Origin of the sequence: Pontibacter rufus, from assembly GCF_015694705.1 — a bacterium.
Classification (GTDB): domain Bacteria; phylum Bacteroidota; class Bacteroidia; order Cytophagales; family Hymenobacteraceae; genus Pontibacter; species Pontibacter rufus.
Map to the genome: position 1 here is coordinate 172,676 of NZ_JADQDR010000002.1, position 57,671 is coordinate 230,346.

30 protein-coding genes (2 of these 30 running past the window's edge) are annotated in these 57,671 nt (G+C 51.3%); 7 read left to right on the forward strand and 23 right to left on the reverse strand.

Features of this window, described 5'->3' with window-relative positions:
- From I2I11_RS05245 to I2I11_RS05330, 18 genes are all read right to left on the reverse strand, one after another.
- Nucleotides 1-1,222, reverse strand: partial view of a RagB/SusD family nutrient uptake outer membrane protein gene (locus I2I11_RS05245; RefSeq protein ID WP_196266622.1) — the 5' portion only. Its footprint begins 770 nt before the window's first position; only the first 1,222 of its 1,992 coding nucleotides appear in the window; the start codon lies at nt 1,220-1,222; the stop codon falls past the left edge of the window.
- A gap of 11 nt (nt 1,223-1,233) precedes the next feature.
- Nucleotides 1,234-4,659 carry a TonB-dependent receptor gene (locus tag I2I11_RS05250; RefSeq protein ID WP_230679906.1) on the reverse strand — a complete coding sequence of 1,142 codons (3,426 nt, stop codon included), beginning with the start codon at nt 4,657-4,659 and terminating at the stop codon, nt 1,234-1,236.
- A gap of 204 nt (nt 4,660-4,863) precedes the next feature.
- Nucleotides 4,864-6,039 carry a FecR family protein gene (locus I2I11_RS05255; protein WP_196266623.1) on the reverse strand — a complete coding sequence of 392 codons (1,176 nt, stop codon included), beginning with the start codon at nt 6,037-6,039 and terminating at the stop codon, nt 4,864-4,866.
- A 408-nt stretch (nt 6,040-6,447) separates the two neighbouring features.
- Nucleotides 6,448-7,029, reverse strand: a complete 582-nt coding sequence (locus I2I11_RS05260; RefSeq protein ID WP_196266624.1) for an RNA polymerase sigma-70 factor — start codon at nt 7,027-7,029, stop codon at nt 6,448-6,450.
- Nucleotides 7,030-7,373: 344 nt separating this feature from the next.
- Nucleotides 7,374-9,281: a SusD/RagB family nutrient-binding outer membrane lipoprotein gene (locus I2I11_RS05265; protein ID WP_196266625.1), complete on the reverse strand. Its 1,908-nt coding sequence runs from the start codon at nt 9,279-9,281 to the stop codon at nt 7,374-7,376.
- Nucleotides 9,282-9,302: 21 nt separating this feature from the next.
- Nucleotides 9,303-12,431 (reverse strand): SusC/RagA family TonB-linked outer membrane protein, encoded by a 3,129-nt coding sequence (locus I2I11_RS05270; RefSeq protein WP_196266626.1) that lies wholly within the window; start codon nt 12,429-12,431, stop codon nt 9,303-9,305.
- 215 nt (nt 12,432-12,646) lie between these two features.
- A complete protein-coding gene (locus tag I2I11_RS05275) occupies nt 12,647-13,864 on the reverse strand; it encodes an ROK family protein (protein ID WP_196266627.1) in 1,218 nt (405 codons plus the stop codon).
- A gap of 498 nt (nt 13,865-14,362) precedes the next feature.
- Nucleotides 14,363-16,303 carry a peptide-N-glycosidase F-related protein gene (locus I2I11_RS05280; protein ID WP_230679907.1) on the reverse strand — a complete coding sequence of 647 codons (1,941 nt, stop codon included), beginning with the start codon at nt 16,301-16,303 and terminating at the stop codon, nt 14,363-14,365.
- 72 nt (nt 16,304-16,375) lie between these two features.
- Nucleotides 16,376-17,569, reverse strand: coding sequence for a glycoside hydrolase family 27 protein (locus I2I11_RS05285; RefSeq protein WP_230679908.1), 1,194 nt, complete (start codon nt 17,567-17,569; stop codon nt 16,376-16,378).
- A gap of 188 nt (nt 17,570-17,757) precedes the next feature.
- On the reverse strand, nt 17,758-19,470 hold the full coding sequence (locus tag I2I11_RS05290; protein WP_230679909.1) for a DUF4091 domain-containing protein: 1,713 nt from the start codon (nt 19,468-19,470) through the stop codon (nt 17,758-17,760).
- A 219-nt stretch (nt 19,471-19,689) separates the two neighbouring features.
- Nucleotides 19,690-20,799, reverse strand: a complete 1,110-nt coding sequence (locus I2I11_RS05295) for a sialidase family protein (protein WP_230679910.1) — start codon at nt 20,797-20,799, stop codon at nt 19,690-19,692.
- Between the two features lie 65 nt (nt 20,800-20,864).
- Complete coding sequence (locus I2I11_RS05300; protein ID WP_196266628.1) at nt 20,865-22,049, reverse strand: AGE family epimerase/isomerase; 1,185 nt, start codon at nt 22,047-22,049, stop codon at nt 20,865-20,867.
- Nucleotides 22,050-22,215: 166 nt separating this feature from the next.
- Nucleotides 22,216-24,291 carry a GDSL-type esterase/lipase family protein gene (locus tag I2I11_RS05305; protein WP_196266629.1) on the reverse strand — a complete coding sequence of 692 codons (2,076 nt, stop codon included), beginning with the start codon at nt 24,289-24,291 and terminating at the stop codon, nt 22,216-22,218.
- A gap of 160 nt (nt 24,292-24,451) precedes the next feature.
- The gene (locus I2I11_RS05310) at nt 24,452-25,999 is read right to left on the reverse strand and encodes a sialidase family protein (RefSeq protein WP_196266630.1); all 1,548 of its coding nucleotides are present in this window, start codon (nt 25,997-25,999) and stop codon (nt 24,452-24,454) included.
- Nucleotides 25,977-28,676, reverse strand: a complete 2,700-nt coding sequence (locus tag I2I11_RS05315) for a sodium:solute symporter family protein (protein WP_196266631.1) — start codon at nt 28,674-28,676, stop codon at nt 25,977-25,979. Before I2I11_RS05315 ends, I2I11_RS05310 begins: the two co-directional genes overlap by 23 nt.
- Nucleotides 28,677-28,686: 10 nt before the next feature.
- Nucleotides 28,687-29,628 carry a dihydrodipicolinate synthase family protein gene (locus I2I11_RS05320; protein WP_196266632.1) on the reverse strand — a complete coding sequence of 314 codons (942 nt, stop codon included), beginning with the start codon at nt 29,626-29,628 and terminating at the stop codon, nt 28,687-28,689.
- Nucleotides 29,629-29,715: 87 nt separating this feature from the next.
- Nucleotides 29,716-31,248: a SusD family outer membrane lipoprotein NanU gene (gene nanU, locus I2I11_RS05325; RefSeq protein ID WP_196266633.1), complete on the reverse strand. Its 1,533-nt coding sequence runs from the start codon at nt 31,246-31,248 to the stop codon at nt 29,716-29,718.
- Between the two features lie 20 nt (nt 31,249-31,268).
- Entirely contained in the window at nt 31,269-34,574 is a 3,306-nt protein-coding gene (locus I2I11_RS05330) for a SusC/RagA family TonB-linked outer membrane protein (protein ID WP_196266634.1), read from the reverse strand.
- Nucleotides 34,575-34,702: 128 nt separating this feature from the next.
- Between I2I11_RS05330 and I2I11_RS05335 the strand changes: the two genes are divergently transcribed.
- Together I2I11_RS05335 and lacZ are read left to right on the forward strand one after the other, a co-directional pair.
- Nucleotides 34,703-35,434 carry a FadR/GntR family transcriptional regulator gene (locus I2I11_RS05335; RefSeq protein ID WP_230679911.1) on the forward strand — a complete coding sequence of 244 codons (732 nt, stop codon included), beginning with the start codon at nt 34,703-34,705 and terminating at the stop codon, nt 35,432-35,434.
- Nucleotides 35,435-35,823: 389 nt separating this feature from the next.
- On the forward strand, nt 35,824-38,985 hold the full coding sequence (gene lacZ / locus I2I11_RS05340; protein WP_196266635.1) for a beta-galactosidase, LacZ type: 3,162 nt from the start codon (nt 35,824-35,826) through the stop codon (nt 38,983-38,985).
- Nucleotides 38,986-39,157: 172 nt separating this feature from the next.
- Here lacZ and rnk read toward each other — a convergent pair whose 3' ends face one another.
- The 4 genes from rnk to I2I11_RS05360 all read right to left on the reverse strand — a co-directional run bounded on the left by rnk (nt 39,158) and on the right by I2I11_RS05360 (nt 48,174).
- Nucleotides 39,158-39,565, reverse strand: coding sequence for a nucleoside diphosphate kinase regulator (gene rnk / locus I2I11_RS05345; RefSeq protein WP_196266636.1), 408 nt, complete (start codon nt 39,563-39,565; stop codon nt 39,158-39,160).
- An 872-nt stretch (nt 39,566-40,437) separates the two neighbouring features.
- Complete coding sequence (locus I2I11_RS05350; protein WP_196266637.1) at nt 40,438-42,543, reverse strand: sulfatase-like hydrolase/transferase; 2,106 nt, start codon at nt 42,541-42,543, stop codon at nt 40,438-40,440.
- 181 nt (nt 42,544-42,724) lie between these two features.
- Nucleotides 42,725-44,083 (reverse strand): DUF3472 domain-containing protein, encoded by a 1,359-nt coding sequence (locus tag I2I11_RS05355; protein ID WP_196266638.1) that lies wholly within the window; start codon nt 44,081-44,083, stop codon nt 42,725-42,727.
- A gap of 359 nt (nt 44,084-44,442) precedes the next feature.
- Nucleotides 44,443-48,174: a ThuA domain-containing protein gene (locus I2I11_RS05360; protein WP_196266798.1), complete on the reverse strand. Its 3,732-nt coding sequence runs from the start codon at nt 48,172-48,174 to the stop codon at nt 44,443-44,445.
- 191 nt (nt 48,175-48,365) lie between these two features.
- On the opposite strand from I2I11_RS05360, the gene I2I11_RS05365 reads away from it, so the two are divergent.
- Nucleotides 48,366-49,142 carry an NUDIX hydrolase gene (locus tag I2I11_RS05365; RefSeq protein ID WP_196266639.1) on the forward strand — a complete coding sequence of 259 codons (777 nt, stop codon included), beginning with the start codon at nt 48,366-48,368 and terminating at the stop codon, nt 49,140-49,142.
- A 192-nt stretch (nt 49,143-49,334) separates the two neighbouring features.
- On the opposite strand, the gene I2I11_RS05370 is transcribed toward I2I11_RS05365, so the two are convergent.
- Nucleotides 49,335-52,172 (reverse strand): glycoside hydrolase family 2 protein, encoded by a 2,838-nt coding sequence (locus I2I11_RS05370; protein WP_196266640.1) that lies wholly within the window; start codon nt 52,170-52,172, stop codon nt 49,335-49,337.
- A gap of 288 nt (nt 52,173-52,460) precedes the next feature.
- On the opposite strand from I2I11_RS05370, the gene I2I11_RS05375 reads away from it, so the two are divergent.
- The 4 genes from I2I11_RS05375 to I2I11_RS05385 all read left to right on the forward strand — a co-directional run.
- Nucleotides 52,461-53,000 (forward strand): hypothetical protein, encoded by a 540-nt coding sequence (locus I2I11_RS05375; RefSeq protein WP_196266641.1) that lies wholly within the window; start codon nt 52,461-52,463, stop codon nt 52,998-53,000.
- A 588-nt stretch (nt 53,001-53,588) separates the two neighbouring features.
- On the forward strand, nt 53,589-56,531 hold the full coding sequence (locus I2I11_RS05380; protein WP_196266642.1) for an FAD-binding and (Fe-S)-binding domain-containing protein: 2,943 nt from the start codon (nt 53,589-53,591) through the stop codon (nt 56,529-56,531).
- Nucleotides 56,532-56,823: 292 nt separating this feature from the next.
- Complete coding sequence (locus I2I11_RS21410) at nt 56,824-56,955, forward strand: hypothetical protein (RefSeq protein WP_255531350.1); 132 nt, start codon at nt 56,824-56,826, stop codon at nt 56,953-56,955.
- A 204-nt stretch (nt 56,956-57,159) separates the two neighbouring features.
- On the forward strand, nt 57,160-57,671 hold the start of the coding sequence (locus I2I11_RS05385) for a hypothetical protein (protein ID WP_196266643.1). It continues 1,966 nt past the right edge of the window; only the first 512 of its 2,478 coding nucleotides appear in the window; the start codon lies at nt 57,160-57,162; the stop codon falls past the right edge of the window.

Consider the following 57,671-nt stretch of genomic DNA (forward strand, 5'->3'; position numbering starts at 1 on the left):
GACCTATCAGGATCGGCGAGCCGTCCTTGTTTGTGAGGTCTGTGAGGCGCAGTTCGCCCGGGGCTTTCATGAACAGCTGCAGGCGGTTGTCGCGCGCCGCTTTCACGTCTTTGATATAGTCATCCCCCTGATAGCCGGAACCCGCCGCGTAGATCGGCAAGCCATTTGCCATCAAAAAATTATCTATCAGGCCACGGGTATAGCCAGTATTGCCCCCGTTCTGGTTAATGTAATGGTTCACGTTGTTGTTAATGCCGAGGCTGGGATCATACTGCCGCCATAACAGCACTTCGGAATACTTCTCCATATTCTGGTCTGAGAACATGGTAAAGTAAGGGTTGGTAGAGGAGTTGTAGCCATCATCCTTGATATTCGTAACCAGCGGTACTGCGTCGGCCACCTGCTCGGCGGCCTCCATGGCCTGCGTCAGGAAGAAGTTGATCTCTTCATCCAGGTTAATGCTGAAATTCTCCACCTTGCCGGTACCGGGCCAGCCCGGACCGCCCGGCACCTGCGGCGTACCGCGGTGATAAGTGAGCCAGGTAGCCTCATGCAGCGCCACACGGGATTTGAACAGCAGGGCTGCATTCTTTGAGATGCGGTTTTTGCCGCCGGGAGGTGCTGACTGCAGCAGCATAATGGCAGAGTCGAGATCGGAAAGTATAAACCGGGCCACTTCGTTGCGCGGCCGGCGCCTGGAAACCGCGATCAGCTCTTCCATCTGGTCGGGCAGCGTTTTCCTGATGATTGGGAAATCACCCAGCGCCTGCACTTTGCCGAAATACTCGTAGGCGCGCAAAAAATAGCCCTCGCCCACATAATGTGCAATATTGCCGGCACTGCCTGTTATTTTACCTTCTTTCCAGCGGGGTACTACGGTTTCGAGGTAATAGTTGGCCTGGCGAATGCCACCGAAACCCCAACTGCCTCCTGACTGCGGCACACGCCACTCGCCCGGTACCCAGCGCACCGCATAACCGCTGGTTGCCTGGTTATCGGTGTGGTTGTCGTACCCGAAAGTTCCGACGTTAAAACCGCTGTGTGTCGGAAAGCTGTACGCGGCTATCGTGTAAGCCGCCAGGTCGGCTTCGCTGGAGAAGTAATTGGAGGGCGTGATGTCCGACAAAGGTTCCCGGTCCAGGAAATCATTGCAGCCGGTTACGCCCCAAAGTCCTACGAGCGCTGCAATAACGTAAAGTTTATATCTGAATGATTTTTTCATTTTCTCGTGAATTAAAAAGTTACACTAAGGCCGCCGGAGTATACTTGCGCAAACGGATAGGTTTTGCCTTCATTCCATCCGCCCAGGCCTACAGTTTCGGGGTCGAAGATGTCGATCATGTCGGAAAACGTGAGCAGGTTCTCACCGGAGATGTAGAACCGAAGGCGCGAAATACCCACTCTGGACGTAAGGTGATCCGGCAAGGTATAACCTACCTGCAGGTTTTTCAGCCGCAGGTAAGCAGCGCTTTGCAGATAGCGCGTCTGGGTTTGCTGGTTTTTGCCGGTGTTAAAGTATGGCTTCGGGAAATAAGCGTCCAGGTTCACGCCGGCTATACCGGCCTGCACCATCGGGGAGTTCTCGTCGCGGAAAAAGTCCATGTGTTCCTCAAAGCCTGCCGACTGCCACATACCACCATTGGCGCCCCAGAAGTAAGGGCCGCTTGGCATGTAGTCGCGCTTGCCAACGCCCTGCAGAAATACCCGCAGATCAAAGCCTTTCCAGTCGCCGGTCAGATCCAGGCTATAGCGGAAACGTGGGGAGCTGTTACCTATAATGCTTCGGTCTCCGGTATTACCCAGTATGCCTGTTCCGCCATCTATCTTACCGTCCCCGTTCAGGTCGGCATACATGATATCGCCTGCACCCCAGTTGCTCCCTAAAGTAGTCTGGTCTACTTCTGCGAGGTGAGCATCCATTTCCTCCTGCGTTTTGGCGATCCCGAGGGTAGTATAGCCCCAAATCTCCCCCATTTTTCTGCCCTCGTACCAGGTACCGATACTTCCGGTAGGGTTCGGGTATTTGGTTATGCGCTGCTGATCATCTGCCAGCACAGCCCGTACGCCATAGCCGAATTCACCCACCTGATCCTGCCAGGCGGCTTCCAGTTCAAAACCATAGGACTCCATGTCAGCATTATTGATCTGCGGAACACTGGTGCCCAGCGTTACTGGCAGTTCCGGCGCAGGCCCTATCATGTTGAAGGTTTTGCGCTTGAAATAGTCAAAGTTGAGGTTTAGTCGGTTTTGCAGCAGGGCCAGGTCAAACCCGGCGTCCCAGCTGGTTACGCGCTCCCAGGTGAGCAACGTGCTCACCAAACCCGGCGCATAGGCTGTATTGGGCTGCTGCCCGTTTACTAACCAGCTGCCATTATTTACACCGATAGGCATTTTAGAATAAAAAGGATACCAGTTGCTTGTTTGCTGATTTCCGAGCTCGCCATAAGACCCTCTTAACTTTAGTGTTTGTACCACTTCGTCAAATGTCCAGAAATCCTCCTGGGCCACATTCCAACCAGCCGACACCGACGGGAATAGATTCCAGCGCTTGTCTCGCACAAAACGGGAGCTGCCATCGTAACGGGCGTTTACTTCAAGCAGATAACGCTCTTTATAGTTATAGTTCAGGCGCCCGAAAAAGCCAGCAATAGCCCAGTGCTGGTACTGCCCTTCCTCCGCTTTGCTGTCTTCTGTGCCAGTGTTGATGGTGGGCAGCGACGGATTGATAAGCCCGCTGCGAGAGGCCGCCACAGTGCGATATTTTGTCAGCTCTGAGTTAAAGCCGCCCATCACTTTAAAATTGTGGGCATTATTCAGGCTGAATGTATAATCGGAATAGATATTAGAAGAGAAGTAGTTCTCTTTCAGGGCATACTCGTACACCGAACTGTAGCCGGCCGAGTTCCAGCCCACTGCCAGTGCGTATGGGTTTTGATTTACGTCGTAACTATAAGCCGGCCGCACATCGCTGTGGTTGTTGGTATTCTTGATCCGGAAGTTAGCGTTGGCGATGATGTTCCAGCTTTTAAGCGGCGTCAGAGTCAGCTGGCCCTGCTGGTACAGCCAGTCTGTCTGATTCACTCTCCGGCCGCCTTCTTCCAGCTGCGCAATCTCGCTGGGATCTGTCCAGTACCCGTTCGGGTCTCTCACGGGCACAGTAGGCCAGCGCCGGGCAATGTTGTGGTAGAACAAATCAGACTGATGGGTGGCCTGGGTATAATCTTCGCGCACGTAGCGGGTACTGTAGTTAAAGCGCGCAAACTTGCTGATGTTCGTGTTTATCTTGCCGCTGAGGGTATAGCGTTTAAAAGCATCATGCGAATGGCGGAGCAGGCCTCCCTGATCCAGGTAACCCCCTGAAGCGTAAAATTGCGTATTTTCACTGCCGCCGTTCACGCTGATGTTGTGCTCCTGCGAGAAAGCCGAGCTTTTATACTGCTCCTTAAACCAGTCGGTGTTGCCGTTGGAACCGGTATAGTACTGGTATCTGTCCCCGTTCGGGTTCGGCACTGTGGAATAGTCAATCTCACCGCGCTGGTACTGCAGAATACGCTCCAGCACCTCATCCGAGAATTTAGCCGCTTCGCCATCGTTGGCGGCTGCTTCGTTCCAGTAGAGGGCAAAGGTATAGGAATCCATCATAGAGGGCAGCCCCATTGGCTTGCTGATGCGGAAATTATTGTTATAGTTAACCGAGGTTTTCCCGGCTTTGCCGCTCTTGGTCGTGATCAGGATAACGCCGAAGGGCGCGCGGGAGCCATAGATGGCAGAAGCGGCGGCATCTTTCAGTACCGTAATGGTCTCGATGTCCTGTGGATTAATGGCATTCATGTTGCCTTCCATCCCATCAATAAGCACCAGCGGGGAAGAATTAGAGCCCGCGCCAATAGTACCGGCCCCGCGGATGTTAAAGCTGAGTGGCTGGTTCAGCTCGCCTCCCAGTCCGGTGGTTTGCAGGTTCAGGCCCGGGATAAGGCCCTGCAGCGCCTGCCCCACATTCTGTACCGGCCGCGACTCCAGCATCTCAGCATTTACCGTAGAGACGGCGCCTGTCAGGTTGGCTCTTTTCTGCGTGCCATACCCTACCACCACCACTTCCTCCAGCTTTGCCTCGTTTACCTCCAGCTGGATTGTACCTAAATCAGCAGCGACCTGCACCTCTTTTTTCAGGTAGCCCAAAAACGATATCTCCAGCACAGCCTCTTCCGCTACATTCTGCAGGACAAATACGCCCTGTGTATTGGTAACAGTACCTTTATCGGTTCCTTTAATCAGTACGGTGGCGCCAGGCAACGGACCACCGTTCTCGTCCACTACTTTGCCTGTAACATTGATGGGCGGAGTTACCCTGGCAGGCTGGGGTTTTTCCGCCGCTTTTATTACCACCGTATTTGCCTCAATAGTATAAGCTAAGGGCTGCCCGGTAAGAGATTTGTTCAGTGCCTCCTCCAAGCTTACGCCCTGCACATGAACGCTGACCGGTTTGGCCTGCCTGAGTAAGGCAGCGTTGTAAAAGAAATCAAAACCGCTTTGCCTTCTGATCTCCTTCAGCACTTTTTCCAGCGGAGCTTGATTCTCTGATAGGGTAATCTTTTGTGCATAACCGGCAGCACTTACCTGGAGCAGGACAGAAAACATGATGAGGCATGTCAGTTTCATGATCCGCAAAACTTTGTTTTTTGCGCAGGGAAATCTCCCTGAACTAAGAGGATAAAATTTCATACATTTGAAATGGTTTCGGTTTTCATTGTGATAATAGTATAAGGCAAACTATTCCGGTGAGCAAACCCAGACATGAGCCGGAGGTGTTGCAAGCGCTTCCGGCTTCTTTTAATGGGCTGCTCATTGGCATGGATCAGTGGTCTAAGGCATAACGGTCACCCTCCTTCCTGTTATCTTAAATTTGACATTGCCTGTCAGCTCTAATATTCGCAGCGTCTGTGCAATACTGTTTGAGCGGGAGATAATGCCTCCGAATTTCAAATGCTCTATGTCGCCCTGGTACACCACGTCTACATCATACCATCGGGCCAGCCGGCGCATGATGCTTTTTAAATCCTCGTCCACAAACATAAAATAGCCGTTCTTCCAGGCCACCGCTTCTTCAACATCTACCGGCTGCACCGCGATGGCATTGCCACCATACCTGATAACAGCCTGCTGACCAGGCTCCAGAAGTTCCGGCCGGCTGGTTCCCTGCAGCCAAACCTTCACGGAACCTTCCAGCAGGGTAGTTTTCATAAAAGCTTCATCTGCATAGGAATTGATATTAAAGTGCGTGCCCAGCACCTCCACCACCTGCTCCCTGCTCGTTACCAAAAAAGGCATATTTTTATTTTTAACGACTTCAAAATAGGCCTCACCGGTTAACGCCACTTTCCGTTCTTTACCGTTAAACCGTGTCGGATAACGAAGCGAGGAACCGGCATTTAGCCATACTTTAGACCCATCCGGTAAAATCACCTGGTACTGGCCACCATTGGGAGTCTGAATAGTATTATAATAGGTCCGTGATTCAGCCACTCCTTCGCTGGCAGATGGCTCCGCTTTGGTATAAGTCAGCTGCCCGCCGGCTTCTTTTGTGATGCAGGTCCCCCCTTGCTGCGCCAGTTCTCCATTTGCGGCATTATCCAAAGCGATTTTTGAGCCGTCACTTAAAATCAGGATGGCCTTGTTTCCTCCGGCCTGAATATCTGTTTCGGCTATCGGCCTGGCTATATTTATTGCTGTTGCCTGCTCCCGGTGAAGATGATAATAGAAGAACAGAACTGATGTCAGCATTGCTACAAGTATAGAGGCTGCTATCGCCCAGCGAATGGGGAACATCTCATTTTTACCTTCGCGCTGTTTTATATCTTTTAAAATCCGGTTGTAAAGCTTTTTTTTAACTTCTTCTTCCTCTCCCATCTGCGCCGCGTCCCATTCTGATTCCTGCTTTTGCAGGGCATCATAATAGCGGAACATAGCTTCTTCTTCCGCAGCGCTTGCCTCACCCGCCAGGTATTTATGCATTAAGGTTAAAAACTCTTCCTTGTTCATTTAAGCTATTTATATGTATGTACCGTGGGAGTGAATGTACCCCCAAAGAGATGCAGAAAAAAATTTACATTCATTTAGCTGAGGTTACGCAGAGGAATGGGTTTCCTCTTTAAAGCACAGTATTCAGGGAGTTTCCCTGGAAGCTACGATGCAGGCACAAGTATAAAATATACCTGCTTCAGGTAAAGTATACCTGCTCCAAGGTGAAAACCTGAAGCGGGTAGAAACTCATGTTTTGATTATAAGCCCCTCCAAGAAGAGAAATTCCTTTGCGGGAAGTGAGGCAAATAGAAATAGGCTAATGCTGTTCGTTTACTTAGCAGATAAGCATACACAAGGGTAATGCCATATGCTTCGGTATGAGGAAGGGTAGACAGTATAAAGGGAAGCCGGGAAAGCCTATCAGCATCACCAGCCGGATAAAAAGACAGCAGTCCACAGGAGGAAGTGGCCCAGGGTTACCCGCAGACGACGCAAGGCGATGGTCAGTTGATTTTCGACAGTTTTAGAAGCTATGCCTAATTGCATGGCAATTTCCCTGGTCGTCAGATGCTCTTTGCGGCTCAGGAGATAGATTTGCCGGCACTTTCCCGGGAGTTCGGCAATGCCCTGCTCCAGCAAGCAGTTGATGTCCTTTTCGCATAGCGCGCTTTCTCCTTCGTTTTCAACAGAAAGCTTTCCAGCTTCGCTGAGAACGTGTTGCCGTGCTTTGCCGGAGCGAATTGCGTTTAACACCTGGTATCGGACAGCGCAATATAGAAAGGCATTGAGGGATTTAATTGCCAGGCTGCTTCTTTTCATCCACAAGCTCACCAGCACCTCCTGCACGATGTCTTCCGAGGCCTGCCGATCGCGGAGAATATTATAAGCCGAAAGGTAGAGCTTAGACCAATATTTATTGTAGACCTGTTCGAACGCAGCGCGGTCATCCGCTTGAATCAACTCAAGAAGCTTCTCATCGGGCCATAACTCCACGTCATTGGTATACATGCTGCAAGTTTATACTTTAAATATAATGAGATTCCAGGAGATAATGTATTCCGGAGCAAAAAATATTATGTCATACTTATAAAAAATTTCCAATGTATGCAGGCGGCCTGATGATGCTGGCCTTTTTGTTTAAGTAATCTCATCAGCACCGCAGCTACTACCTAAGTATAAACCCTTCAATGATGTATGCCCCGGCCTATAGTTGAGTTAAAGCCTGCTATTGTTCAAAACCAGCTATGCCAGGAGGATGCCATAGCACCATGCAAAGCCAAACGCCCGGTTAAAATTTCAACCGGGCGTTTGGCTTTAAAAATCTGCAAGGTTAACTAAAAGCCTGCAAGCTATTATTCATGCTGCGCCCACCAGAGCGGCGTTAGCACATTGTCTTCGCCACCCAGGAAGCCTACAGCCTGTCTATAGCCATTTGCGTTGGTATTCTGCAAACTCGACGGGTATTTTAGCCGCTGCGGGAAGAACTCTATTTGGCTGGTCATGTAGTTAGATTGCGTTAAGGCAGGCAAATCAACTATCGGGTTTTCAACAGCCGGGTTCTCAAAGAATGGCAAGCCAAGTCTTCTTTGGTCGTTCCAGGCTTCCAAAGGCAGCCACGGGGTTTGCGCTATAAATTTCTGGGTGATGATCTTGGTCAGATGATCATTCTTAACCGAACCGTTTTTATACAAATCATTGTCCGGGTAAAGAACAGTAGCCACGCCGTTTTCGCCGGTGTAACCGTTTTTATATTCCATGCTATAAGAGGCGGACGGCTCTACAGTATGATCCCAGCTGACGGATGTTCCGACCCTGTTATAATCCTGGGAGCTTAAATAAGATCCCAGCGGTACACCCCAATATTCGAAGCTTTTGGCGATGCCTGTTTCATAAGCCTCTTTTGCTGATATGGGCGTGCTCCAGCCGCGTTCGGCGGCTTCCGCCAGCAGGAAATAAGTTTCCCAGGGGGCAAAAAAGATGCGCTGGTTCTGGCTATCCCTAAACTCCTGGGACAGGCGCGGCACGGTTCCCTCAAAATAATAAACAACCTTGTTTTTGGCTCCTTTCGCGCCCCAATCGCCATTTATGCTTGGGTTCCAAGTATAGGCCGCGTCTATTTCTTTTACCACATTACCATTGTCATCCACTAAATCCCTCTTGGTGGTTTTCGCGCTGTTAGTCCAGGATGGGTAACTGCTAAAATCAGGATTAGAAAAATATCCCGGAATGATAAAAGTCTCATAAGCCCTAGGATCGATGGTGTAAGGCAGGCCATCAAACCAGTAGCCGGCAGAAGGGTCGTTTGTTTTGGTGGCAAAGTGGTTTTCATACTTTACCCCCATCCAGTTGGCCGGTTTGATATACGTGTGAAGAGCGGCCGGTAATTGCTCCTCGGATTTAATACCTCCCAGGCCAAAGTATATGTTAAAGAGCGTGGCAGATAAAAACTGCGGGTTCCACTCGCGGCTCATTACGCCGGTAAGCGCATCCCAGCCCGGCCTTTCCTGCACTTTGAATGTTTCATCCGCTGTCGTAATAAAATCATTGCTGGCAGCCGCATCTTCAAATTCCGCCTGTGCTTTAGCCGGGTCCACTTCGGATAAGCGCATGGCCAGGCGCATGCGCATAGAGTTGGCATACTTCTTCCATTTTGCATAGTCGTAGCCATAAGCCGGGTCCTGCTTACTCAGTCCATCCGGGTTCACAACAGAAACATCCAGTTTCGAACTTGCATCTTTCAGCTCATCCAATATAAAATAGTAGACCGTCTTCGTATCTGAGAAATCCGGATTCACGCCCTGAAAGGCATTTATGGGAATCGGGCCAAAGTTGTCCGACATCTCGCTCATCAGGTAAGCCCGCCAGATACGTGCCACCTGCAACAGGTTTTGGGTATAAGCTTTCTCTGTTCCCGCTTCTATTTGCCCATTGGCTAACTGCACGGCAGTGTTAGCTGCATTCAGCCAGCCGGATACCTGGTTGTAGTAGGCGGTTGTCCAGCCGTCGTTATAGTAACCGGACGACAGGCCTTCGTCCTCCTGCTGGTGCGCCGCCGTTTTCCAGTACAGCACAAACGATCGCTCGGCCACATCCGGGTTCATCTGGGCGCTTATGATTGAAGTATTAATAAAGTATTCAATCTGCGCCTGGTCGGCATTGGCAGCCAGCGGGTCGACATTCAGCTCGTCAAACTTCTCGCACGATGCCAGCAGCATGCCTGTTGCCAGCAGCATACATGATTTTCTAAATATATTTTTCATGAATATAAGCAATTTATAAAATTAGAAGCCTAATACAAGGTTAAACAAAAAGGCGCGCGTGGTTGGCGGGCTCGCATTCTCAAAGCCGGTTGCGTTGGTGCCTGTAGCGTAAACAGACTCCGGATCCAGCCCATGCAAGTGGCTCTGAATGAGCCATACGTTGGTACAGGTTACTCCTACGCTTACTCTTTGCAAAGGCGTTTTGGCCAGCAGGCTGGTAGGCAAGCCGTAGCTTAGCTGCACGTTTCTTAAACGCACGTTCGAGGCGTCGTACAGGTTGGCCTCTGTGATACCCAGGTTGCCTACGCCTGCCACAGCGTTCCAGTACAATTGCGGTGTTACTGCTGTTGTGTTCTCCACATACCCTTCGCCATCAGGGTCCTGCACCACACCCTCCACCAGGATGTCCTCTCGCGCACCGTTCACCACGGTAACGGCAGCAGTGCCGTTCGCCTGCATGTCGGCCAGCGTGGCGGAGAAGATTTTGCCTCCGAAGCGGGCATCCACTAAAAAGGACAGGTTCAGCCCTTTGTAGGCGAAGGTGTTGGTTACGCCGAGCAGCGCATCAGCCTGCTGGTCGCCTAGTTTCACATTCTGCTCGCCCCGTTGTGGCAACCCGTTTTCGTCCAGCAGCAGCTGCCCGTTAAACGGACTATCAGCATCATCCACCCGCAAAAATTTGCTGCCGTAGATCTCGCCGTAATAGCCGCCTGCCTCTCCAAGAACTTGAACATCATCAAAGCCTCCCAGCGGATAGACATTTACCTCCGGCGTCAGGGATTCTATGGTATTGTTGTTTCTGGAGAAGTTGGCCATGATGTTCCAGCTAAGGCCCATAGGGTTTTCCAGAATGGCACCATCAACCCTTGCCTCAATACCTTTATTTTGGATGTTACCCGCGTTTATGATTCTGGTATTGTAGCCGCTCAACGGGTCCATTGGAAGAAATATCAGCTGATTGGTGGCATTTGACTTGTACACAGCCACATCAAAGCCGATACGGTTTTGAAGAAAGCGCATTTCAAGGCCCGCCTCATACGACTTAATCAACTCGCTTTGGATAGTCGGGTCAAACAAAGTGCCATTTCTGCTGGCTGTGGTGTTGCCGTTCGGGTCTTTGCCAATCGTATAGATATTATACAGCTTGTACGGAGCAAGGTCGTTGCCTACCACGGCATAGGAGGCCCTCAGTTTGCCGAAGCTGATCCAGGCAGGCAGCGGGTTGCCCATCGTTTCCAACATATCGGTGAAAACATAGGATGCACTAACTGAAGGATAGAAGAAAGAACGGTTCTCTTTGCTCAGCGCCGAGGACCAGTCATTCCGGCCTGTAACATCCAGGAACAGGTAGCCGTCCCAGTTAAGCTGCGCCGAGCCATAGATCGAGTTAATCTTTTTCTGCCAGAAACCCTGTCCGACTGTCGGGTTGGAAACGCCATTGTTCAAGGAGAATAGATCCGGGACCACCAAGCCGCCTGAGCTGCTGTAAATTTCGCTAAACTGCTGTGACATCAGGTTGCTGCCCAGGATAACCATGCCGCCCAGTTTGCCAAACACATTGTCCTGCTTGGCTGTAAGCAATGCACTGTAGTTAGTTTCGGTGAAGTTTTGCTTGCCCAGGCTATACCTGCCATTGGCTACAATCGGGCTGCCCGCGTATACTTTGGCTTCGGAGTTGGTGTAATACTTGTCTGCGCCAGCTTTGATCTCAGCAGTCAGCCAGTTGGTAAAGTCATACTTGAGCGAACCGTTCATGATATACCGGTCCCGGATGTCCTCATTAAGGTTATACTTGCTGTTCCAGTAGGGGTTTATCTGGTTGCCGCCGCCGTACCATATCATGTTTCCCTCCTCATTTACAGGTGGGTTAAATTGGCGGATATCCAGCGAGCGCGGCAGCATGTACAGAGTGCCATACGAGTTGCTGGTGTTAGAGCCGCCAATAGGCCGGTTCTCAGCATTTGACCTGCTGTACTGTATTTTGGTGTCGATGGTCCACCTGTCTTCTTTCCCGAAGTCGGTTATCGCCCGCGCCATCAGGTTTGTTCTGGTCAGTTTGGTACCCGGAATTATACTTTGATCATCCAGACGACTGTAAGAAGTATAAAGCGCGGTGGATTTGTACTGCTGCTGCAACGACACACTCTGGTTAGACCGGATGCCGCGCTGGAAATAGTTCTCTATGTTGTCATACGTCTGTAATGGCACGTTTTCGCCGTTCCAATTTTCCACTGCCTGGCCTTCCGCCTTGGGGCCCCAGCTCAGGTTAGAGCGGTTGTCATAAATGCCGTTGCTTCCCTGCCCGAATGAATCCTGTAGCTCGGGGTGTGTAAATATACTTTCGATGCCAACCGTAGAAGAAATGGTGATGCCCAGGCCCTTTTGGGGTATGCCTGATTTGGTAGTGATCAGGATTGCTCCGTTACCGGCCCTGGAGCCGTACAGTGCCGCCGCCGCCGGCCCCTTCAGCACCGATATGCTGGCAATGTCTTCTGCATTGATGTCTGAAAGGCCGTTGCCCATATCTAAGGACGGGTTCCAGTAGTCGTTGTTTATGGCCCCTGTAGCATTGCTGATTGGGATGCCGTCCACCACAATAAGCGGCTGATTGTCTCCGGTTAAAGAGTTATTGCCCCTTAAAATAATTTTAGAAGACCCTGCCGGGCCGTTACTGGAGCGAATTACCTGCAGGCCGGCTACTTTACCTGAGAGCGCGTTAACCACGTTAGGTTCCCTGGCTTCTACCAGCGTTTCGCCTTCTACTTCCTGCATGGCATAGCCCAGAGATTTCTTTTCCCGCTCAATACCCAACGCGGTTACAACCACCTCACCGAGTTCGCTGGAGTTGCTTTCCAGTACCACATTGATCGTGTTGCTTTCGCCAACAGGAATTTCTTTGGTTTTGTACCCAAGAGAACTGAAAACAAGCACCGCTCCTTCGCCGTTCACTGCTACGTTGAAGGTTCCATTATCATCTGTCGTGGCCCCGGTGGTGGTTCCTTTCACCTGCACAGCTGCAAAGGAGATAGGGGCGCCCTTTTCATCTTTTACAGTGCCAGAAATAGTTCGCGTTTGCTGTGCAAATGCCAGGCTCACGAAAAAGCTCAGCACCATACAAAGCAGGAACCGCTTGGTAATAAAGTTTCTCATATAAATTAAATTAAGGGTTTAAGATATCAAGTAAATGGACATAAGTATAAAGCGGAACGTGCCGAGCACCAGGGACATCAGACACGAAAAATTTTAAGGGGAGAATTATGATTCTCAATGCATTACATATTGAATTTGATAAGAATCAAGGTATAAAATTGATTTGAGGCTATACTTAGCTACAGTTGATTAACCCAAGTAGTAATTCTTTATAATTAAGCCGATATAAAATTGCCTGCCAGCTTACCTTGCACCAGGCCAATCGCGTCGTAATGCTCCATCACCAATGCAGCAGCGCCAATCAACTCAGCATCATAACCAAGCGACGAGATTTCTATCGTTGTATTTTCAGCAATTTTAGGAATGCAGTGCTCATTAATAGCCTGCTGTATAGGTGCCAGCCACAGCCTGCCTGCTGCCGATCCTCTGCCACTCAGTACAATCAGTTCGGGGTTGAGCAAATGAATCAGTATAGCCACTCCCCGCCCGACATTGTAGGCTGCCTCAGAAAGCAACTCTACCGCAAACTTGTCTCCTTTTAAGGCAGCGCCCATAATAGCGTTAGCGGTTTCTTCTATGTGGTCCAGCGTCAAATTTTCCAGTACAGACAGCTTTCCCTGCTTCAGGCCCTGGATGGCTTTTTCAGCTACTACCAGCAGCGACGTTTCTGTTTCGAGGCAACCGCTTTTGCCGCAACTGCACATTTTATTGTTCATGAATACGGGGATGTGGCTAAACTCTCCCGAAAAACCATTATGCCCCCTGAACAATGTGCCATTCAGAATCATGCCCAGGCCAATACCCCAGCCGATACTCAGCACCATTACATTTTGCCTGTTGCGGGCTGCTCCCAGCTTCAGTTCAGCCAGCGCGACCAAACTGGAATCATTGTCGATCAGAACAGGCAAATCAATAGCCGCTTCGATGTAGCTGACAATGCTGCCCTGATCTGTTCTCAGAAAAGAATGATTAATCCCTTTCATCACATCTACAAATCCGGGCATGCCAATGCCAACTCCTATAATCTTGTTTCTGGGAATACCGGATTTGTTAATGTAATCAGCAATGTGAGACGTTAATTGCTGAAGGGCATCAGGGTTATTGGGTAAAGCCAGTTCAATCTTTTCAACCTCGCCCACATAATTATGCTGCATGTCGAGGAGAGCGATGCGGGTAATTAGCTGGTCCATCGCTACCGATACCACATACATAAGGTCGGGCTTCAGGGAATACATCTGCGGCCGCCTGCCACCCGTCGACAGCGCATATCCTTTTTCAATTACAGCCCCTCCGCTGATTAGTTCATTTACCATGCGGGTAGTAAGCGGCAGGCTCTTTTGGGTGAGCGTGCTCAAGTCTGCGCAGGAAAGCTCGCCCGAAAAGTATAAGTGCTTTATGACGTTTCTTTTGTAAATGCCCTGTTTGTCAGCCATACCTCGCAGATATTAACTTTCTTATTTTAGTTTGTAAAAAGTTAAACAAGGTATACAGGCTTTTTAAATAAACAAAAAACTTTATGTATTTTTTTAAAATGTTATTTTGACATATATTTTCAGATGGGCAATATAAAAGGCTGTGTAAGACTTAGCGGGTTTAAGTTTGGCAGAGTTTAGCATTTCTCTGGCTACAAGCTTTTGTCTGAATCAGGATTTACAGGAAGTATCATTGGCAGGAAGTATAGGCAGCGACAGAACTTATCAGGTAGTACATTATAAAAAGCCCCCTAATCTCTCCTTGAAGAAAGGAGCAGAATTTAATCAGTTTTATCGGTATTTTTACTAAAGCTTTTCCGACAAATTGTCTTGCCAGCTATATAAATGAAGGCTTGTAGAATTTACAGTATGCCTTATTAATAGCTGCCGCACGAGATTGCTAATCCGGCTTATACTTCTAAAAAGCTCCTTCTATACTTGTATTTCATCTTTCGAATGCTACTCTTTCAGGCGGATGCGTTTTTTGAATTTCTCTTCCCCGTTCACGAGTACTTTCAGGTAAAAACGGCCTTTCGGAAAGCGGCTCAGGTCGTACGTAAACACGCCTTCTTTCAGCTGCGGATAATGATGTTCCTCCACGAGCGTGTCTCCCGGGTCGGTAATAATTTGCACAACTACATCTTCCGGAAAATTGGCGTAATAATCGAAAGTCGTTTTGTCGTTGGTGCGCGTGGGGTATAGGCCGAAGGAAGTTTGTGCTGTAACAGGCGCTACCGGCTGGCCTACTTCAAAATCATAGTATACCGAAGAACCGAAATCTGATTCAAAATCTTTCAGCATCGCGCCTTCGCTGTTCAGCAGGCGCGCCTTGCCACGCCCGCCTCTGGGGTTAGCCCAGAACTCCAGCCCATTGCCTGCCGAATCCAGCAGTATAAACTGGTAATTTCCGTCGGGCAGTTGCAGCGTATCGCGGTAAACAGTATTGGCTTTCAGGGAGCCAAGCGCTCTTTCCTGTAGCACCTTTCCGGCGCTGTTAACCACCGCATAACTGTTTTGCCCAGGCTGGTTGTTGGTCATCAGGTAAACGATAATGCCGCCTCCGTGCTTCGGAACTGCTTCAAACCGACTGCTCATCTTATTGTCTGCCGGGTACTGATCTCGCTTTCCGTTTGGCTGCAACAACTCTGCTTCAAACGTATTCATGCCAGCCTTTCCGTTGATAACGCCGGGCAATGAAATAACAGCAGAAGCGCCGGGCGCCAAAGTACCTTTCCAGTTATACTTGCTTTTGGCGGCTTTACTTACGCCGTAGCGGATATTTATACTTCTGACAGGCGCCGAGCCCATATTCTTTATCACAATTTCGGGCTGCATGGCCGCCGGATTCTGCCGCTGGTAAACATCTACTACAGAAGGCCGGATGACTGCTTCCAGCGCCACATCGTTTTTTGCCGCCGCTTTTTTATACTGAATCAGGTAAGCCGTTATCACCTCGTCGGCGCTGGGATTGGCAGACACATAAGGCTGCATATTCAGGTTGATGCTGTGCTGCCCGCCCGCCTGCACGGGCAGGTTATAAATATCGGGCTGCATCAGGTTGCCGGGGCACCAGTTGGCGCGGTCGTATATCCAGGTGCCTGCCTGCGGGTACAGCGGATTGTCGCCGCATTGTTTCCAGATGGCCCTGGTGTCTATCAATTTCCCGTCGTACCAAAGTTCCCGGTACTTGTTGCAGAACTCGCCGCAGCCATCCGGCTCATCCATGCCGTGGCCGGTTTGCACCACGCGCAGCCGCGCAAAATCCGCCTGTTTACTGGCTGTAAAAGCAACCGGCTTCAGAGCGTTTTCGATGCTGTTGGTGCTGTCGCCGTAGCGGAAAGAGCCGTCGTATATTTTCTGAATGCTAATTGGTTCCCAGGCCGGTTTTCCTTTCACGATCTCAAAATCCAGCGTTATGCTCCAGCCTCGATCTTTATTGGGTTCATAGCCTGTGTGGTTGTACTCAATCTCTACGCTGTCGCGCAGCAGCATACTAAAGTCCGTTACATCCACGGCCCAGTTAAACTGCCAGTCTTTGCCGAAAGCGCCGCCGTAGGGTGTCAGCATCCGGCCGATCTCGTAATCCTGCGAAGCGCCTTTCACGCCACCCGTACGCCGGATGGTGATGCGGTCTTTGTAATCCCAGTCGGCGCAGCGCATACTATCCGGGCAGGCAAAACGCACGTTCAGTTTTATACTCCGGATTTCTTCTTTGGCAGACGGAAATTTACCCCAGGCGGTATAGGTGTTGGTGCCTGTGGAAGGGTTGGTAACCACCGTTATGCGGTTATGGGTTACCACATGTAGGGTATCGGAAGCGTATGTGGTGATAGATAAAAGTGCAAGTATAGCCACCAGGCAGGCGGCCGGAATTTTTCTGTAACAAGTATTTTTCATCATGAGCAAACGTGAGTGGTACATGCTGCTTGCCGTGACAGTGCGCCCGGCAGTGCTATTGCTTAGCAGCTTTGCTTATTTATATTGAAAAACATTGAACGGCCTGGAGGTGCCTGATACCCTAAGCACAACAATTCCATGTGCCGGAACATCAAAGCTGACTTCTTTTTTTGTCGAAGCTGCATAATCTTTCTTCTCCCACAAGTTGCGCATGGTATAGCCTTTCGCAGCATCTAACCCCAGGGAGTCAGGGTGAAAGGTTATAGCGGCTTCTTTACCTGATCTGTTGAGCAGGGCAATGCCCACCTGCCCACTCATCGTAGACTGGAGCGGCTTTGCCCATACTTCCAGATCGCCGTTGTCCACTAGGCGACGTGCCTGATAAACGAGCTTATCCTGGTTCAGCGCAATCAGTTCTTTGTTCGTCAGAATACTGATTGTTTCATCCGACATTTTCCGCAGGTCGTTTCCGGCCAGGAGCGGGGAGTTCAGCATACACCACATCGAAAAGTGTGTTTTGTCCTCTTCGTAGCTCATACCGCGCCCTACCTGCAGCATGTCCATATCATTTACATGCCCAGGCGAGGCGTGCTTCCAGAGGTCGGCGTTCAGGTCCACAATATGCATCACGGAGGCAAAGGTATTATTTATATCGCCGGAGATGCGCCAGGAGTCTGCCAGCGGCACCACCCACTCGCCCGGAAATTTCCAGCGGCAAACGTTGTACACCACGTCCGGGCGAATTTGCCGTATCAGGTTGCCGATCTGGGTATAACGCGCCTGCTCGTCCAGCCCGAGCCACTCGCCGCCGCACCAGTCCACTTTAATAAAATCGTAGTTCCACTCTTTTAACATTCGTTGCAGGTCCTGCGCATCATGCCCGTGCAGGCCCATCCCCACACCCACTGTATCTTTATCCCAATAAGAGGCACAGGTATTGATGCCGGCATCAGAATAAATCCCAGCTTTCAGCCCTTTGGAATGAATGTAATCGCTCACGGCCCTCATGCCGTTCGGAAACCGTTCAGGGTGAGCCAGCAAGTTGCCTTCGGCATCGCGGCCGCCGAAAAAGCCATCGTCGATGTTGATGTACGTATAGCCGGCATCCTGCATACCCGACGAAACCATAAAATCAGCCTGCGCCCTGATGATTTCCTCGCTGATGTTGGCATGAAAGTTATTCCAGCTCGACCAGCCCATGATTGGTATCCTGGGGCGATCTGTTACCTCCTCCGGATAACTTTCTGGTTGAACTGCGCCGGTTGACAAGATATTTTTTTGACTTTGGCAAAAAGTTAATCCAATAGCCAATAAAAAAAGAGAGGTCCTATACATCATGATGCTTCATCTTCTCTGCTGATAAAATAAAATTCCGCTTTGCCAATACTCTAAGTATAAACAGGAATTTATAAGTTATAGATCAATTTGATTTCCGGCCACACTTACCGGATTTTCGCTTAAAGTTGGTTCAGGGCGATTTTTGCTTTCTGCACCATGTCTGCTGCCGGTGTTTTTTCCAGGGCAGGTATTTCAAAAACTGACAGTATTTTGTCTAATTCATCCAGTTTCGCCTGATTGCCTTTCTGCCGGTACTCCTCGCGGAGCAGGCGTATTTTTTCAAAGTCCCGGATGCCTTCTTTCAATTTTTCAAAACGGATGGACGTCATCGGCCCGGGGTATACCTGGTAGGTATCGCCTGCGGGCCAGGTGCGGAAGCGGCTGTCCTGCAAAGGATTTTGCACCCAACTGTTGTAGGCCCAGCGCAGGTAACCGGTAAAACCCTGGGCTGCGGCATACCAGCCAATCCAGGCCTGTTCGGCAGGCGGCGAAAACGTAAATGCATTCGGGAAAGGGCTGGAGCAGCTGTTGTAAAAAGTACTCGGCTTGCCCTGCGCCTTGCGCCGCTGCAATACGTCCTCACTAAACTTCGATGCCAGGGCCACGCTGTAATCGAATATTTCCGGTTCTATTTCAGGATGGTAGTCGCCGGCCAGGGCAATTCTCCAATCCGGGTCCACCGATTTAAGCAGTTTAATAACCGCCTGCATGGCGGGCATAGGCCGTTCGTCCATCGCAATACTGGTGATGCTGAACCAGCCTTTTTCTTTGAGATGGCGGGCAAAATCTTTTAGCATGGCTGACCAGAAGGCATTGTATTCGGCAGATCCGGGTTTGGCAACCAACGCCGTATCTCTGCCCAGCGCCTCATCATAATATTGAAAGGAAAGTTTCCAGGGCACCATCGTGTAGCAGTTGATGCGGTCTTTGATACCGCAGCGCATCACAAACGATACATACTCATCAAAGCGGCTGTAATCATACTTCCAGGAACCATCTTTTTGCTTTATCCATTTAATAAGGCTCGGAAAATCGTCGTAAGTCTGGTGGTTCCAGGGCTCGTCGATGATGCTGGTGGTGATATTTTTTTGCCCGGCAGCTGCCAGCATTTCATAGTATGGCTTCATATACCGGTAATGTTCCGGGCTCCACAGCGCCACATCATGCACCCTCGCGATGGCGGCCGGATGCTGCCACAGGTCCAAATCAAATTCCCATTGGCTGGCAGGCGGCAACACGTGGTCAAGCACTTTAACTGACAACTGCAGGGTATAAGGCTTGCCTGCATGAACGGTTAGGGTGCCGTTATACTTGCCCGCAGGCGTGCCGGCCGGCACCTTTATGGTTAGCCATACCGGCTGCACCGTGTTTTTCGCTACCGCAGTAGCTGCCGCCAGCTCAATGGGGTCGGCTACATAAGACGAATCGAAGTCAGCCGGTTTGCGCTGGCCGCATCCTTCCCCAAACTCATCCGTGAGGACATAACGCACAAAACCGGCGGTGATATTTTCAGCGCTAATGCGTGCGCCTGCGCCATTCGTCAGATCACCGGCTTGTATGCGGAGTTGCGGGATATTTTTATCTGTCCAGACGAGCAATTGGGTTTGTACTTCTTCGCCTTTCCAGGCCACAGCATTCCATTTATCTTGCTGCGGCCCTTGCGGCACTTGATCTTGCGCAAACCGGATATTACTGCTGGCAAAACTCACTTGCACCGGGTTTTGCCATACAGTCCGGGCAACTGCCTGCTTGTCCGGTATAGGCTGTGTGCCTGCCTGTATGGGTAAGTAATTATTGAAAAGGAAGAGCATCAAAATGAGAAAATGCATCATGGGCGTTGCGTTAAATTAAAGTTTGTACGGCCGCTTCAAAGTACAAAGCATGGGATTTGGCTGGTGTCGCACCGAATTAAGGCCTCTTCAAAGAAACAAAATATATAGCTATTTTCTGCCTTCTACATCCATATATAACTACCTATACTTTAAAATATCACTCCCTGCTCCTCGCCGGCCACAGGCGTATGGCAGCCGCTTGTTAAGATTACTCCCACTTCACCACTTCAAAAACAATTTGCCTGTACCCGTCTTTCTCGTATAAAACCCCAATCTCTTTTTTCCCAATTTTACTATATCAGAATAAGCGGCATAGCTGTTTCCTTCATAGCCTGGCTTGCTTTTGGCAATTACGAAGCCCTTGTTCCAGTTTTCGCCTCCATCCATACTAATACGTAAGGTTAAATTATCTCTGCGACTGGTATCGGCGGCATTGCTGAAGGCAAGTATGGCTTTGCCTTTCTTTTCGCCTATTTTAAGGAGGCTTCCCTCGTTTACCGGATCGGGGAGTTGCTTATCAAAATAGGTCGTGGCCCAGGTAGCGCCGCCGTCGCTGCTGATGGCCACAATGCGGGCGCGCACATCGCCCTGCTGGTTGCGGGCATTCAACATGAGCTTTCCGTCGGTTAGCGGGGCGGCTGTCGCTTCGTTGCTCCCCGATTCGGGCACGGTTTCGCTTAACTTAAAGGTTTTGCCGTGGTCGTCGGTATAATAGCCGTGGGCGGAATAGTCTTTAGATGCTTCCTGCGGATCTCCCTCGGAGTGATTGGCTGCTACGTAAATCCGCCCTTTATACTTCCCGTCGGCAAACTGCATGGCATGGCCGGGCGTGTTGGCATAAGAGCGCCAGTCTTCTGTAAAAGTATAAGCCGGGTTGGCCTCGGGCTGGTTCGGGCGATGCACCTGCGTGGTAATGTTTACCGGCTCCGACCAGGTAGCGCCATTGTCAGTGGAGGTTTTATACCATACTTCCCGAAGGCCGTTTCCTTTGCGCACTTCGCCTTCGTGGTTATTGCCGGTGTTATAGAACAGGAAAATCCTCCCTTTCGGATAGGCGGGGTCGGTCAGGTCCACTACCGGGGCAGCATTGCCGGCCTGTAGCTTGTCATAATCCACCACTACCTGCAGTGCCGACCAGGTTTTGCCTTTGTCGGTGCTGCGCCTCATCACCATGTCTATGTCGCCGAAATCACCGCTGCCATGCACCCTTCCCTCCGCAAAAGCCAGCAAATCGCCGTTAGCCAAGCCAACAATGGCCGGTATGCGGTAGGATTGGTAGCCATCCTGGCCGGAGATAAAGACCGGAACATCGGTGGGCTGAGCGTACATCAATATGTAGTTCAGCAATAAGCAGCAGACAAGTATGATTCGTTTTATGGTAGTAAGTTTAAAGTTTATTTCTGAAAAGCCTCCAGTACCTGCCAGCAGTACCACTCCTGCCGCGGCAAATGGAAAGGCCCCTTAAACAGGTTGCCTTTGATGGTGGACGACAACCGGCCGTCGCGGTGCAGGTAGCCGAACCATTCGCCATTTTCTTTATCATGGAAATGCTGATAAGCATAGTCGTGTATCTGCTGGTGCCATCCGGCATACTTCTGATTGCCCGTCATCAGGTAAGCCAGCAGCGTGGCGATGATGGTTTCGTTTTGCGGCCACCAGAACTTCATATCATGCCAGTATTCCTGCACGGGCTTGCCATACATATCCCGGAAGTATAAAATGCCACCGTGTTCCTTGTCCCAGCCGCGCTCCCACATATAATCGAGCATCCGGCAGCCGAGGTTAATCAGGTGCGGGTCGTTGTTGCGGTGTTTTGCTTCATGCAGTATAAACCAGGCGCCTTCTATAGCATGGCCGGGGTTCAGGGTTCTCCCGTCGAAATGGTCGATAAGGCTGCCGTCGGGCGCTACCTGCTCCATCACGCAACGGATGTCATCCTTCACAAAATCCTGTTCTATTTCTGCTATCCACTTTGGTATCCATTCATCACAGCGTTCGTCGCCGATGGTGTCGCGCAGCTGCTGGGCGGTGTTGAGCATAATCATCGGGATGCTGATGCCTTTGGCCGGGCGCGTGCCTGTAAATTTGGGTTCGAGCAGGCCCGGCGTGGTGGCGTATTCGAGGCACTTGCCAAACAGGCGGCGGGCTTCGTCGGCCACTTCTTTATCGCCGCTGGCTTTGGCGTAGGCGGCAAAAGCAATCACGGCAAAGGTCTCGGAGAAGAAATAGCGCCGTTTGCGGAGCGGCTTTCCGCCGCGCGTCATGTGGAAAAACATGCGGCCATCTTCATCAAAACAATATCTTCGCAGGAAATCGATGCCTTTTTTAGCGCCTTCCAGCCATTCTGCCTTCTGCTCCACGGTATTATATAAAGTAGAAAGCAGCCAGGCAAAACGGCCCTGTATCCAGACCGCTTTGTCATCGTCCAGCAGGCTGCCGTCAGCGTCGCGCATCAGCAGGTAACCGCCGTATTCCTCGTCGATAGCGCGTGGAAACCAGAAAGGCAGTGTGTCCTCTAAAAGCTGTTTCTTGTAGAAGGTTTTGTATTGGTCTAAGGCAGAAGTATAAGTTGATGTCATATCGGGAGGTTGTCTTATTTTTTAACTGGAGATGTTTCTTAAAGTATGATGATTACTTGCTACCGAAGTATAAACCCGTCCTTTGCTGGTGCGAGCTTGCAGCTCGCACTTTTTCCTGTAGATGTAAAGATACGAGCTACATGCTCGCACCAGCGGGTAACGTCTGTTATTCAGTTGGAATTGAAAAACTCGAAAAAGTAGAAGCCGGTAAGCCGGCTTTGTTTACCATGTTAGCGGTTGTAAAAGGTTGCCAGCCGTAGCGCACATACTTGGGCTCCGGCACTTTGTCCGAAGAAACGATTACTTTACCGCCCCGGATTTGGGCCTTGGCCTTCCTGAAAATCAAATCGCTGCCCGCTACCTCAAAGCCGCGCAGGGCCTTGCCATCGCTGGTATGCAGCCCTTTGTCGAAAGCAAAAGTACAAATAGCCTGATTGCCCGAAAACTTTACATCCTGAAACAAAGGGCCGCTGTAAGGCACGCGCTTGTGGTAGGTTTTGGCCAGCGCCCAGGCCGCCAGCCGCTCGCCCACTTGTCTTTTCTGTGTTGGATGTACGTTGGTAGCATTTCCTACATCGCTGCTGACGGCCATACCTGTGTTGTCTGTCTGTGCAAGCATCCGGCGCTGGCTGTCTCGAAAATGAGGCCAGCTGGGGCGGTTTATACTTGATAATTGCACATAATAAAATGGAAAATCGTAGCCCCACTTTTCGCGCCAGCTGCTCACCAGTGTTTTGAACAGCGTTTCGTGCAGCTCAATATTGTGTGCGTTGCTTTCGCCCTGGTACCAGATAACGCCTTTAATGGGAAAATCCGTGAGCGGCGCGATGCCGGCTTCGTAGTTGTAAGCAGGTTGGTACGGATGGCGCTGCTTGGCAAAAGTTGCTTGTTCGAGGTTTTTGGCGGCCCGCTCCCGCACCCAGGGCATCAGGAAATCAGAAGTACGCCAGTTGTGCAGCATGTTTACCAGTTGCGGATGGTGCTCCAGGGTATAACGGTCAATCCACGACGCAGTGCCGGAACCGCCCACAGCCACTTCAATCAAGCCGATGGGTACGCCGAGTTCCTCCTGTAATCGCTTTCCGAAAAAATAGGCCACCGCCGAAAAGTCTTTCGCTGCCGCAGAATCGCTGCGCTGCCACGTGCCGGAAAAATAGTTGAGCTGGTTTACTTTTTTCAGGGTAACAGAATCCCAGGCAAAGTCGCCGGTTTCAGCCAGCGGTTTCATTTTTAATAAGCGGATAGAAGACGCCTGCTGTGCCGCTTGCATGTCGGCATCGGTATGCACGGCATCGCGCAACGGAAAAGCCATGTTCGATTGCCCGGAACACAGCCATACTTCCCCGACTAAAATATCATGGATGTTTATACTTGTATCCGCCGTAGCCACTTCCAGCTCGTAAGGTCCGCCGGCTTTCTGGGGCGGAAGTATGACTTTCCATTTCCCGTCGGTACCAGCCGTGGCCTTTTGCTTTTCCTCCCCAAATACCACCGTTACCTCATCCCCGGCATTGGCTATGCCCTGCACCGGAACAGGCATTTTTTGCTGCAACACCATGTGGTCGGCAAACACAGGAGCCAGTTGCAGGCCGCCATAATCGCCGGTGATGGCCGAATAAACCGTAGCGGCAAGTATGGCTGCGCCTTCTTTGGTCGGATGCAGCTCGTCCGGAAACAAATCGGGTCGGTGGTAGAGGGGCGTGTGTAAATCAATTAAGCCGGTATGTTTGCTTTGGGCGATGACAGGAAGGAGCGATTGTATTTGCCAGAACCAGTCCCGCGTGCCCGACTGAAAACGCGGATGCCCGGAGAAAATGGGCGTCAGGCGGCAGATGTAAACGCGGACGTCCGGATTAACAGCGCACAGCGTATCAATTAAGCGATAGTAGTCACCTACAAATTCATCGCGGTAGTTGGGCCAGTTCCGCGGGTCGGTGTCGTTCAGTCCCAGATGGATGATGGCAATATCAGGCTTATAAGCCATTGCATCTTTATATTGCTGCGACTGTACATAGGGCCGGTGCCCTTTTAGCAGCAGCGTTGCACCGCTCAGCCCGAAATTAGCGACTTCATACTTAGGGCCAAGCAGCTCCTGCAGTTGAGCCGGATAAGAAAACTGTTCCCGGTTCTCAATACCATAACCATAAGTAACAGAATTGCCGATGCAGGCCACTTTCAGTTGCTGCGCCAGGCAGGGTATAGCCAGGATGCACAGCAGGACAAGTATAAATAGTCTCCTCATGTTAAATAGGCAAAGGTTGAATGATGGAAAATGAGCATCTTATATTTTGACTTCCGTTTATACTTATACTTATTGCCGGCTTTTTGCCCCTTTTTGAAGGAGACAGGAGGATGATAAGCCTGCAGGAAGAACTTGTAATCTGCCATTTACGCTGCTCTACTTATTCCAAAATCTCGCTAACAGGCACCCGCACGAAGTATAAATCCTTGATGCCTTCGTACAGGATGCCGATGGTGTTGTCGTCAATTTTGGTGAGGGAAGAATAGCCGTAGCTGTTGCGCTCGTCTACCAGCGCCTGGTTGGCCGGTTTCCAGGTTTCGCCCAAATCAAGGCTGGCTTTTATGGTGATGTCGTGCCGCCCGTAGGATGCGTTGGCATTGCTGAAAAACAGCACTTCCTTGGGCACGCCATGCACGTTGACTTTTGCTTTTATCAGGCTGCCCATATTCACCGGGTCCGGCAGCGCGTTGTACGAGGTATGATGTTCTACCCAGTTTTTGCCCATGTCGCTGCTGGTGGCCACGCTGCGGAAACGGCCGCGGTTATCGCGCATGTTCAGCATCAGCGTACCGGGCGTGGTTTCTACTACCTGGCTTTCGGTGGTGTTCGGTTTGGGGCCTGCTATACTTCCGGTCCAGCTCTGCCCGTGGTCCTTGCTGTAAATAATGGTCGAGTACGGCATCGCGTTTTCATCCCAGTATTGCGCCGGAAAAACCAGCGTTCCGTCCTGCATCACCGTGCCGTTGCCCGGCCCTTGAAAGAAGAGGTTCCAGGCAGGATTTTTTACCTGCGGCGTGATGCTGTAAGGAGCCGACCAGGTAAGGCCGTCGTCGCTGCTGCTGGCCAGTACCAGTTGCCCGGTTTCGTCGGGCGAGAGGCCCGGTTTTGAACCCCGGATAGACCTGTCTCCTTTGCTCCACAGAGCCGCTACCCATAGTTTGTTTGTAGCGGGGTCGAAGAGGATGGCCGGGTCGCCGACGCCGTTGTTTTCGTGCGGCGCGCCCATGTCCATAATTACGCGCATGGGCTCCCAGGTATTGCCGCCGTCGGTGCTGCGGCTCATGCCCACGTCGATGTTGCCCGGCAGGTCGCCACTGTTGTTGTAGCGGATGTCGTACACGGCAATCAGCGTTCCTTTGTCTGTCGTTGCGATGCCCGGAATGCGATAGGTATCCACGCCATCGTCCCCGGCTTTGCGTACCGCCACGCCCATGCGTTTGGCATAGGCCGAACTATCTTCTGCCACCGGCCATACTTTGTTTTCAGCGTCCGTCAGTTGGGTAACATGCAGCTCAATTTTATCCTTGATGTCCGCTGTTTCTTTCAGGGTGGCGCTGAACCAGATATAATGCATCCCGGGGGCAAGCTGGATATTCACCGGAATATCAAACGATGTGGAAGACGGCCTTACGGATGCAAGCAGGTTATTGGTGGCAAACAGCGGTTCTGTATCGGTGAAGTATACGTCCAGCTTCTGTATGGCGCGTACGGCATCTTCATTCAGCGTAGCATGCAGGTTGCGGTACGTGATTCCGTCGTTTCCGGCGGGCACATACACCAGCACACGCAGCAGCGGGTTGGCGTTCATCCCTTTCAGCACGGGTACTGTCGGGGCGGTGGAAGACACTTTTATCTCCTGCTGCGGTTGTGCCGTGGTCGTGTATACTTGTTTGGCACAGCCGATGCTATTGATCAGAACCAGCAACATACAAAGCCACAGAACTCCTTTGCTCTTCATCATCATTATACTTGTAAACAGTTAAACCACTGATTTTTTTATTTTGCCCGCCCGTGAGCACACTAAACAGGTAGCCGAACACCACACAGGCCGCCAGCCCGGTAAAAGCATACATGAGCAGGTTGATATTAGTGTACTGGCTGATGTAAAACTGCACCAGCCCACTCAGAACGAGACCGATAATAGCGCCTTTGGCATTAGCCCTTTTGGTAAAAATACCCAGCACAAACAAGCCCCCCAGGCCGCCCGTGAACAACCCCAGGATGGTGTTAAACTGGTCCCAGAGCGAGGAAATGCCCCAGTGCGCCATCATCAAAGCCAGCGCCGTGCCGATAACGCCAATTGCGAGGGTGAAATACCTCGCCGTAGCCAGGTACTTTTTCTCTGACTTGGCTGTAGAGAACCGCCGGTAGAAATCCGTAATCAGGGCTGTGGTTACCGAGTTCATGCTGCTGCTCAGCGTGGACATGGCCGCAGCAAACACCGCCGCAATCAGCAGGCCCGTTACGCCCGGCGGCAGCTCCGTTACGATAAACCAAGGAAAAATCGCATCCTGGCTTTGCAGCTGGTAGTTTACTTTTTCGGGATGATCCTTGAAAAACAAGTATAACAGCGTGCCGATGGAGAAAAAAATCAGGGCCGAAGGCAAAGCCATCCAGGCGCCCAGGCGCATACTTTTCTTAGAAGCCTCCTCGTTGGGCGTGGTCAGGTACTTTTGCACAACAGACTGGTCTGCACCGTAGGTGATCACGTTGATGGCTAGGCCGCCCAGCAATACTACCCACAGCGTCGGCTCGCTAAAGTTGAAATTCATATTGAGAATGTTCAGTTTATCGTTCTGCTGAATCGTCTGCCAAATCTCGTCAGCGCCTGCATCCAGCTGAAACGGAATCATTATCAGGCACATCAGCGCACCGCCCAGAAGTATAACCACCTGCGCCACATCCGTCCATACCACCGCTTCAATGCCGCCTTTCATGGTATAAAAAATCGTGATAATGCCCATCAGCAAAATGCAGAGGTTCACGTTGATGCCGGTTACGAGCGTGAGCGCCAGGCTGGGCAGCAGCAGCACAATCGCCAGCCTGCCCAGTTGCAGCATGATGTATAAAAGCGAGGCAAAAGCGCGCGCCGCGTAGTTAAAGCGCTGCTCCAGGTACTCGTAAGCCGAAGTGATCTGCAGCTTGCGGTAAAAGGGGATAAAATAATTGGTGATGATCGGGATGACCATGATGATGGTGAGCTGCAGTATAAAATAGCTCCAGTCGGTGGCGTAGGTTTTGGCCGGAATCGCCATAAACGTGATGGCGCTCAGCTGCGTACCGTAAATGCTCAGCCCCGCGGCCCAACCCGGAATGCGCTGCCCGCCCCGGAAATAATCATCCGTTGTGCCCTGGTTCCTGGACGTCCACATGCCAATGCCAATCATCAGCAAAAGGTAAAGCCCGAGCACCGTATAATCCAGCCAGGAAAAGTACTGCTTGTGGCTTATACTTCCTTTCAGTATGGCCGGCGTGCGGACACCGGGTTTTACCTCGCCGGACGGGATCAGCACATCGTCGCCCCATTGCGCGGCAAAGGTGGTAACATGCGAGGCCGGAAGTGTGCCCCCCTTTGTCCAGGAATCGGTAACGGTATTGTAGAGGTAAATATCCTTGCTGAAGCCGGCATGATCGTTCAGCAGCTTCAACTTTTCGGCCTGCAGGCGTTGCTTTTCCGCTTCATCCGTTGCCCGGGCAATAGCGGCGTTGTGCTGCTCTATCTGCGTGAAAATATTGCCTTTGTCGCCGCCGAAGACCAGGATGTAACTGGCGCCACTTGCCACGCCGGTTGCCGCGGATAAGGTTGTTTCCTTTCCCTTGCCGTCGGCGATATTGCTAAGCTGCGTCCAGTCATTTTCCTTCGGATCGTAGCGGAACGTAGTGCCGTGCAGCTCGCTGATGCCGGATGATGTTTGTGTGCGGCCGCCAATAACGTACAGCGCCGGGTACTCGCCATTGGATTGCACCACGGCCACGGCATGCGACAAAGCCAACGGCAGGTCGGGCAGCTTTTTCCAGCCGGCAGCGGGCGCTGCAAGGTCGAGGCGAAAAAGCGTGTTAGTGGCTTTGCCCGTGGTTTCGCCACCGGCCACGTATACCTGCTGGCCGCTAACAGCCGCCGCCGCATTGGTGAGCGGCAAAGGCAAAGCAGGCAATTGCTTTACTGTTACATCCTTTTCAGCAGGGTGCCATTGCAGCAGGTATACTTTTGATTGAATTCCCTGATCATTTTCGCCACCAATCAGCAAAACGCCATTTGCTGTCGGAACGCTGGCGCTGTACGCCAACGGTTCGGGCAGCCGGAACGCTTTATCAAGCCATTCAAACTTACCATTTTCGTCTTTCAGCAACACGTAAATATCCTGCCAATACTTCTTCTGGCCTCCCTCCCACGGCTTGCCTGCCGGAAAGTTAGCGCCCCCGGCTATCAGCAGCGCATTGTTGTGCACGCCGCCTGCCGCACCGGCCAGGCCGTGCTGCGTGGTTTGCCCGGGCGCGGCGGGCAGGGTAGCCGCCACCGACCATTTCAGGCGGTTGGGTGCGTTTTGCTGTGCTTTCAAATGATATGCGCTTAAAAAAAGAAGTAGGATGAGGATATATTTCATGTGCCTGGGTTTAAGTATGAATCAGGTTCCCGCGCCGGGAGCAGAAGGCATTGAAATCCAGCGCCGCCACGTCTTCTGCAAACAGCCGGAACTGCTCCGCGCCCATATTCCGGACAGGCAGGCGGAACTCGCCGCAGTCCAGCCCGATTACTTTCATGTAAGCTTTGCCCGTTGCGATGCCGCCATACTTGCCCAACAGCCGGATCATGTCGATGGATTGCTGCTGCAACCGCCGGGCTTTCCCGTGATCGCCCTGGTTGTAGGCCTCGATGAGCGCAGTATATAGCGGAGCGGCATAATTATACGTGCTGCCCACGCCGCCTTTTGCCCCCAGCACCAGCGCCGACAGCAGATTCTCGTCCCGGCCCCACAGCATATCATACTTGCCGCTGCTAAACTGCAGACAAGACAAATAATCCATGAAATCCTCATGCGTATACTTGATACCGGCAAAATTCGGGATCAGCCCGTCAACTGCCTGCAGCAGGTCAAACATCTGGAAATTTACGCCGGTGAGCACCGGAATATGATAATAGTAAAATGGCAACTCCGGCGCCGCATCCGCCACTACTTTGCAGCACGCAGCCAGGGCTTGCACCGAGGCCGGCTTGAAGTAGAAAGGCGCTGTAAAGGCCGCGGCGTGCAAATTTATACTTTGCGCATGCCTGGCCAACGCCACTGCATCCTGCAAACAGGTGCCGCCCACCAGCGTAATTACCTTAAAGTCAGCATCTCCTTTGCTGGCTTCGGCCCATGCTTCGGCTACTCTTTTCTTCTCTTCCAGCGTCATCGAGACGCCTTCGCCGGTAGAGCCGCAGATAAAAGCACCCGTGTTGCCATTTGTTTTCAGCAGGTTGTAGTAGGCCGGAATGATGGCCAGGTTCAGGCTGCCGTCCGGGTGCATGGGGGTAAAAGGCGCTGCAATCAGCCCCTGTAAATGTTCTATGTTCATGTAATGTATAAAATTAATTCGCGTAAATAAAGTACAGAAAACGGGCGGCAAGTATAGCTTCCCGCTTTCTGCTTTTAAAAAACAACACTAAAACTCGGGATAGCCCGGATTCTGCGTCAGCGCCCTGTTGCGCGTTAAAGAGCCGCGGTCGATAGGCCAGAGCAGTTTGTAGGATTCTGACGGCAGCAGTGTGGTGTGTTCATACACATATTCATCGCCTATTCTGCGTAAGTCGTACCAGCGCTTTCCTTCAAAAACAAACTCAAAAAGGCGCTCCTGCAAAATAGCCTCTTTCGGGTCGGCATCTACGGACTGGTTCGGATATCCGTAGGCGGCCTCGCTATAGTTGGCGCCATAGGCTCTTTCCCTCACGGCATTTATCTCGGCAGCCGGATCTTCGCCAAGTATAAGTTTGGCTTCTGCCAGCAGTAAAAGCAGGTCGGAGTAGCGATAGATTGGATAATCGTTGGTAAATACCCGCGTGCCGGCATTCTGCTCGCCCGGATACTTTTTCACGAACGCACCGGCTATTTCATACACGCCGTCTACCTTGTTATAAGCCCCCTGGATGGTTGCCCACTTCCGGCTGTCCTGGTCGTAATACTTCCGGAAAGTGGCAATTCTGGTAGGCGCCCGCAGCAGGCCGCCCCAGTTGTCCTGGGCCACGGTGAAGGGCCGGTTCTCCAGCGAGTCGTAAAAGTTGATGATAAGGCCGGTTTGCGGCACATATGAATTGACAAAGCCCATTGTCGCTTCGTTTAACTGGTAGCGGCTGGCGAAGATGATTTCGTCGTTGCCTTTGTTGCTTACTGCAAATACATCCGTAAAGCTGGGCAGCAGTCTTAAAGCAGGCACGTTCGCCTGGATATCCGTCAGCGCTTCTTTGGCAACAAGGGCATCTGCCGTTCCGCCGCCCCGGTAGCTGGTCCATAAGTATACATTGGCCTTGAGCATCTGCGTAGCCGCTTGCGACCAGAAGCCTTTGTTGTTCTGGAAAGTATAATCGCTTCCGAAATTGGCGGCAGAGCTGTCAATATCCGCCTTTATCAGGCTCATCACTTCTTCCTCGCTGGAAGCTGGTTTGGCCAAGTCAGAAATATCGACTGACGAAACAGGCTCTGTCTGTATCACAACGCCGCCCCATGTGCGCAGCATCTGGAAGTAGTAAAAAGCCCGCATCCCGTATGCAATGCCCAGGTAATAATCTTTGTTAGCGGGCGAAACAACATCGGTAGTGTTTAATTTACTAATCAAAATATTAAGCTGGGCGATGTTGCTGTAAAAACCACCAAAACTGCCTACCCCGGGGTTCTCCGGGTCAATGGCTTGCAGCCACATCCGTTCCAGTCCCTGCGGGGCTTCGCCGGTAAAGGAGGCACTGGCGCCTGGCTCCATCCCAAATATATCGGCACGCAGTTCGCCTAACACCTGGAAAGTACCATTATGGCCTCTGAACCTTGAATGCACGCCTGTTACAAAGGCATCAAACTGGTCGGGTGTTTGCCAGAAGTTGGCATCGCTGATAGAGCTGACAGGAGCTAACTCCAGGTCGTCGGAACAGGAGCTAATCAGCATCACCGCTCCTATAATGGTGAAGAAGTACTTTATATGCTTTTTCATACTATGCGTAGTTAACATGCTTAAAACGAAACCTGAACACCCAATACAACAGACCGCGGCGTAGGGTAAGTACCCGCATACACGCCGGTAAGGGTGCCGAAACTTACAGGAGGCTCGGGGCTAGGACCGCTGAATTTGGTGATATAAAATAGGTTGCTGAAGGTAGTATAAATCCTTGCCTGTGATAAAAACTTCGTCTTCGACAACAGCGTCTCTGAGAAATCATAGGAGAGCGTAATTTCTCTTAAGGCCAGGTAATCGCCTTTTTCATAAAACCGCGAGTTGTTGCCGTTCAGAAAGGCATTTGCATTGTTGCCTCTGGTATAGTTTTGTTTGGAGCCGGGCACCTGGTCGGCAAAGTATACTTTGGGTATATCGGTTTCGGTGTTGGTGGGCGACCAGGCGTCTTTTATCAGATCGATGTAATTAAACGTTCCCTGGTAGTTGCCCAGCGTGCGGGCCACCAAATCGTTGTAAATGGTGTGCCCCAGCGCAAAATCAAAACGGCTGTACAACGAGAAACCTTTGTAAGATAAGTTGGCCGAAAAACCGCCTGTCCATTTCGGATTGATGTTGCCCAGGTATACCTGGTCGCGGGTGTCTATCGTATCGTTCTGGTCCACATCCAGCCAGTTTACATCGCCCGGCGTAATGCTGCCATTGGCGCCCGCGGGAAGACCCGGCCCTGTAATTTTAGCAATAGCATCATACCGGTCGCCGGCTACGCGTTCTACTTCCGCATCATCCTTAAAAACAGACACTTGTTTGTAGCCATAGATATCGCCCAGCGTGCCGCCTTCCTGGTAGCCGCCTACCCATACCACCTGCCCTGCTTCCGGATCATATACCTGGAGGCCGCCCTGCCTGTTGTTGGGGTTGCCGTTAAAAGGCAGTTTCAGGATTTTATTTTTGACAAAGGAAGCATTGGCGCCCAGCGTCAGGTTAAATCCGTCGTCAGAGGTAAGCACGTTGGCATTGATGGAAAACTCATACCCTTTGTTCTGAAGCGTTCCTAAGTTGGTTCTGATGCTGTTGTAGCCGGTATAGTCAGGCAAAGGCAACTGGGTCAGCAGGTCGCTGGTTCTCCGGTCATAATAGTCGAACAGAACTGCGATTTTGTCGTTCAGCAGCCCCAAGTCGGCACCCACGTCTATGGTTGTGCTTTTCTCCCATCTTAAGCCGGGGTTCGGGAACAATTCGTTCAGAAAGCCGGCACTGCCACCGTAATTTGTTTGCAGGCCATACAATCCCTGCACTTCATACCTGCCCACACCGGCTATGTTGCCATTTACCCCGTAGCTGATGCGCGGCTTAAAGGTAGAGATATACTTATCCAGCCCGGCATCCTGGAAGAATGCTTCCCGGTGCATGTTCCATCCGGCCGACATACCGGGGAAGAAACCCACTCTGTTTTCTTCGGCCAGACTGGAAACAGCATCCTGCCGGAAAACCAGTGTCAGCAGGTAGCGCTCGTCGTAGTTATAGTTCAGCCTTCCGAAAGCGGAGATAATGCGGTATGCTGATTTGGAACTGGTGTTGCTGCCGGCGTTAAAAGTGGTAGAAGCATTTGCGGTAGGAATATCATCAGTGGGCGCATTCTGGCCAAACACCTGCGTATAGTATGATTTCACACCAAAATATTCCGTGCCCAGCATCGCCTCTATGTTGTGCTTGCCGGCAAAGGTTGTGGTATAATTCAGGAGCCCGTTGTACTGCTGCTGAAAATCCCTGTCGAAGTTATAAATAGAGTTCCGGCTTGTATTAAAGGTCTGCGGATTGGCAAAAATCTGGGCATAACTTTGCGTAGCCTTCTGAAAAGACTGGTTCAGGTTTTCTACCAGGTAGCCGTTTGCTGTACCTTTAAAGTATAAATTCGGCAGTATATCCCATGTTACAGCGCCGTTTACCGTAATCCTGTTTACCTCATTGTTCCGGTTTACCTTGCCCAGCCAGTACAGCGGGTTGCCATCACTTGCCCCATTGCCGGGGTTAGGCAAGGTCTGCGCAGAATCCAGCCAGGGGTTGAAGGTCGGCCAGATAGCCAGGTTCCGGTAAAGCGTGTTCACCTCGCCGCCTACGGTACCAATCTGCGAAGAAGTAGAAAGCGTTACGCCCGTACTTACTTCCACATTTGGCCTTACCTGGTACGAACCGTTGATATCGCCTGCGTAGCGCTTGTACTGCGAGCCCACAATCACCCCGTCCTCGTCGTAATAATCGAAGCTGGCAAAGTACCTGCCTTTGTCATTTCCGCCTGTCACATTAATGTAATGCTCCTGCGAGTATGTATTCCGGAATACCAGATCTTCTATTTCGCCGCCATGATCTTTAAAAATAATAGAATCGGTGGCAGGATTGTAGGGGTCGGCAATTACGTCCCAGCCTTTTGCCAGCAAACCCCGGTTGCTGTCGTCCAGTTTGCGGATATCGAAACCGGCCAGGTTGGCCGGGTCCGTCAGCAAACCAAGCCCCCTGGAGGAATTTACCTGGGCCAGTGTTCTGCCTGCATTCAGGTAGCCCAGCCGGGTATAATAGATATAATCCCTTGCACCTAAATAGTTGTAGCCTTCTCTTCTTTGGTTGTACCCACCCGTATACTTGTAAGATACCTGTGCTGTACCCGCCTTGCCCTGCTTGGTGGTGATAAGTATAACGCCATTGTTGGCCCTGGCCCCGTAAATAGCTGTAGAAGCGGCATCTTTTAAAACCTGGATAGAGGCAATGTTTTCTGCCGGCACATCATTAAAAGAGCGGACAACGCCATCTACAATCACCAGCGGTGCGCCGGGGCTGTTGATAGAAGCCCCGCCCCGCAATACAATCTGGGGCGCCGCGCCAGGCTGGCCCGTGCCGGTTACTACCTGCACCCCCGGCACAGTGCCCTGTAAGGCGCTGCCCACATTGGCGCGTGGCACACTGGCCAATACTTCTTCGTCTACTTTGGCAATAGAACTGGTTACCGTTTCGCGGCTTTGGCTGCCATAGCCCACCACCACTACCTCGCTCAGCTTTTCTGTAGCCGGCTCTAAAGACACCGTTATAGCATCTGTACTTTCTGTTACCGCCACTTCCTGCGTGGCAAAGCCCACATAGCTCACCACCAGCACATCGCCGGGCGCAGCAGACAGTGTAAACTGCCCCTCTCCATCGGTTACGGTCCCCTGGGCCTTTCCTTTCAGGCCGATGCTCACCCCAATTAAAGGCTGGGCATTTTCAGATGAAATCACGCGGCCGCTAACCGTATTGGCTTGTTGGGCATAGAGTTCGTGGCTGGAGAGTAGCCCCAGCCATAAAAGAACGAGCAGTAGTAAACGTTTATGTTTCATGATGCAAGAGATTATATGGTATTAAGTATGACATAATAAAAGTAGGAAAGAGATTTTAAATTTCCAAACCTATTTTTATATTTCCTGTTCCTATATCAGGAAGCTTTGTAGTTTTGCAGGATTGCCTGATGCAATTTGATAGTATACCCAATGCCATGGACAACATTCTGGACAAGCTGAATACCATAGATACCCGCTCGCTGGTAGATAAAGTGGAGATGAATTTGATTGAGTTGCTGATACAGCGTAACTTAAAAGTGGGCGATGCCATACCCAAAGAGCTGGAACTGGCCAGCGGCCTGGGTGTCAGCCGCACCGTTATTCGGGAGGCGCTGCTGCGCCTGCGGATGATTGGCCTTATCGAATCCAAAAAACACCGGGGCGCCGTAATCACAAACCCCGACCTGCTGTCGCTGCTCGAAAAGCGCATGATCCCGCAGGTGCTCGACAATGCCACACTGCGCGAGGTATTTGAACTGCGCCTGGTGCTGGAAATCGGCATGGCTGACTTTATTATGGAGCGGGTCTCAAAGCAGGACATAGAGGAGCTACAGGAAATCGTAGCCAAGGAGCCGGATCTTTCTGACAGGCTTCAGTTCCAGATTCAGCATGAGATCAATTTCCATGGTAAACTCTATGAGATCTCCGGAAACGAAACGCTAAAAAAATTCCAGAAAATGCTATTACCGGTCTTTGATTATGTGCACAGCAGCGGCCTGCTGAAAAAAGAGGTAGTAGTAGAAAAATATGTTTCGCACAAAGGGCTGGTGGATATTATAGAACATGGTACCGCCGAAATGCTCCGCAACGGCATGCGCAACCACCTGGAAAACCACTTTGCCCGCATCTTTAGCTCATAGCGTTGCAGCACTTGCCTGATGAACCTCTGATTTATCAGATGAATTCTGATTAAAGTATGATTATCGGGATGCGTGAAGTATGAGCAGGAAGTTTATACTTATAAGAACATGCCGCTTTGCACAGCATTCTCTCTGCCCCGCCCTCTTTTGCTTTTCCCCGGCTACGCAAGCATAAGGCAGGTTAGTTCCGGGCTTAACTTCACGCTGCTAAAACCAGCTTGTGGCCTGAAGTATGCCCATATAAAACAGGGCTAAAGGCTTTCCGGGGCATGTATAAAGGAGTTTGCCGGTTATGCCTTCTGCTGCCATTGGATGGTGGCCGTGAAATAACCCGGAAGCTAATTTCCAACACCTTCCGATAATCAGGAAGTATAAAATAAAGCTTTAAGATGAAAAACACCCTTGCCTTTCTTTTTGCTATGCTTCTCACCACGGCGCTTCAGGCCCAGCAGCAAATTCCGTCGGAGTTGCTGACACCGGAGATTGTGGAGATTAACCGGCTGCCGATGCGGGCCTCGTCGTTTGCTTACGAAAGCAGGAAACTGGCTGAGCAGCGGCAAAAAGAAAAGTCGGATTACTTTCTCTCGCTCAACGGCACCTGGAAATTTAACTGGGTGCAGGACCCCGCCAAACGCCCTACGGACTTTTACAAGACCGATTTTAACGATGCCGGCTGGGACAATTTTAAAGTGCCTGCCAACTGGGAAGTGAACGGCTACGGCCTGCCTATTTATGTAAACCAGCCTTACGAGTTTGCGGGACACGCCAAAAGAGGGGCACAATTAAATCCGCCTTTCGATATTCCGGAACACAACAACCCCGTTGGTTCTTACCGCAAAACATTTACGCTGCCGCAAAGCTGGGACGGCCGCCAGGTGTTCATCCACCTGGGTGCTGTAAAGTCTGCCTTTTTTATCTGGGTGAACGGCCGGAAAGTAGGCTACAGCGAAGATAGCAAACTGGCCGCAGAGTTTGATATCACGCCTTACGTGCATCCCGGTGAAAACCTGGTGGCCCTGCAGGTATACCGCTGGAGCGACGGCAGCTACCTGGAAAGCCAGGACATGTGGCGCATCTCCGGCATCGAACGCGATGTATACGTATACGCCACACCCAGGCTGGATATCCGTGATTTCAAAGCCATTGCCGTGCTCGACCCGACGTATACCAATGGTGAATTCGACCTGACAGCTGAAATCAACAACTATAAAATAGACCAGAAAACGCTGCACAGCAAAGCCGATACTTTTTCGGTAGAGATTGAACTGGTGGATGCCGCCTGCAAAACGGTTTTCACGGACCAGACCAAAGGTGCGCAGCAGGTGCTGGGCAACTATAAATCAGAGGTCGCCTTCCATAAGATCATCCCGGATGTAAAGCTGTGGTCTGCCGAAATACCATATCTCTATACTTTATACATCACCCTGAAAGACAAAAACGGCCAGGTGCTGGAAGTGGTGCCGCAGCGCCTCGGCTTCCGGTCTGTGGAGATTAAAAACGGCAACTTTCTGGTGAATGGCAAACGCGTATTCCTGAAAGGCGTGAACCGCCACGAGCACAACCCTACCGAAGGCCATACTCTAACACACGCAGATATGCGCAAGGATATGGAGATGATGAAGAAGCTGAACGTGAACGCTGTGCGTACCAGCCACTACCCACCCGATCCTTACTGGATGGAGCTTTGCGACGAATACGGCTTGTACGTAGTAGACGAGGCCAACATCGAGTCGCACGGCAGGGGCTATGAGCTGGCTTATACGCTCGGCAACGACAAAAAATGGCAAAATGCGCACCTCGCCCGCATCAGGCGCATGTATGATCGCGACAAAAATCATACGTCGGTAGTTACCTGGTCGCTGGGCAACGAAGCCGGCAACGGCGTGAATTTCTATGAAGGCTACGAGTGGCTGAAAGCGCACGACTACCGCCCGGTGCAGTACGAGCGCGCCGAAATGGATTTCAACACCGATATGATTGTGCCGCAGTATCCCAACCCCAACTGGCTGAAGCGCTACGCACAAACCACAAAGGAGCAGCGGCCGCTGATTATGAGCGAGTATGCGCACATCATGGGCAATAGCATGGGCAATTTCCAGGATTACTGGGATGTGATCGAAACGCAGCCGCACCTGCAGGGCGGCTTTATCTGGGAGTGGGTAGACCAGGCCATTGACACGGTAAAAAACGGCAGGCGCATCATGGCTTATGGCGGCGATTTCCCGCTGAGCGGCCCGGTAGATGAGAACATCAGCGACAACAACTTTATTGTGAAAGGTGTTGTAACCGCTCACCGCGGCCTTACGCCGATGGCGGTGGAGGTAAAAAAAGTATACCAGCACATTAAAACAAAGTATAACGGCAACAAGACGATAGAAGTCAAAAACGGCTATTTCTTCCGGGATTTGAGTAATTATCAGCTGCGGTGGGAATTGCTGGAAAATGGAAAGGTAATTGAAAAAGGAAGTATAAACGACCTGAAAGCAGATCCGCAGCAAAGTATAACGGTGGCGCTTCCGTTCAAAAAGCAGCTGAAGCCGGGGAAAGAATATTTCCTGAATGTGCGTTATACTTTAAAAGAGGCAGAACCCTTCCTGGAAAAAGGCTACGAAATAGCCGCTGCGCAGTTTGCGCTCACGCCCACAATGCAGGCAGCTGCAGCGCCGGAAAGCAATGGCACCCTGAAGGTAACAGACAACGGCAGCCGGTTGGTGATTTCGGGCAGGGATTTTAACGTCAGCTTCGATATGCAAAACGGCGTGATGAGCAGCTATACTTTAAAAGGCCAGACGCTGCTGGAAAAGGGTCCGATACCGGCCTTCTGGCGCGCCCCCACCGACAACGACATCGGTGCAGGCTTTAACAAATCGCTGCGCATGTGGCGCGAGGCTTACGACGCCGGCAAACTCACCAACGCCAGGTATAACAAAACCGCAAATGGGTATGAAGTGGTGTTTGAGAAGAGCCTCGTAAATGGCGACGCGGCCACCGAGCAGCACTTCACTATTTTCGGCGACGGCACCGTGAAAGTAGACACGCGTCTGAATACCCTGAAAGGGGACTACAAACTGCTGCTGCGCATGGGTACCAACCTGCAGGTAAACAAAGCGCTCGACAACATACAATGGTATGGCCGCGGTCCCTGGGAAAATTACCAGGACCGGAAAACAGCTTCGTTTGTGGGCACTTACAAGCAAAACCTCGACGTACAATATTTCCCATATGCGCGTCCGCAGGAAAGCGGCAATAGAACCGATGTGCGCTGGGTAACGCTGACTTCTGACAAAGGACGGGGGTTGAAATTTGTGTTCGCCGATAGTTTGCTGAGTTTCTCGGCCCTGCCTTACAGCCTCGACGACCTTGATCCGGAAGTAGAGAAGAAGCAATACCACTCCGGCGAACTGGTGGAACGCGATCACATTTACATGCACCTGGATTTGCAGCAAACGGGCCTGCAGGGTATCGATAGCTGGGGAAGCTGGCCGCTGGAGCAGTACCGCATTCCTTTTAAAGACCAGGAGTTCAGCTACTGGATCAAGCCGCTGCGGTGAGGGTAGTTTCTGAAGTATAATTTTGATTTAATACTACCGTAAGCTTTCATAGTTATAGGGCTACCGCATCAAAAACAGATAAAGCCCGATGTTTCGGCCGCATAGTACCTTTTTTCCGCCCGAACCTTACAGACCTGCAAAAGGTTTCCTGTAAAGGCCCGGCGGAAGAAAGTTACAGGTACATGTCGCCTGCTGCCTCCGGCTGATATAAAATCTCCTCCACTTTATAAGTTACTATACCGCCCTGGGGCGCAGGCCATTCTATCTCATCGCCTACCTTGCATCCCAGCACCGCCGTGGCAACAGGGGCTAGCACAGAAATTTTTCGGGTAGCGAGATCCGCATCTTTGGGATAAACAATCGTTATTTCCATCACCGAAGAGCTTTTCAGTTCTTTTAACCTTACGAAAGAGTTCATCGTGACAATGTCCACCGGAATCTCTTCCGATGCCACCACTTTGGCGCGCTTCAGTTCTTTACAGAGTGCTTCCACGGCATGGGCACCGTTTGACAGGCGATGCGCCTGCACCAAGGCGTGCAGCCGCTGATGATCTTTTTCGGTCAAATATATTGTGTTCATATAAATTAAGTTGATAGTTACGTTTTGATTTTACTCGCTGTCAGCCTTACCGCATTACAGTTCCGGTAGTTTGCTGCTCCGCTCACCTGCCTGTCTTATCCGTGGTAATATGGCTGCAGCGGGTTGAAACGGCAAGCCTAAGTCACTGCCATAGCCGCCCGGAGAACTGCTCCCTGGAAATAACCGCTAATAGCAATAAAAAAGTATTTGAAATAAGTATCTGGCAATGCCTGTAAAAGCAAAAGCCTGCATTACGCTGAAGTTGCTGGCCATGAGAAGAAAAGCGGAGCCTGTACGGTGCGATACTGCACAGCACGCTTTGCTAATTACTGCCTGCGCCAATAAGAGTTTGCGCCGGAGGCCGGAGGCTTCCGGCTTACTTGTTGAAGTCCTTGGGAGCTGTATAGAAGTTAAGGCAATAACCGTTCAGCACATCACTTAAAGATACGTGATGCGACGCTGCGACAAAGCCTGCAAGCGGCTTTGGGGAAAAGCTAAAGAATCTGTTAGTAGGCAGCACTGTCAGGTTAAAATGGTAGATCAAATATAAGCAACAGCCCGCACAAAAACAACTAAACTGATGCGGAGCCATGAACGTAACCTCGGTTTAACCGCCATTACTTCCGGCTGTTGCTGATTTTTTAAAGCTGCCTGGGTCACCACACAAATTTCCCCGAAACTGCCTGATGGCAGCAATGAGTAGCCAGGCAGCATTGGATTAAAGTATAAACGAGCACTGCTTTTCCGGAAGAATCTGGCCAAAACAAAGCACCCCTTTCCGAAAGGCTAAGCTCTTGCCGCTTAGCCACAAGATCCTTGCAGGATACAGAACGAGCTAATCCAGTTTTGCCGCCATACTTATACCTTATACTTTAATGGCGCAGATCCGCGATGCGCAGCGGGTGCCAGGCGGCTTCTCCCGCTTTTTTCCATTGTAACGTCAGCGCAGACACAGCCCCTTTGCCACTGAGGTAAGCTATTTTGATGGGGTGTAGCCCTGCTTTCAGCGGCACGCGCTGCGTCAGCCCGGAGCCGGCAGCGTAGCCGAAATCCGCATCCAGCAGGATGGCCTCGTGCAGGCGTACAAAGGCTTTGCCGGTCGTCGTCAGTGAAAACTCGTACACACCGTCTGCCGGCACCTGCACATATCCTTCATAGTAAACCATGCCTTTCTTTTTGCGGAGCTCTTTGCCACCCACAGCTTTGGCCGTTCCGTGGGCGCTGGCCTTTTGGCCGCTCTCTGCCGCTACCCATGGAAAATCGCCCTGCACATACTTCCAGGCGAGGCCCTGGGCTGTTTTGCCGGACGCGGGCACCGCCGGTATCAGCGCATTATCGTAGGGCCGCCCGGCGGTTGCGTTGGAGCGGCGCACCTGCAGCACTTTGGCTTTCAGTTGCTCCTGCACCTGTTCGTAGCCAGGTTGCAGGGCCAGGTTGACACGTTGCGCAGGGTCTTTCACTACATCGTAAATCTCGAAATCGTCGCTGGCCGAGGTGATTTGGTAACGCACACCCACCAGATTACCCAATCGCAGCATCTGCATCTGGTCGCGCCTGCGATTTCTCTTGCTTTCCCCGAACTCCTCAAAATCCGGTGTTTCGCCGGCGTGGAAATACTCCACATACACCAGGCTTTCCGGCTGTCTGCCTTTGCCTGTCAGCGAAGGCAATAAAGAAACGCCATCTGTTCGGGCGGGCGCCGGCATCTGGGCAGCTTCAGCCATCGTAGCCATCCAATCCGAGAAGATGCTGGGCGAGGTCACCACTTTACCTGCCGGAATGCGCACAGGCCAGGCTACCAGCGTCGGCATCCGCAGGCCACCCTCCCAGGTGTCGCGCTTGATGCCGTCAAAAGGCCCGAAACTGTTAAAAAACGTCGGGTAATTGGGCACATACGGCACCGGCAGGTACGACTCGATGGACGGGCCATTGTCGGAGGTGAATACTACCAGCGTATTTTCATCTATCCGGAGATCCTTCAGCAGCTGCATCAGGTCGCCCACGCCATCGTCTATGCGCCGCACGGCAGTAGCGTAACGCTTGTAGGTATCGGGCCAGGGCACTTGGGGTGTGGCGGGGTTCCGGTCATCGTCATAGGTGGCGTTTTGATAATCGGGGTGTACGTAGGAGTCCACTTCGCCTGAGGCTGTATTGATCATGTGGCCGGGCGAACCCAGCCACAGCAGGCCGCCCTTCAAACCCTGTCCGGCGGGATAAGCCTGCGTAGGCAGTTCCAACACCGCATGGGGCGCATCGTAGGCCAGGTACAGGAAAAAGGGCTTTGTTGCATCGGCGCCCTGCTCATGGTCGGTAATATACTTTTTGGCGGCGGCGGTCCACAGGTCGGTGGTGTAGCACTTGTCCATGGCGTCGGCCACGTTCTCATAGTTATACCATACTTGCTTTGGCCCGCGGTACACGCCCTCCACGGGGTAGTGCTCATGCCCGTCGACGTGTCGCATATAGCCGAAGTAGGCATCAAAACCCCGCTTGAGCGGATGCGCCGGCCAGTCGGGACCGGCCTCGTCCACACCCTGCAATCCCCATTTGCCTATAGCAGCCGTCGTATAACCCGCTGTCTGCAACACGGTACCCAAGGTATGGTTATCTTCTAAAGCCTTGTCGAACTGGTTGTCGCGCACGTGCGCGTTGCCCTGGTTCACGCCTGTCAGCAGCGAGGCGCGGGAGGGGGCACATACGGGCGCATTACAATACTGCTGCGTGAGCTGCGCGCCGCTGGCAGCCAATTTATCCAGGTTAGGTGTATAGTGCCAGGGTTCGCTGCTGTCGTCCGTTTTCTGCCGCTGGTTCTGGAAAAACACGCCCAAATCGCCATAACCAAGGTCATCGGTAAGTATAAAAATGATGTTCGGCTGCCTCCTGGCCGAAGTTTGCGCCTGCAGCGTGGCAGGAGAAGCAATGAAGGCCAGCAGCAGTGTAAAAAGCAGCAGTGTAAAAAGTAGCGGTGTGTATTTCATGGTAAAATCATTTACCCAAGTGGTGCATTGGTTTGAAAACAGGTTCCCGACAATATACTTAATAAAGTACCGAAAGCCTTGCGCGACAAGTATAAATCCGGGCAGCTTGAGTGCCTATACATCAGGCCGGACAGTCATACCTGCTCACATTATATTTACCAGTAGTCTAATAAGACTGCGTTTATGGCAATGTCTCAAAATCAATGGCGGGCGGACTTGTCATGTCCGGCTCGCGCGTCAGCGTGGTGCCGATTTTCCGGTTATCGTCAAAAAAGCCGCAGTTGCGCAGGTAGAAGAAAGCGCCTTTCACACCGCCGTCATAGTCCAGGCGCTGGCCCCGCCGGGCAATATCGTCGGCGGTGAAAGTGGCCGTTGTGACGGGCTGCCACCGGCCATCGAAGCTCCGCAGCCACTGGTTGGTGAAGTATACATGGCGCTCTTTGTAGCCGGCTTCCGGGATAAAGTTCTCCAGGAAAGAATATAACCGGGTGAGGCCGCTGTTGGTTTGGGGACGCTGGAAACTTGCGATTAACTGCCAGTGGCCGGTCCCGGGATTTTTGAAGTAGGCTGTGAAAACAGTAGTGTTGGCCGCAGGCGACGGCTGGGCACGCAACAGGAAAGCGTAGCGTGTGCCTGCTTTCCAGTTATACTTGAGATAGCTCTGTCCGCCTGAACCTTCGTTGCCAAATTCTCCCGTATACACTCCCTCACCTTTTTTCAGCAGCCTGATGCGCAGGCTGTCCGGAATACTTTTGGGGTCGTCGGTGTTAAACGGGCTCCATACCGAGAACAAAATCCGCCGCTCCGTCTCAGAGTTGACCTGTATGCCGAAGTACCCGAAGGCAAAGCCATTCACCTGGAAGTAGGAGCCGATAACGTCCTCTCCCTTCGGCACTTCCACCTCATTGTAAAACCATTCGGTGTTCTTAGCAAAATCGCCCGGCTGGGGGTAGTTCAGGTGCACCGAAGGCCCTCTCCTGCCGAAGTGGAAACGGTTGCTGCCATTATCTTTTACAAAGGCCAGGTGATTGGTAACAGGCGCGCCGGCAAGTATAAGGTCGGATATCTGGCCAAAAGAGTTACCGGTTTTGCGCAGGCCCTGTATGTCTACTTTCACGTAACCCGGTTTCTCAAACTTCACTTTCCCGACTTTAACGGTATCATACATTGCCCCGGAAGCTGTAACGCTGAATGCCTGGCCTGCTACTTTTATACTCAGTTTGCTTTTGCCATCCGGCGCTTTGAGGCGCAGGTATAGATCGGCAGTGCCGGGGTGCGCTACTTTAAAGTATATGCTTATCACCGAAGCGGCATCTGTCCAGTCCGTCAGCCCGGCGTCGCTTATACCTGCCCCCTGCTTCCGGCTGGTTACAAAAGCGTTGCCACCCAGCGGAATACTGACAATTGTATCTTTTCTTGTTGGATTTTTGCCTTCAACATCATTTTTATACTTGTGCGAAGCCGCCTGCATAGGGTATGGCATTTGTAAAACAGCAAGCAGCACCATAATAGCTAACAACAGCGGTTGAGGTTTGGTCATGAGGTATACCTTTATGAAGTGAAGCTAATCAATAACGGGAAATAAGTAAGCGGATGCAAGTAAACAAAGAAGCTGTTTAAAATTTTTCCAGATACCATACTATTCAGCTATTGCCGGGGCTTTCACCAGCAATCCATACTTTAACAATCGCTTGCTCTAAGAGGATAACACCAGCAGAGACTTTGGAAATTATAAAAGGTGAAATGCTGAACAACCTCATTGTATTTACCACAACGAGGTAAACCTACTGCTCGACATTTTCAACATAAACAATAAGTCCCGCCGACAATCGGCGGGACTTATTGTTTATAAAAGTATAACTCTTTTGTGAAGAGTTATAGGACGAATCAGCCAGCTCCTTATTCCCTGGCGCCTTTAAAGGCGAAGCCCTGGGCTTGCAGTGTTAGGGTAGTGACTGTCTGATTGCTGTTGCGGCCAAAGGTAAATACAGCGCCATTATCAGCTTCAAACACATCAGCCTCAGCGCCCGGCACCAGATCGCCCTCTTGCCCGCCTGCATTTACACGCAGCTTGCCTGCTTTCGGCGTAATTTCTACATATTCAAACGGAAGCCCCGTCATTTTATACTTGCCGACATAAGCTTTCAGCGCCTCCGCAGAAAGGCCTGGCTGCGTGCTGGCTTCGGCTGGAGCCGGTTTAGCTGTAGTGGCCTTGCCGTTCTGAAACTCCAGGTTTATGACCGCAAATAAGGACTGACCAGCGAGGGTCTTGTCATTTTTAAAGACAAAGTACACGTCCTGCATGCCGGTGCCGCCGGAGAGTTTCGCTACCACGGGGGACGGCAAACTGGCCTGACTTGCTTCTGCTACCGGCTCGATCATTGGGCTTGTCCCGATCAGCTTTCCGGTTGGGGAGCCCAGCCTTACTTCGATGCGGCCGCCGGCAGTGTTCATCTGCGCTTTGGACGCGACAGCAGTAAAGGCAATCTGCTCAATACCGGTCAGGTCAATGTTGTTGAAAGCCATGTAAGAGCCGTTCACCGACGCGATGACAATAGCGCCATACTTCATCGTGCCTTCCGTTTTGTTCGCTTTGCCGGATGGCATTTTTGCATTACGCAGGGTCAGTACCTTTTCGGCTGTGATGGATGGAATGCCATTGCTGCCCTTGTCCTTGTAAGCCGCCCTGATCACGTAGGTGCCTTCTCCCTTGTCCCCTTTTGGCAGGGCCATGGCATACGTGCCTTTTACCGGCAGCGAGGCAGCCGCTTGTTTTTGCTGCGACAGGCTCAGGATGTAGTGCACCATTTCTGCTGCATCAGCCTCTGAAAGTTGCGGGTGGGCGCTCATAGCTACTTCTCCCCACACACCGCCGCCGCCGTTAATTACCTTTTTAGCTAGCTTTTCCTTTGCTGCAGGCTGGTCTTTATACTTCAGGGCTACCTGTGTGAAGGATGGCCCTACGGACTTCTTATCGATGCCGTGGCAGGCTTTGCAGTCACTGCCTTCCACCAGCTTCTGTCCTTTCACCACATCAACCGACGCATCGGCACTGCGATGGCCCTGCACAATGGCGATCAGATCGTAGCCTTCAGGCAGGTAATCGATATTGACGGCCACCTCTTCCGGCCTGATAGTACCATTGGCCAGGCTGCCATCTTCCTTGTCGCTTACCTTCACTTCATAGTCAAACGACTGGTTGGGGAAGAAGAAGGTCTGGTTACTGGACGTAGCCTGGAAGGTAAGCACAGGCGGCTCGTTACCGGCCATAATTTCCAGCGCCTGGCTGCTGCTGGCTCCTTTGGCATCCGTAACCGTCAGGTTGGCTTTGTATACACCGGCTTTGTCGAAGGTTACTGTGGGGTTTGCCTCGGCAAAGGTTCGGGAGGAACCATCGGCCTGAGAGGTTACCTTCCAGTTGTACTGCAGGTCATCATTGTCATAATCCTTGGTGCCTTCTGCGGAAAGATGCGCTTCGAACGGAATAGCGCCTCCTTTTTTGTCGGCAGCCAGTTGGATTACCGGTTTGCGGTTGCCGCCGTTATACTCGATGCGCACCAGTCGGGCATCGTCGTTTTGGGCAAACCAGCCACTGCCATACTCCAGCATGTATAAATCTCCCTCCGGGCCAAACTCCATATCCATCGGGTTCGAAAATTTATAGCTCGGCATGATGCGCTCCATGCTCACATAATTCCCCTCTTTATCTAGCGTAACAGCCATCATCCAGCCGCGCATCCACTCATAAATAATCAGTTTGCCATCGTAATAGTCCGGGAAGGCACGGGCTGCCCCTCTAAACTGGTCCTGGTAGTAGACAGGGCCGGCCATGGCGGAGCGCCCGCCGGCACCCATTAACGGGAACTCTTTCGAATCGCCGTAACCGTACCAGATAAGTGCTTTCTGGGCAGCCGGTAACTGATTGATGCCGGTATTATTCGGTGAATTATTGACGGGTTTGGCTGGATCATACAGCTCACCGGACTGGCTTTTGGCAAAATCATACTTGTTGTAGGCTTTGTTGTCGCCTACAAAATAAGGCCAGCCATAGTTACCCGCCTGCTTCGCCTGCCCGATTTCATCCTGTCCGGCTGGTCCGCGCTTGTCGCCGGGCTGCGCCGCATCCGGGCCTACATCGCCCCAGTATAAATAGCCTGTTTTCTGGTCGATGGCAATACGGAACGGGTTGCGATGGCCCATGGTATAAATTTCAGGCCGTGTTTTAGGTGTGCCTTTCGGGAACAGGTTTCCTTCCAGTATGGTATAGGTGCCATCGGCTTCGGGATGTATGCGCAGGATTTTACCACGCAAATCATTAGTATTGGCAGACGTCATCTGCGCATCGAAAGGCGTACGGCCCGGGCGCTCATCCGAAGGGCTGTAGCCATTGGACTCGTGCGGGTTGATGTTATCGCCTGTAGACAAGTATAAATTCCCTTTTGCATCAAACGCAATAGATCCGCCGGCATGGCCGGTTAGCTCCCGCTGGGTGTTTACTTCCAGCAGTACCTTTCTGGAATCCATCACCAGTTCATCCCCTTTCATTTCGTAGCGGGTCAGGATGTTTTTAGGCTCTTTTCCTTCCTGTGAGTAATAAAGGTATAGCCAGTGGTTCTGGGCAAAATGGGGATCTTTGGCCAAACCGATCAAGCCGCCTTCATCTTCCGATACTTTTCCCTCTTTGTTCACCACTTTGGTGTTCACCGGGATTTTTGCAATCACAGTGGTCTTGCCGGTAGCAGGACTGTACAGTTTTATATTGCCTTTGCGTTCGATAAACAGCACGCGGCTATCCGGCAGCACCGTTAACTCCATCGGCTCGTCCAGTTTTTCCTCCAGCACTACTTTGGAGAACCTGTTTTCTTCGGGCATTTTGTGCGTGCGTACCTGGCCAAAGTCCAGCGGCTTCCGGTTCTTTCCACCCATCACATACTGCAGGCCACCCCAGAGGTGCTTTAAAAATAACGGCTCTGAAAAAGAAGCATCGGTATGGCCGCCGGCAGTATAAAAGGCTCTGCCACCGTCATACTCCTGGTACCAGGCCATCGGGTGGTTGTCGCCGTTGGTGCCGCCCCGGTAAGTCTTTTCATCTATCGTCAGCAACACTTTTATAGCCGGGCTGATATTTTTGTAGGAATAAAATTCATCTTCCCGCTCCCAGCGTTTCGGCAGAAATTTGGTAGCCGGGTTCTTCTTGTCTACCACCACAAAGATTCCTTTCTGCACGTTGTCGGGCATGGGATGGTTATCGAACCAGGCGCCGGCTAACTTCCCGTACCAAGGCCAGCCATACTCGGTATCGGCGGCGGCATGGATGCCCAGGTAACCGCCACCAGCCTGAATGTAACGCTCAAAGCTGTTTTGCTGCTCTGCGTTTAACACATCGCCGGTCGTACTCAGGAAAACGACTGCCTGGTAACGTTTCAGGTTTTCTTCGTTGAATTTCGTGGCATCTTCGGTGGTATCCACGGCAAAGCCCTGCTCCTGTCCCATTTTCATAAGAGCTGCTTGTCCGGCCTCAATGGACGTATGCCGGAAACCGGCCGTCTTGCTAAAGACAAGGATACGGGGCGGCTCTTTTGAACCGGAAAAGGCCCATAGCCCGACCAGGAGTAAGAGAATACCGGCCATAAGTATATAGGGCCTGGGAGAAAAGAAAACCTTTGCCATACCTGTCAATTAAAAGTGGAGTGAAAGAAATGTTTAGTTAAGTGCGAACAGCGTAGGTTATGCAACAGCAATTGCGTAACAAATACGCAATCAAGATAAGAAGATTCTTTTAATTACGTACATTGTACGCAATGATTTTTTAATTTTGTTCTATGAACACGGAAGAGGAAGCCCTGAATTTTGTAAAATACGGTCATAAGCAGTATCTGCCTCATGTAGCCATTGATTGTGTTATCTTTGGTTATTATGATCAGCAGTTAAAAATTTTGCTGCTTCGGGTGAAAGGACATAATAGCTGGGCATTGCCTGGCGGTTTTATTCAGCGCAGGGAACCATTAACCCAGGCAGCTTACCGGATTTTGCAGGAGAGAACCAACCTGAAAGACTTGTTTCTGCAACAGTTTCATACTTTCGGCGACTCCCCGTTCCGGGTAAAGGAAACGAGCGCAAAAGAGTTTGCTGACAAGTTTGGTTTGGAAGTGGAAGAGAACAGCTGGCTGCTGGAGCGTACGCTGTCAATTGGCTACTTTGCCCTGGTGGATTATTCTAAAGTTACCGTCACAACGGATTTTTTCACGGATGCCTATCAATGGTGTGATGTAAGCGAGCTGCCTGACCTCCTGTTTGAACATAACGACGTAGTGGAGAAAGCCTTGTTAACCCTGCGCCTTCAGATTTATCACCAGCCTATCGGGTATAACCTGTTGCCCGAAAAATTCACCCTGCCCGAAATCCATGTGCTCTACGAAACGATTCTGGGAAAAGAGCTGGACCGACGCAACTTCCCCAAAAAATTGTTGGCGCTTGGCTTGATAAAAAAGTTAAACGAACAAAGGCCTATTGGCGCACACCGCTCTCCTTTCCTGTACCAGTTTGATAAAGAGAACTATGATAAAGCCTTGCAGGAAGGCATTGTGCATGCTTATTAAGAGTTAAGATCCTTCTATCTTAAAGATGGCACAGATGGCGAAGCGTAAAGAATGGCAATTGCCAGTGCCTGAAGTGATCATGCATCAGAATTGCATTTCAGGGTAATTTCCACGATGGTGTCTACTTCGTTTTTTTGCTGTCTGGCAATTTTAGCAGCAAGCCATACTTGTTCCTTTCATACTGCAACGGGCTTAATGCGTTCCCCGGGCTGCCTTTTTCACGCCGGCTCCAAAATCGAAGTATAAGGTGGCGCCCCACAGGCGCTGCCGGTCGTGGTGGTTGCGGAACTGGTTCTTTCCGCCCTGCGGGCTTAGCTGCTCTGCCTTCTGAAACTTGGTGCCCACAGCGCTGATGGCATCCATGAAAGAAATATCCCCGGCTGGGAAAGCCGCATTGCTCGTCTCGTTCTCCGATGGTTTGGGCGTAAACAGGCGCATGAAAATATGATCTGTTGCCGAAACCACCGTAATCGGATATTCCTCATTGTCTATCACCGCCCAGAACATGCGGTCGTGGTAGCCTTTAAATTCCGGATAGTCCCAGCCACGGCCTGTTGCCGTGTTGTTATAGTCTTTCTGGTGCACGGCAAACTGTGGTCCTTTCATGCGGTTTTTCCATACCCGGTAAGGGCCTTCACCAAGCCATTTCACCCCTTTCACTTTCTCCTCAGGATAAGAAAACGTAACACCCATATACTCATAATCGCCATACAGGTAATAAGTATAGTCCAATTGCAGCCACCCGCTGCCCATCATCCGGTAGTATAGCTGGCTGATAGGGCCCTCGTACTCCAGCGCTACAACATGGTCGTTCCCCTGCTGGTAATGGCGGATAGATTTAAACTTGCTGTTGTCAACCGTCAGCTTTGGCCCGTTGCCGAAAGATACAGGCGTTATGGCATTCTGCACACCGGCAATCAGCCCGTTTTCTTTGCTGAACTTTACTTCTACCCCGTTGGCCGACACATAAATGTACTGGTCATCTTCGCGTCCGCTGGCCGCCTGCAGGCTGGCGGTATCCACCACCGACGCTGCGATTTGCTCCGGCGTTCTGACAGGCCAGGTCCAGGTTAAAATGTGGCGGCCGTGCGGGTCTGTCGCGGTAAGATACAAGGCATCGCTGTTTTGCCAGCCATCGGGCAGGTTGAGGTGCATGTAGCCCGTTAACCCGGGTTCAACGGCAGGCATGGCTACGCTGCCTGCAGCTACAACTGTTGAATCCGTTACCTGATCATCAGGCTTCGGAAATCTGAGCAGGCGCCACGTAAAAGTGCACTGGTTTAAGTTCGTGAAATGATAGCGGTTTTCTACCTGCAGCCTGCCGTCGAATTTTGGGGTAATGTATGGCTGGTTAATGTATACCGGCGACCAGATTTCTTTAATTGTATAGAAGCTCCCCTCCTTTTCGCGGTAGGGCCCAAGTATGCCATCAGGCGCCAGCGTGCCTTTTACATCAATACTGCCTCCCTCATCTGTTCTGACTACCCCTTCGTCGGAGAAAGCCCACAGAAAGCCGCCTGCCGACAGTTGGCTGCGCTGCATCAGGTTCCAGAAGTCTTCCAGGCCTGCTCCGTGCCCGCCGTCGTAAAGCCCGTGCATAAATTCAGTAGAGAAGTATACCTTATCTCCTTTCGAGAGCACATCAGCAACATAGTTAAAATCGGGATAGTGAAAGGTGTTCGTTTCGCCCAAGGTGTTCCATGGTTGTATCACGGTGCGGTGCTGCGGATCATACAGGGCATAATCATCTATCAAATCGTAGTTGTTGCCGCCTTCGTTGCCATTGTCCCATATCACCACCGAAGGATGGTTTACATCACGAACAACCAGTTCCTTCACCAGTTTGCGACCTACGGCAGTATCGTATGCATCCTGCCAGCCCGTTAGCTCATCCAGCACAAACAGGCCGAGGGAGTCGCATACATCCAGAAAGTGCTGGTCGGGCGGGTAATGAGACATGCGGACCGCATTCATGTTCATGTCTTTCATCAGGTTTACATCCAGGATGCTCAGTTCCTTGCTGAGCGTGCGGCCGGAGGTCGGCCAGAAACTATGACGGTTTACGCCCCGGAACTTTATTTTCTGCCCGTTCACGTAAAACCCGTCCCTGGCGCGAAGCTCTACTGTCCGGAAGCCAAACTTCTCCCGCAGCACATGCAGCATACCTGTTTTATCTTTCAGCCTTACTTCCACCTCGTACAGGTTCGGAAACTCCGGCGACCAGAGTCTGGGAGTTTTGATTTGTTGTTTTAAAGTAACCTTAGCGGACTTGTTATCTGCGCTGGCACGAAAAGCGTCACCTACCGGCTGGTTGCCCAGGGTATAAATCTGGGCTTCGATCACGGCTGCTTTCCTGATGTTTCCGGGATAAACATCCACTAAAAACGAGCCGTCAGCTTTGGCATCAATGGCTATCCTGTCGATAAAGTCTCTTGGTTTTGCCTCCAGGTACACCGGCCGGTAAATTCCCCCGAATACCCAGAAGTCAGCATCACGCTCCGCCTTGTTCACTGATTCGTTGGCCGAAACGTTTCTCACTTTTACTTCCAGCTGGTTTTGCTGCCCATACTTAAGTAAATCGCTGATATCATACTTGAAGCGGTAAAAGCCTCCCTGGTGCGTAGGGCCGGCTTTTTTACCATTAACAAATACTTCCGTATCAGTCATAGCTCCTTCAAAAACGATTTCCGTCACTTTGTTTTTCCAGCCGGAAGGCACAGCAAATTTATACCGGTAAGTGCCCGTGGCATCTGCCTCCGGAAGCAACTTGCGCCACTCATGGCCATAGGTATAAACCCCAAAACCTTCCAATTCCCAGTTCGACGGAACAGGAATAGTCGCCCACTTGCCGCTCCTTCGCCCTTTGTCTATCTTAAAGTCCCACGCAACCCGGTGATCCTTATCAATACCTGACAGATATCTGACCTGCGTTTTGTGCGACTGATTTTGCGCCAGAGCACCTGGAATGGCTGTAAAGAGCAGCAGCAACATTAACAGACACTGCACCTTTCTGCGTATAACTTTTTGCATAGGTAAATCTAATTAATTTTACTTAAGATGCGCATTTTTGCGGGCACAGATACACACTAAGGAAGGCACCACACCCTTTGGAATTCAATCTTTTATCTATAAAAGAGGTTTTCTATATGATTTTATAACCTTTTGGTTTTTTTAGCATACAAGTACTCATAACCAGTATGCATTTAAGCGTTTTCTCTGCGTCGCCTGGTATGGTAAACCGCAAAAGCATTTTACGAAGGGCACTGTCACGGACCTGCTGTGTACGCTCATCAGAAAAGAAACTATAACTCCAAAGCAATGATAAATCCTGTATTAACCTACCTGCACGATTTTTATGGAGACGGCCGGTTTTATGACCTGACGCCCCTGATAAATCAGAACCTGCCCGGCATTTCAGAAGCGGCTATCCAAAACCTGCACCTCGAGGGACTTATAGACATTGAGGAACCTTCGGTATTTGAAGACACCGGCGATACGGGCCACAGACACCCTATATATGGCAGGCTCACGGAGACAGGCATATACTACATGGAAGGCAACAGGAAGATAGCCGCTGTGATAAGAGCCATAGAAAACCAGGCTGTTTTACACATCCTGTACAGGGACGAGAAAGGCCATGAAGAAAAGGTAACACTATCACCCTACGTTTATGGCAAAGATCCCGAAGAAAGGGCATCGGTATGGGGAGCAGTGTCTGGTTCGGACAAAAAACACCGCCGCTTTCTGCTGGATCAGATCACGATAACAGAAGGACCCACCGGCACTTTTAAGATAGACAAAGAGATGATGCTCAGCCAGCCAAGAGACATCGATGTGATTGCCCAGGTGCCATACTAAGCGCCTGGTTACAGAATAAGAATTTGATAAAGCCCGTTCAAAATCCGGTCACAATTTCCTTGTTCTCATACTTTAAAATAGAAATTCCTGCCTGTAACATGCACCGGCAGGAATTTCTATTTACAGGTAAATGGCGAAATTGCTATTGCCGGAAAGCTACGATTTTTCTTTACCTAACCTATAGCTGCAATAGATACACGCGCTATCCCTCCAAAGCGCACCTTTCCAAACTGCTAATTGATGAAACAAAGGCAATTTCCGGCTTTTCAGACTGCTCCTTTCATCACAACTTTTTATAAGCCAGGGTAAGTTAAAAACCTGTTTTTTATACCAATATACCTGCAACGCCTGCTGCTTTCTGCTTCTCTCTTTGACTTTAGCATTCCGCTGCTTACCTTCGGGATAAGAATCTTTGTAAATTCCTTAACAAGCCGCCGTTTAACCAGCCACGCGCACAACAAACGGCGGCAAGCATTAACAAAGGCCTAATATCTTAACTTAAAATCAGCAGTAGTACCAGCGCATTCAGGTGCAGCAGAAGACGTCTTGTTTTCTGCTGCCGGTGGTAGATACAGCATGCTTACCTATATGAATCCAGAAAAGCTGAAACAACTCTCCGGGCAGCTGGAGGGGGAATTTTATTTCAACAATACCATGCGTACGCTGTACGCCACCGACGCCTCGGCTTACCGCGAGATGCCCCAGGCTGTCGCTTTCCCGAAGTCTGTTGCGGATATTAAAAAACTAATCCAGTTTGCTCGCCAGGAGGGTACTTCGCTTATCCCGCGCACGGCCGGCACCTCGCTGGCTGGCCAGGTGGTCGGCAACGGCATCGTGGTAGATGTATCGCGCACCTTCACGCAGATCCTGGAAGTGAACCCGGAAGAAAGCTGGGTACGGGTGCAGCCGGGCGTTATCCGCGATGAACTGAATATGTTCCTGAAGCCCTACGGCCTTTACTTCGGCCCGGAAACCTCTACGGCAAACCGCGCCATGATTGGGGGAATGGTGGGCAACAACTCCTGCGGCTCTAACTCGGTGGTATATGGCAGCACCCGCGAGCACACACTTTCTGTAAAGGTTATCCTGAGCGACGGTACGGAAGCAGAATTCGGTGTGTTGAGCCAAGCGGATTTTGAGGCAAAGTGTCGGGGAGAAAACACGTCCGGCGAGCTGGAGACACGCATCTACCAGGCAACAAAGGCGATGCTGTCGCATACAACTACCCAGGAAAACATCCGGCGGGAGTTCCCGAAGCCCAGCGTCCAGCGCCGCAACACCGGCTACGCCATCGACCTGCTGCTGGAATCGGAACCGTTTACCGCAGGTACCCAAGCCTTCAACTTCTGCAAACTGATTGCGGGTTCGGAGGGCACCCTGGCTTTCCTGACGGAGATAAAGCTACACGTCAATCCGCTTCCGCCGAGGGAAACCGGGTTGCTGTGCATCCACTGCCACAGCATCGACGAAGCGCTAAGGGCGAACCTGGTGGCGCTGCGTTACAAGCCCAGCGCCAGCGAGCTTATGGACAGCTATATACTGGAGTGCACCAAAACAAACATCGAGCAAAGCCAGAACCGTTTTTTCGTGAAAGGCGATCCGGGGGCTATCCTGGTGGTAGAACTCGGCAGCAACAACATCGAAGAAGTGCAGCAGCAGGCACAGGCCCTAGTGCATGATCTGGAACAAAACGGGCTGGGCTATTATTACCCGCTGGTAACGGGTCCGGACACAAAGAAAGTATGGAACCTGCGCAAAGCGGGTCTCGGGCTGCTCTCCAATGTGCCTGGCGATGCCAAACCAGTAGCTGTGATTGAGGACACCGCGGTGGATGTAAATGACCTGCCGGAATTTATCCGAGAATTTAACCTCACACTGGAGCAGTACAACTTATACTGCGTGCATTACGCACACGCAGGCAGCGGCGAACTGCACCTGCGCCCGATCATCAACCTGAAAACAGAAGAAGGCAACAAGCTTTTCCGCGCTATCGCTACCGAGATTGCACACCTTGTGAAGAAGTACCGGGGCTCTTTGAGCGGCGAGCACGGCGACGGCCGCCTGCGCGGGGAGTTTATCCCGTTTATGATAGGGGAAGACAACTATAAACTGGTGGAGGAAGTGAAGCGCGTGTGGGACCCGGGCAACATCTTCAACCCCGGCAAAATCGTGAACACACCCTCCATGAACACCTTCCTGCGCTACGAGCCGGGGCAGGAAACGCCGGAGTTTGACACCGTTTTCCGCTTCAGCCAGGCGGGTGGCGTGCTGCGCGCCGCCGAGCTTTGCAACGGCTCCGGCGACTGCCGCAAAACGCACCTGACGGGCGGCACCATGTGCCCCAGCTATATGGTGACCCGCAACGAAAAGGACACCACCCGGGGCCGGGCCAACATGCTGCGCGAGTTCCTGACGCGATCTGAAAAGGCGAACCGTTTCGACCATGAGGAAATCATGGACACGATGCATACCTGCCTCTCCTGCAAAGGCTGTAAGTCGGAATGCCCCTCCAACGTAGACGTGGCCAAGCTGAAGGCTGAGTTCCTGCAGCACTACTACGATGCCAACGGCGTTCCTTTCCGCACGCGCCTGATAGGCAACTTTACCAAAGCCAACCAGCTGGCCGCCATGGCGCCCGGCATCTATAACTTCCTGTTTAAGAATGATGCCACGGCGGCCATCGCCAAAAAGATGATGGGCTTCGCGCCGAAACGCACCATGCCGCTGCTGCAGGAAACCACGCTGCGCAGCTGGTTTAAAAAGCACAAAAAGCAGAAAGGCAGCAACGGTCAGCAGGCCAAAAAGAAAGTATACCTTTTCTGCGACGAGTTCACCAACTACAACGACACGCATATTGGCAAAACGGCCGTGCTGCTGCTGGAGCGACTGGGTTATAAAGTAGAGATTCCGAAGCACGAAGAAAGCGGCCGCACTTATATGTCGAAAGGCCTGCTGCGGGAAGCGAAGAAACTGGCGCAGAAAAATGTGGCCCTGCTCAAAGATTTAATCTCCAGCGACACGCCGCTGGTAGGTATCGAGCCCTCCTGCATCCTCTCCTTCCGCGACGAGTATATGGACCTGGTAGACGCTGACCAGGAGAAAGACGCCAAAGACCTTTCCATCAACTGCCTGCAGTTTGATGAGTTTATCGCGCGCGAAATTCTCAGCGGCCACATCGACAAGAGCTTGTTCAAAGATGAGGCACGGCTGATAAAGCTGCATGGGCATTGCCATCAGAAAGCACTTTCTTCGGTGCTCTATACCCAGCAGATGCTCACTTTGCCCCCGAACTATAAAGTAGAGAATATCCCGTCCGGTTGCTGCGGCATGGCCGGCTCTTTTGGCTACGAGGCCGAGCACTACGACATCTCGATGCAGGTGGGTGAGTTGGTGCTGTTCCCGACGGTGCGGCAGCAACCGGAAGAGGTGATCATTGCCGCCCCCGGCACCAGTTGCCGCCACCAGATTCACGACGGCACTGGCCGCAAAGCCCTGCATCCGATTGAAGTGCTCTATAATGCTTTAGAGTAGACAAGCTCATTTTAGCAGTATATCTAACAACCTGACCCGGCTTATACTTTCGCAGACAATCCTTGTAACGCACGTATAAAAACATACTTATCAGGCAGCTTATCAGCGTATAAACCACCGCTTACCTGCAAAGGATCAGGTATCGATCAATGTCGCGATTATGAATACAAGGTTAACTATAAACGTGTTTAGCGTTTAACAACTACCTGTACAAAAACGGCTTGAAGTATAACCAGATGCTGTCATTCTGCCCGGATATTTACTTTTATTTATCTGTGCGGTAAATAACATCATGAGGCTGATAAAGGTCATGCGCCTAAGTATAGCAGATAAAATAATGCGCAGGAAACCTGATGCTGCGGCATCAGGTTTCCTGCGCATTATACTTGTTCAGGGTTTGTACCTGCCAACTGACATCGTATAGCAGGCGTAAAGCTGAAAAGCCCCAATTACCTGCCGGGAGAAATCTTAATTAGTACAGAAGTTACCTGCCTGTGCTTTCATACCAAACAATTTATTCCTGCCTAAACTTTCTCTATACAGATGACAGGACATGGTAAAGAGATTGCTTGGCCAACAGTCGTTGTTATGTTTACGTTAAGCCATAGCAGGATTAAAAGTGGGTCTCATGCACAACAAAGTTAAAGGGGCTATTCTTACAATAGTGCTTCTGGCGTTCGCCGGCGGGGGCTTATACTTTTTTCTGAACAAAAAATACTACCCTAAGATCGAAGATGTTTCCTACCTTAAACTTGCAATAACGAACGACTCGGCACAGGTAAAAGCAGGCGTCCGGGTACAGAACAGAATCCCGTTACCTATCACCTTTGACAGCATTCATTATACCATTAAAAATGAGGAAACTACGCTGGGACGAGGCCGGATGCTAACCACACAAACGCTGCCACCGCTGGGAGACGAAGTACTGGATCTGGGTATGATGCTCAACCTGGATAAGTACCGCCAGCACATGCAGCAGAAAGATAAGGACAGTATGCAGCTGACTATTACAGCAGATGTTTTCTTCGACCTGCCCCTGATCAGTCAAAAATCAATATCACTTAACCGGCACCTTAAAGTCCCTGTATCCAAGGCGCCCTCCCTGAAACTCGACGAGATAGTGGTCCGCAACTTCAGCGT

What these genes read in the sequence shown, in the direction of transcription:
- I2I11_RS05250 (WP_230679906.1), bottom strand. Translation starts at nt 4,659, where the DNA reads ATGAAACTGACATGCCTCATCATGTTTTCTGTCCTGCTCCAGGTAAGT.
- I2I11_RS05255 (WP_196266623.1), bottom strand. Translation starts at nt 6,039, where the DNA reads ATGAACAAGGAAGAGTTTTTAACCTTAATGCATAAATACCTGGCGGGT.
- I2I11_RS05260 (WP_196266624.1), bottom strand. Translation starts at nt 7,029, where the DNA reads ATGTATACCAATGACGTGGAGTTATGGCCCGATGAGAAGCTTCTTGAG.
- I2I11_RS05265 (WP_196266625.1), bottom strand. Translation starts at nt 9,281, where the DNA reads ATGAAAAATATATTTAGAAAATCATGTATGCTGCTGGCAACAGGCATG.
- I2I11_RS05270 (WP_196266626.1), bottom strand. Translation starts at nt 12,431, where the DNA reads ATGAGAAACTTTATTACCAAGCGGTTCCTGCTTTGTATGGTGCTGAGC.
- I2I11_RS05275 (WP_196266627.1), bottom strand. Translation starts at nt 13,864, where the DNA reads ATGGCTGACAAACAGGGCATTTACAAAAGAAACGTCATAAAGCACTTA.
- I2I11_RS05280 (WP_230679907.1), bottom strand. Translation starts at nt 16,303, where the DNA reads ATGATGAAAAATACTTGTTACAGAAAAATTCCGGCCGCCTGCCTGGTG.
- I2I11_RS05290 (WP_230679909.1), bottom strand. Translation starts at nt 19,470, where the DNA reads ATGATGCATTTTCTCATTTTGATGCTCTTCCTTTTCAATAATTACTTA.
- I2I11_RS05295 (WP_230679910.1), bottom strand. Translation starts at nt 20,799, where the DNA reads ATGTACGCTCAGCCCACCGATGTTCCGGTCTTTATCTCCGGCCAGGAT.
- I2I11_RS05300 (WP_196266628.1), bottom strand. Translation starts at nt 22,049, where the DNA reads ATGACATCAACTTATACTTCTGCCTTAGACCAATACAAAACCTTCTAC.
- I2I11_RS05305 (WP_196266629.1), bottom strand. Translation starts at nt 24,291, where the DNA reads ATGAGGAGACTATTTATACTTGTCCTGCTGTGCATCCTGGCTATACCC.
- I2I11_RS05310 (WP_196266630.1), bottom strand. Translation starts at nt 25,999, where the DNA reads ATGTTGCTGGTTCTGATCAATAGCATCGGCTGTGCCAAACAAGTATAC.
- I2I11_RS05315 (WP_196266631.1), bottom strand. Translation starts at nt 28,676, where the DNA reads ATGAAATATATCCTCATCCTACTTCTTTTTTTAAGCGCATATCATTTG.
- I2I11_RS05320 (WP_196266632.1), bottom strand. Translation starts at nt 29,628, where the DNA reads ATGAACATAGAACATTTACAGGGGCTGATTGCAGCGCCTTTTACCCCC.
- nanU (WP_196266633.1), bottom strand. Translation starts at nt 31,248, where the DNA reads ATGAAAAAGCATATAAAGTACTTCTTCACCATTATAGGAGCGGTGATG.
- I2I11_RS05330 (WP_196266634.1), bottom strand. Translation starts at nt 34,574, where the DNA reads ATGAAACATAAACGTTTACTACTGCTCGTTCTTTTATGGCTGGGGCTA.
- I2I11_RS05335 (WP_230679911.1), top strand. Translation starts at nt 34,703, where the DNA reads ATGCAATTTGATAGTATACCCAATGCCATGGACAACATTCTGGACAAG.
- lacZ (WP_196266635.1), top strand. Translation starts at nt 35,824, where the DNA reads ATGAAAAACACCCTTGCCTTTCTTTTTGCTATGCTTCTCACCACGGCG.
- rnk (WP_196266636.1), bottom strand. Translation starts at nt 39,565, where the DNA reads ATGAACACAATATATTTGACCGAAAAAGATCATCAGCGGCTGCACGCC.
- I2I11_RS05350 (WP_196266637.1), bottom strand. Translation starts at nt 42,543, where the DNA reads ATGAAATACACACCGCTACTTTTTACACTGCTGCTTTTTACACTGCTG.
- I2I11_RS05355 (WP_196266638.1), bottom strand. Translation starts at nt 44,083, where the DNA reads ATGACCAAACCTCAACCGCTGTTGTTAGCTATTATGGTGCTGCTTGCT.
- I2I11_RS05360 (WP_196266798.1), bottom strand. Translation starts at nt 48,174, where the DNA reads ATGGCCGGTATTCTCTTACTCCTGGTCGGGCTATGGGCCTTTTCCGGT.
- I2I11_RS05365 (WP_196266639.1), top strand. Translation starts at nt 48,366, where the DNA reads ATGAACACGGAAGAGGAAGCCCTGAATTTTGTAAAATACGGTCATAAG.
- I2I11_RS05370 (WP_196266640.1), bottom strand. Translation starts at nt 52,172, where the DNA reads ATGCAAAAAGTTATACGCAGAAAGGTGCAGTGTCTGTTAATGTTGCTG.
- I2I11_RS05375 (WP_196266641.1), top strand. Translation starts at nt 52,461, where the DNA reads ATGATAAATCCTGTATTAACCTACCTGCACGATTTTTATGGAGACGGC.
- I2I11_RS05380 (WP_196266642.1), top strand. Translation starts at nt 53,589, where the DNA reads ATGAATCCAGAAAAGCTGAAACAACTCTCCGGGCAGCTGGAGGGGGAA.
- I2I11_RS21410 (WP_255531350.1), top strand. Translation starts at nt 56,824, where the DNA reads ATGAGGCTGATAAAGGTCATGCGCCTAAGTATAGCAGATAAAATAATG.